The sequence below is a fragment of the Trichocoleus sp. FACHB-591 genome (assembly GCF_014695845.1).
In the GTDB taxonomy this organism is placed as follows: domain Bacteria; phylum Cyanobacteriota; class Cyanobacteriia; order FACHB-46; family FACHB-46; genus Trichocoleus.
Map to the genome: position 1 here is coordinate 1 of NZ_JACJPA010000029.1, position 57,671 is coordinate 57,671.

At 48.6% G+C, this 57,671-nt stretch carries 47 protein-coding genes (1 of these 47 running past the window's edge); 13 read left to right on the forward strand and 34 right to left on the reverse strand.

Features of this window, described 5'->3' with window-relative positions; translation table 11 throughout:
- Positions 1-190 precede the first annotated feature (190 nt).
- Complete coding sequence (locus H6F90_RS04030) at positions 191-790, reverse strand: VWA domain-containing protein (RefSeq protein WP_190550463.1); 600 nt, start codon at positions 788-790, stop codon at positions 191-193.
- 118 nt (positions 791-908) lie between these two features.
- Here H6F90_RS04030 and H6F90_RS04035 point away from each other — a divergent pair, with 118 nt between their 5' ends.
- Positions 909-2,255, forward strand: a complete 1,347-nt coding sequence (locus H6F90_RS04035; protein ID WP_190550464.1) for a serine/threonine-protein kinase — start codon at positions 909-911, stop codon at positions 2,253-2,255.
- On the opposite strand, the gene H6F90_RS04040 is transcribed toward H6F90_RS04035, so the two are convergent.
- A complete protein-coding gene (locus tag H6F90_RS04040) occupies positions 2,230-4,497 on the reverse strand; it encodes a recombinase family protein (protein ID WP_190550465.1) in 2,268 nt (755 codons plus the stop codon). The two genes, H6F90_RS04035 and H6F90_RS04040, sit on opposite strands and share 26 nt — an antisense overlap.
- Before the next feature lie 118 nt (positions 4,498-4,615).
- On the opposite strand from H6F90_RS04040, the gene H6F90_RS04045 reads away from it, so the two are divergent.
- Complete coding sequence (locus H6F90_RS04045; protein WP_370587942.1) at positions 4,616-5,638, forward strand: S1 RNA-binding domain-containing protein; 1,023 nt, start codon at positions 4,616-4,618, stop codon at positions 5,636-5,638.
- Positions 5,639-5,724: 86 nt separating this feature from the next.
- Here H6F90_RS04045 and H6F90_RS04050 read toward each other — a convergent pair whose 3' ends face one another.
- Positions 5,725-6,696: a hypothetical protein gene (locus H6F90_RS04050; protein WP_190550467.1), complete on the reverse strand. Its 972-nt coding sequence runs from the start codon at positions 6,694-6,696 to the stop codon at positions 5,725-5,727.
- A gap of 198 nt (positions 6,697-6,894) precedes the next feature.
- Between H6F90_RS04050 and H6F90_RS04055 the strand changes: the two genes are divergently transcribed.
- Positions 6,895-8,019, forward strand: a complete 1,125-nt coding sequence (locus tag H6F90_RS04055; protein ID WP_190550471.1) for an alpha/beta fold hydrolase — start codon at positions 6,895-6,897, stop codon at positions 8,017-8,019.
- A 251-nt stretch (positions 8,020-8,270) separates the two neighbouring features.
- Complete coding sequence (locus H6F90_RS04060; protein WP_190431786.1) at positions 8,271-8,891, forward strand: TMEM165/GDT1 family protein; 621 nt, start codon at positions 8,271-8,273, stop codon at positions 8,889-8,891.
- A 132-nt stretch (positions 8,892-9,023) separates the two neighbouring features.
- Here H6F90_RS04060 and H6F90_RS04065 read toward each other — a convergent pair whose 3' ends face one another.
- Complete coding sequence (locus H6F90_RS04065) at positions 9,024-9,920, reverse strand: tetratricopeptide repeat protein (protein WP_190550472.1); 897 nt, start codon at positions 9,918-9,920, stop codon at positions 9,024-9,026.
- 487 nt (positions 9,921-10,407) lie between these two features.
- On the opposite strand from H6F90_RS04065, the gene H6F90_RS04070 reads away from it, so the two are divergent.
- A complete protein-coding gene (locus tag H6F90_RS04070; protein WP_190550473.1) occupies positions 10,408-11,529 on the forward strand; it encodes a hypothetical protein in 1,122 nt (373 codons plus the stop codon).
- 73 nt (positions 11,530-11,602) lie between these two features.
- Here the strand turns inward: H6F90_RS04070 and H6F90_RS04075 are convergent, their stop codons facing one another.
- Together H6F90_RS04075 and H6F90_RS04080 are read right to left on the reverse strand one after the other, a co-directional pair.
- Positions 11,603-12,802, reverse strand: a complete 1,200-nt coding sequence (locus tag H6F90_RS04075) for a homocysteine biosynthesis protein (RefSeq protein WP_190550474.1) — start codon at positions 12,800-12,802, stop codon at positions 11,603-11,605.
- Between the two features lie 88 nt (positions 12,803-12,890).
- Positions 12,891-13,085 carry a hypothetical protein gene (locus tag H6F90_RS04080; protein WP_190550476.1) on the reverse strand — a complete coding sequence of 65 codons (195 nt, stop codon included), beginning with the start codon at positions 13,083-13,085 and terminating at the stop codon, positions 12,891-12,893.
- A 490-nt stretch (positions 13,086-13,575) separates the two neighbouring features.
- On the opposite strand from H6F90_RS04080, the gene H6F90_RS04085 reads away from it, so the two are divergent.
- Entirely contained in the window at positions 13,576-14,061 is a 486-nt protein-coding gene (locus H6F90_RS04085) for a Coq4 family protein (RefSeq protein WP_190550477.1), read from the forward strand.
- A 105-nt stretch (positions 14,062-14,166) separates the two neighbouring features.
- Here H6F90_RS04085 and H6F90_RS04090 read toward each other — a convergent pair whose 3' ends face one another.
- The 6 genes from H6F90_RS04090 to H6F90_RS04115 form a co-directional block, all read right to left on the reverse strand.
- Positions 14,167-14,418, reverse strand: coding sequence for a hypothetical protein (locus H6F90_RS04090; RefSeq protein ID WP_190431775.1), 252 nt, complete (start codon positions 14,416-14,418; stop codon positions 14,167-14,169).
- 406 nt (positions 14,419-14,824) lie between these two features.
- Positions 14,825-15,565 (reverse strand): peptidylprolyl isomerase, encoded by a 741-nt coding sequence (locus H6F90_RS04095; protein ID WP_190550479.1) that lies wholly within the window; start codon positions 15,563-15,565, stop codon positions 14,825-14,827.
- A 227-nt stretch (positions 15,566-15,792) separates the two neighbouring features.
- The gene (locus H6F90_RS04100) at positions 15,793-15,975 is read right to left on the reverse strand and encodes a hypothetical protein (RefSeq protein ID WP_190550480.1); all 183 of its coding nucleotides are present in this window, start codon (positions 15,973-15,975) and stop codon (positions 15,793-15,795) included.
- Between the two features lie 880 nt (positions 15,976-16,855).
- Complete coding sequence (locus H6F90_RS30520) at positions 16,856-17,305, reverse strand: HetP family heterocyst commitment protein (protein WP_190550481.1); 450 nt, start codon at positions 17,303-17,305, stop codon at positions 16,856-16,858.
- Between the two features lie 63 nt (positions 17,306-17,368).
- Complete coding sequence (locus tag H6F90_RS04110) at positions 17,369-18,823, reverse strand: HlyD family efflux transporter periplasmic adaptor subunit (protein WP_190550482.1); 1,455 nt, start codon at positions 18,821-18,823, stop codon at positions 17,369-17,371.
- A 372-nt stretch (positions 18,824-19,195) separates the two neighbouring features.
- Positions 19,196-22,369: an ABC transporter transmembrane domain-containing protein gene (locus H6F90_RS04115; RefSeq protein ID WP_190550492.1), complete on the reverse strand. Its 3,174-nt coding sequence runs from the start codon at positions 22,367-22,369 to the stop codon at positions 19,196-19,198.
- Positions 22,370-23,080: 711 nt separating this feature from the next.
- Between H6F90_RS04115 and glcD the strand changes: the two genes are divergently transcribed.
- Positions 23,081-24,550 (forward strand): glycolate oxidase subunit GlcD, encoded by a 1,470-nt coding sequence (gene glcD, locus H6F90_RS04120; RefSeq protein ID WP_190550494.1) that lies wholly within the window; start codon positions 23,081-23,083, stop codon positions 24,548-24,550.
- On the opposite strand, the gene H6F90_RS04125 is transcribed toward glcD, so the two are convergent.
- Genes H6F90_RS04125 through H6F90_RS04135 form a run of 3 tightly spaced genes read right to left on the reverse strand, consistent with a single transcriptional unit; the run spans position 24,530 to position 29,309 of the window.
- Positions 24,530-25,648, reverse strand: coding sequence for a response regulator (locus tag H6F90_RS04125; RefSeq protein WP_190550496.1), 1,119 nt, complete (start codon positions 25,646-25,648; stop codon positions 24,530-24,532). The genes glcD and H6F90_RS04125 overlap by 21 nt on opposite strands.
- Positions 25,641-26,786 (reverse strand): ATP-binding protein, encoded by a 1,146-nt coding sequence (locus H6F90_RS04130; protein WP_190550498.1) that lies wholly within the window; start codon positions 26,784-26,786, stop codon positions 25,641-25,643. Before H6F90_RS04130 ends, H6F90_RS04125 begins: the two co-directional genes overlap by 8 nt.
- A 15-nt stretch (positions 26,787-26,801) precedes the next feature.
- Positions 26,802-29,309, reverse strand: coding sequence for a PAS domain-containing protein (locus H6F90_RS04135; RefSeq protein WP_190550500.1), 2,508 nt, complete (start codon positions 29,307-29,309; stop codon positions 26,802-26,804).
- Between the two features lie 344 nt (positions 29,310-29,653).
- Between H6F90_RS04135 and H6F90_RS04140 the strand changes: the two genes are divergently transcribed.
- Both H6F90_RS04140 and H6F90_RS04145 read left to right on the forward strand, forming a co-directional pair.
- The gene (locus H6F90_RS04140) at positions 29,654-31,009 is read left to right on the forward strand and encodes an FAD-binding oxidoreductase (RefSeq protein WP_190550502.1); all 1,356 of its coding nucleotides are present in this window, start codon (positions 29,654-29,656) and stop codon (positions 31,007-31,009) included.
- Between the two features lie 5 nt (positions 31,010-31,014).
- Positions 31,015-32,400, forward strand: coding sequence for a (Fe-S)-binding protein (locus tag H6F90_RS04145; RefSeq protein ID WP_190550504.1), 1,386 nt, complete (start codon positions 31,015-31,017; stop codon positions 32,398-32,400).
- Here H6F90_RS04145 and proC read toward each other — a convergent pair.
- From proC to purC, 15 genes are all read right to left on the reverse strand, one after another.
- Positions 32,397-33,209, reverse strand: a complete 813-nt coding sequence (gene proC / locus H6F90_RS04150) for a pyrroline-5-carboxylate reductase (protein WP_190550506.1) — start codon at positions 33,207-33,209, stop codon at positions 32,397-32,399. The genes H6F90_RS04145 and proC overlap by 4 nt on opposite strands.
- A 150-nt stretch (positions 33,210-33,359) precedes the next feature.
- Positions 33,360-33,941 (reverse strand): cell division protein SepF, encoded by a 582-nt coding sequence (locus tag H6F90_RS04155; protein ID WP_190431762.1) that lies wholly within the window; start codon positions 33,939-33,941, stop codon positions 33,360-33,362.
- A gap of 410 nt (positions 33,942-34,351) precedes the next feature.
- Positions 34,352-35,035, reverse strand: a complete 684-nt coding sequence (locus H6F90_RS04160; protein WP_190550508.1) for a YggS family pyridoxal phosphate-dependent enzyme — start codon at positions 35,033-35,035, stop codon at positions 34,352-34,354.
- A 36-nt stretch (positions 35,036-35,071) separates the two neighbouring features.
- Positions 35,072-35,341 carry a transcriptional coactivator PipX gene (gene pipX / locus H6F90_RS04165; protein ID WP_190550509.1) on the reverse strand — a complete coding sequence of 90 codons (270 nt, stop codon included), beginning with the start codon at positions 35,339-35,341 and terminating at the stop codon, positions 35,072-35,074.
- 200 nt (positions 35,342-35,541) lie between these two features.
- Positions 35,542-35,964, reverse strand: a complete 423-nt coding sequence (gene acpS, locus H6F90_RS04170) for a holo-ACP synthase (RefSeq protein WP_190550511.1) — start codon at positions 35,962-35,964, stop codon at positions 35,542-35,544.
- A gap of 127 nt (positions 35,965-36,091) precedes the next feature.
- Entirely contained in the window at positions 36,092-37,597 is a 1,506-nt protein-coding gene (locus H6F90_RS04175; RefSeq protein ID WP_190550513.1) for an anthranilate synthase component I, read from the reverse strand.
- A gap of 15 nt (positions 37,598-37,612) precedes the next feature.
- Positions 37,613-38,638 (reverse strand): energy-coupling factor transporter transmembrane protein EcfT, encoded by a 1,026-nt coding sequence (locus H6F90_RS04180; RefSeq protein WP_190550515.1) that lies wholly within the window; start codon positions 38,636-38,638, stop codon positions 37,613-37,615.
- Between the two features lie 36 nt (positions 38,639-38,674).
- On the reverse strand, positions 38,675-40,036 hold the full coding sequence (gene der, locus H6F90_RS04185; protein ID WP_190431754.1) for a ribosome biogenesis GTPase Der: 1,362 nt from the start codon (positions 40,034-40,036) through the stop codon (positions 38,675-38,677).
- Between the two features lie 174 nt (positions 40,037-40,210).
- Positions 40,211-40,417, reverse strand: a complete 207-nt coding sequence (locus H6F90_RS04190) for a hypothetical protein (protein ID WP_190431753.1) — start codon at positions 40,415-40,417, stop codon at positions 40,211-40,213.
- 139 nt (positions 40,418-40,556) lie between these two features.
- A complete protein-coding gene (gene lpxB, locus H6F90_RS04195) occupies positions 40,557-41,822 on the reverse strand; it encodes a lipid-A-disaccharide synthase (protein ID WP_199295705.1) in 1,266 nt (421 codons plus the stop codon).
- Positions 41,823-41,825: 3 nt separating this feature from the next.
- The gene (lpxA, locus tag H6F90_RS04200; RefSeq protein WP_348228503.1) at positions 41,826-42,656 is read right to left on the reverse strand and encodes an acyl-ACP--UDP-N-acetylglucosamine O-acyltransferase; all 831 of its coding nucleotides are present in this window, start codon (positions 42,654-42,656) and stop codon (positions 41,826-41,828) included.
- Positions 42,657-42,702: 46 nt separating this feature from the next.
- On the reverse strand, positions 42,703-43,131 hold the full coding sequence (gene fabZ, locus H6F90_RS04205; protein WP_370527435.1) for a 3-hydroxyacyl-ACP dehydratase FabZ: 429 nt from the start codon (positions 43,129-43,131) through the stop codon (positions 42,703-42,705).
- Between the two features lie 189 nt (positions 43,132-43,320).
- The gene (lpxC, locus tag H6F90_RS04210; protein ID WP_190550519.1) at positions 43,321-44,232 is read right to left on the reverse strand and encodes a UDP-3-O-acyl-N-acetylglucosamine deacetylase; all 912 of its coding nucleotides are present in this window, start codon (positions 44,230-44,232) and stop codon (positions 43,321-43,323) included.
- 24 nt (positions 44,233-44,256) lie between these two features.
- Entirely contained in the window at positions 44,257-46,665 is a 2,409-nt protein-coding gene (locus H6F90_RS04215) for a BamA/TamA family outer membrane protein (RefSeq protein WP_242024326.1), read from the reverse strand.
- Between the two features lie 120 nt (positions 46,666-46,785).
- Positions 46,786-47,544: a phosphoribosylaminoimidazolesuccinocarboxamide synthase gene (gene purC, locus H6F90_RS04220; protein ID WP_190550521.1), complete on the reverse strand. Its 759-nt coding sequence runs from the start codon at positions 47,542-47,544 to the stop codon at positions 46,786-46,788.
- Between the two features lie 990 nt (positions 47,545-48,534).
- On the opposite strand from purC, the gene H6F90_RS04225 reads away from it, so the two are divergent.
- A complete protein-coding gene (locus tag H6F90_RS04225; protein WP_190431747.1) occupies positions 48,535-49,218 on the forward strand; it encodes a response regulator transcription factor in 684 nt (227 codons plus the stop codon).
- Between the two features lie 20 nt (positions 49,219-49,238).
- Here the strand turns inward: H6F90_RS04225 and H6F90_RS04230 are convergent, their stop codons facing one another.
- Positions 49,239-49,745: a low molecular weight protein-tyrosine-phosphatase gene (locus H6F90_RS04230; RefSeq protein ID WP_190550523.1), complete on the reverse strand. Its 507-nt coding sequence runs from the start codon at positions 49,743-49,745 to the stop codon at positions 49,239-49,241.
- A 383-nt stretch (positions 49,746-50,128) separates the two neighbouring features.
- Here H6F90_RS04230 and H6F90_RS04235 point away from each other — a divergent pair, with 383 nt between their 5' ends.
- A complete protein-coding gene (locus H6F90_RS04235) occupies positions 50,129-51,499 on the forward strand; it encodes an SGNH/GDSL hydrolase family protein (RefSeq protein WP_190550525.1) in 1,371 nt (456 codons plus the stop codon).
- A 167-nt stretch (positions 51,500-51,666) separates the two neighbouring features.
- On the opposite strand, the gene H6F90_RS04240 is transcribed toward H6F90_RS04235, so the two are convergent.
- The 3 genes from H6F90_RS04240 to murC all read right to left on the reverse strand — a co-directional run bounded on the left by H6F90_RS04240 (position 51,667) and on the right by murC (position 55,118).
- Positions 51,667-52,011, reverse strand: coding sequence for a YbaB/EbfC family nucleoid-associated protein (locus H6F90_RS04240; protein WP_190431744.1), 345 nt, complete (start codon positions 52,009-52,011; stop codon positions 51,667-51,669).
- A 380-nt stretch (positions 52,012-52,391) separates the two neighbouring features.
- Complete coding sequence (murB, locus tag H6F90_RS04245; RefSeq protein WP_190431743.1) at positions 52,392-53,411, reverse strand: UDP-N-acetylmuramate dehydrogenase; 1,020 nt, start codon at positions 53,409-53,411, stop codon at positions 52,392-52,394.
- A gap of 135 nt (positions 53,412-53,546) precedes the next feature.
- Positions 53,547-55,118: a UDP-N-acetylmuramate--L-alanine ligase gene (murC, locus tag H6F90_RS04250; RefSeq protein WP_190550527.1), complete on the reverse strand. Its 1,572-nt coding sequence runs from the start codon at positions 55,116-55,118 to the stop codon at positions 53,547-53,549.
- 508 nt (positions 55,119-55,626) lie between these two features.
- On the opposite strand from murC, the gene nadD reads away from it, so the two are divergent.
- Together nadD and H6F90_RS04260 are read left to right on the forward strand one after the other, a co-directional pair.
- Entirely contained in the window at positions 55,627-56,322 is a 696-nt protein-coding gene (nadD, locus tag H6F90_RS04255) for a nicotinate (nicotinamide) nucleotide adenylyltransferase (RefSeq protein ID WP_190550529.1), read from the forward strand.
- A 399-nt stretch (positions 56,323-56,721) separates the two neighbouring features.
- Positions 56,722-57,671, forward strand: the 5' portion of a protein-coding gene (locus tag H6F90_RS04260; protein WP_190431740.1) for a type I glyceraldehyde-3-phosphate dehydrogenase. 64 nt of this gene lie beyond the right edge of the window; only the first 950 of its 1,014 coding nucleotides appear in the window; its start codon is at positions 56,722-56,724; its stop codon lies beyond the right edge, outside the window.

Here is a 57,671-nt window from a genome sequence, read left to right on the forward strand (position 1 = left end):
TTGCCTACGAAAGTGGTAGAACTATCTATCAAATCAAGCACGGGATGCTCTCTGAGTATCTCAAGGAGCAACTCAAGCATCCGTCCGTTCAAATGACTTTTGCGTAAGTTCTGGAGCTGGTTGGCCTTGGAGCGTCAGTGAGCTGCATTTCGCTAAAGTTGAAGCTTCCGGTGCAGCTCACCTAGGTTGCTTAATCGTGGATGGCGTTCGTCAGCACTTCGGCAAGGCTCATATCTGCCATGTCATCAAATGTAATCGTGTCGCAGATGTCAAATTTTGCCCCAATATCTTGCATTTGATCGTCTAAGGATTTGAGAAATTTACTAGCTTGGGAGTCATTGCCCACCTGGATGAAGGAAATCGCTAATTCTTCGTCTCGGTCAAGCTGACGTGAGGCGTTCACAATCACTTCTATCACCGCTCGGCGATCGTCTGGTTCACCGTCGGTAATCACCAAAATCGTCTCTCCCTGCTTTGTCTGTTTGGCCTGCTTGCGTTGGAGATAGCTGTTGGTGGCATCGTGCAACACAGAAGCCAGATTGGTTGTACCAGACGGATCGTTCTCTAGAAACAACTGATCAACCTTTGCCGAGGTGACGTTGTCGTAACGCTTGAAACGGCTAGAGAACAGATAAACGGTGATGCCATCTGGATCAAATTGCTCACACTTTCTCGCTAGTGCCAGGGTAGATTCTTGGACTTCTGCCCACCGGGTTCGCCCGCCCCGCTGGTCTGGAGTAGACATGCTACCGCTCTTATCGATGATGAGTGTGTAGTCGCGGTCTTTCATAGATCTGTAGAGGATTTTTGTTCATCCTAGTAAGGCTAGCTAGAGAAATACATCAGAATTTGCAATTCCTTAAGAACAGGTGGCACATTGGAGGAAAACCAACAGGTACTCGAAGAGGATGCTTGAGCCAGGACAGGTGATTTGCGATCGCTATCAACTCCAAGCCCAATTCAACGATCATCCTGTACGGCAGACTTGGTTAGCAGGTGACTTGGCGGAGCCAGAAGATGAAAACAACTTAGTAGTTATTAAGCTACTGGCAGTTGAAGGGAGCGCTCGATGGGAGCATGTGAAACTGTTTGAGCGGGAAGCCCAAGTCCTCGAACAGTTAGATCATTCCCGCATTCCTCAGTACTACGATTACTTTTGTCTAGAAGAGAAGCCCCTGTGGTTTGCTCTGGTAGAGGAGTATATCCCTGGTGCATCTCTCAAAGAGTTGTTGGTGCAAGGTGAGAAGTTTACTGAGTTAGAAATTCGGGATATTGCCACAGCAATTCTAGAAACGTTGATTTACTTGCACGAACTTAGCCCTCCAGTGCTGCACCGAGACATCAAGCCCAGCAATATTATTTGGGGCGATGATGGTAAGATTTATCTAGTGGATTTTGGGGCAGTGCAAGACCGAGCGGCGACGGAAGGCGCTACGTTTACCGTGGTGGGAACTTACGGTTATACGCCTCTAGAGCAATTTGGGGGTCGTGCAGTCCCCGCTTCCGATCTGTATGCCTTGGGAGCCACTTTGATTCACTTAGTCACAGGCGTTGCTCCCGCCGATTTACCTCAGAAAGATTTGCGGTTGGAATGGCGCGATCGCGTCAGTCTCAATCCTCATCTGCTCGACTGGATTGACCGCTTAACGGAGCCTGCTTCCGACAACCGTTTCAGTACCGCTCGTGAAGCTTTGGCTGCGCTGGAATCTGGGTTGCAAGGAGCGAAGGAGCGATCGCGCCAGCATCCGACTGCTCCTCTAGCAAAAGCGCCAGAGGGAACTCAGGTCAAGCTAAGGCAAGCCGAAACTGAGATGCAAATCGAAATTCCTGCGAGAGGGACAGGGCTTACATTGCCCTTCTTGTCATTAGCTTTGTTCTTTTTTGTCTGTTCATTTCTAATTGCGCTAAGCCGAGGCTATTGGGACTGGGCGTTTGGCTACCTAATTCTGTCGCTCACAGTCTCGTTTTTGACTTATACGTCTGCTTGCCCAACCCGCGTTTACTTCGACAAACACTGCTTCGTCATCTACAGAAAAATCCTGGGCTATATCCCGGAAAAACCGGATGGTGGTATCGGCGAAATCGAAGATGTGTTTGAAGATAGCACCGAATCTAAAATCTCCTCTGGCGCAGAAGTTCGCCGCAGAATCACGATTCAGGCAGGGATGCGTGAATATTCTTTTGGTGAAGGTTTGAGCCGAGCTGAGTGTTTGTGGTTAGTGCAGGAAATCAAGGGCTGGTTGAACTTGCCATAAGGGCATCCTCTGTCGCCATCGGTTCTGTCACCATCGGCACCGAAGCATTCACCAACGAAAGCAGTGTGCCGATTTGCTCCTGACCGTTGGTTGCCAAGTCGCTATGGCAGAGAAACACGCGATCGCCCGCTCGACCCAACAAGTCCAGCAAAATCCGTTGCAACCGTCGCTCTAAAGCGGCCATCGAATCGGCTTCTGTCCAAGGTGTGCCCGACCAGCTTCGCAAAAATAGAGGTGCGCCAAACAAAGTTTCAGAACCTGTGAGCCAGCGCGGGGAGCCTGCATCTAGCCAGAATTGCCAACGATGAAACAAACGGTTGGAGCAGTACTGAAAAATCGTCGCCAAAGTCACTGCTTGATTGGCAGTCCTCGCCGTCCGCACCGGATAAGGATCGGCTGTGATCGTGCCACCGCGCAACAGTTGAATAAAGTTGCTCACTGTCACTGAAGCTGGCGTATCTGTATTCTCACTTTGTCGCAATCGCGCGTCCACTTCCCAATAATGCTGCGCTGTCTCCATCAGTTCTCGCAGGGTCGCGAGTTGGTCGAAGGGGAGGTGACTGCCGTTCCACAAAAACTTTTGCATGGCGCGATCCAGAATAGCGATCGCCCCTGGAACTAAGTGTTGTTCTTGCTGTAACTTCTGAGTTTCGATCCACTGCACAATCTCGTCATAAGCTTTAGTTGCTTCATAACCCAAGCGATCCCAACGAGGAAATTCGGTAGTAGGAAGTAATCGGGGGGAATCCGGGTGTGGTTCAAAACAGTGATCGGCTAGGAGGCCAGCACGGACGGGGTCGATGGATGGATGAAGGATGTTCGCCTTTGGCGTTCCCGTAGGGTGGGATGACGTTTTGGAGTTGGTAGATGCTGAATCTTGCCCTTCAGGGTGGGGAGTTTGGCTGAGGACGACTAGCATTTCCGCAACAGCGTCTCGGTTGATCAGGCGGCCTAAATTCGGGTAGACCAGCGTGAGCAGCGTCAGTAAAGCTCGCACCATTGCGGAACTGGCTAGGGGCCGCTGGTCATTAATCGACTCAACAGCGATGCCATGTTTGCCCAAAATTTCTCGCAGGGTATAACGAGCGATCGCGTCTACACCAGGGCCAATCACGGCAATTTCGTGCGGTTGTGCTTGCCCTGATTCCACCGCCTCCACGATCGCTTGAGCGGTCTGCCGCAACAACTGAGCGCGAGAAGTCGTTTGTAGCGATTGCACTGCATCTGGTAGCTGGGTGAGAAATAAAGGATCGGTGACAACTTCCACGACAGACAACCCCACCTGATTTGCCAAGCCAGGATTGACGTTTGCAGACAACTCCACAACTCGACACCGCGTTGCTAAATCACCTAAATGCTGTGGATCAGCACCCAAACCCAGACGGATGCCACCATTAGGGTTGTAGGTAAACGCGCCTACAGCTCCGTGATCTAGCAAGCATTCAAACAACTGCCGCGCGATCGCAGGGTAGTTATCCACATCATCGGCTAGAACTGCTTGATACCGCTGACTCAAATGTTGTTGATAGGTGGGGTTAGGCAGAAGATAGCGCCAGTAAAGTTCGCAGAGTAAACCGTAGGTGAGCAAACCACGCTCCAGACACCAGCTGCGCCACTCACACAACAACTCTCCAAACAAAGCCGAATCTTGCCCGGATAAACCCACTTCTACAATGCCAGGAATATCCTCGGTGGCAGTACCCGCCAGAGCTGCCAGTTGCAACCAGTCCAGCAGCCGCCGCACTAGCCGATACTCACCCACACCAGAGCGTTGCAACACTTCAGGAGTGAGTTGCGATCGCCACAATCTCGTAGCCAATTCTTGCTCATTTTCGGGTCGCAGCCGCACCGGAAATTGCGCCTTCACTTGCAATTGCTCTACCAACAGCGGCCAAAACAGCAACACTTCATCTTGAAAGAAACCGATCGGCGTAGCAGACTGAATTGGGCACTCGCCTTGAGTTGCGGAGGTGAGGCGATCGACCAACTCTAAACGGTTATCCCCAGTGGCGGCAAAAACCAAGATGGCGGAAGCGGTTTGCTGCATCTGGGAGCGTTGCGATCGCTCTACCATCAATTGCTGAAGTCGCTCTGAAACGGGTCGCCCTTCTTTCATGGGGACGGGTGGGCGATCGCGGTTTGCCCCTAGCCCCGCTTGCACCCAAGCCTTGAACTGATTCACCAAGTAAGTCGTTTTACCGCTACGGGTTGGCCCCACGATCCAAACTGAGTCAGCAGCCACCGGAAATGCCTCAAACGCCTATCACCCCTAGGATAGACTTTTTCTCAACCGTCCTGAACTGCATAGGAATTGACTATAGTGAGGAAACCCACTCTGCCTCTGCCGTTGACGTTGCTTCATGAAGAGTCCTGACGGAAAGCCTTCAGTTGCATCTGAGCACGATACCTTAGAGCAAGTGGTACTGAGAATTATCGCCTCAGTTCATCTCATTATTTTCACTGTTCAATCTCATATGACTTCAAAATCGCCCCGTTCTCAAGCTACTCCGTCCTTCTCGATGGATGATTTTGCGAGAGCCTTAGAACAACACGACTATGGGTTTCAATCCGGTCAAGTTGTGCGAGGAAAAGTGTTCAACTATGAAGCGAATGGCGCTTATGTGGACATTGGTGGTAAATCTCTCGCCTTTGTGCCGACTGAAGAAGCTGCCTTGAGACGGGTTACAGATTTATCCGCAGTTTTGCCGCTCAACGAAGAGCAAGAATTTGTCATTATTCGCGACCAAGATGCCGACGGCCAAGTTACGTTGTCTCGTCGCCGCTTGGAGATGAATCGAATTTGGGAAGAAGTCGCTGATCTGCAAAATAGCAGCCAATCGGTGCAGGTGCGGGTCACAGGCACCAATAAGGGTGGCGTCACTGTGGATGTGCGCGGGTTGCGTGGCTTTATTCCGCGATCGCATTTAGTAGAGCGCAACGACCTAGAAGCCCTCAAAGGCCAAACTCTCACGGCCAGCTTCCTAGAGGTTGACCCCAACCGTAACAAACTCATCCTCTCTAACCGGATGGCGACTCGTGCAGCTAGCATGAGCAACCTGGAAGTAGGTCAACTGATTGAAGGCAAAGTTACCAGCATCAAGCCGTTTGGTGTGTTTGTGGATTTCAGCGGCACCACGGGTCTACTCCACATCAACCAAGTCAGCAATCGCTTTATCGAATCCCTGCCCTCTCTATTCGAGGTAGGACAACCCATCCAAGCCATGATCGTAGACCTGGATGCGACTCAAGGCCGTGTGTCTCTCTCCACCAAAGTTCTAGAAAACCACCCTGGAGAAATGGTGGAACAAATGGCAACCGTCATGGCCGAAGCCGAAGCCCGTGCTGAAAAAGCGAATAAGAAGCGCGATCGCGACAACGCTTAATTAATTCGCAGTTTGTAATTTGAAATTTTAAGGTGGGCAATGCTCACCTTATTTTTTATTGATGCTGTCGGCCAAGCTATACAACCCTAAGGTGTTGATGGAATCGAGTATCTCCCTGTTGCTAAGCTCCAATCTACGTTGCCTCGCATCCAGTACTTCATCCCTTCAATGTATTGAATGACTTGACTTTGCAATTGTTCGTTTCCAAATTCAGGTACAACTTTTTCTAACTTCAAAAACTCAGCTATATCTGCATTAATCAAAGTGACAGCAGCATCTACACCTTCACCTAATGAAAGTGATCGCTCTTGCATTAGTACGTGTACTAGATTGCTAGAGTCATTATTTCTTTTGACTTCTTTTTCATACGAAAAAATATCGTTAACACAGCCCGAGATCCTAGCGCATAACTTACGCATTTCTTGAATAGTTGGATGGCTCACGACTGTGTCTGGAAGAAATATTCCGTTCGCAATCTCAACGAAGTCCAAACAGGGATACATACCAGAGTCATATTCTCTAAGTTTTAGATATGTTTCTAGATCAGGGGTAATATTATTGACCCAATTTTGAGTCGCCTTTAAGGAGCCTTGGAATAAGTAATCATAGATTGATTTACTGAGGCGATCGAGCCACACTTCTCCACCTTTGGCAGCCTCAAGTAGATCATTCTTCAGGAGAATGGCAAAGCGAGACAAAGCATCTGTAGCCTCAATCTCAACGTCTGTGTCTGGAAGAAATAATCTCCACTGACTCAACATGAAATTTACAAGGCGTTCTTCATCTCTAGCAAACGCTTGGTCTTCATCGTAAGTGTCGTCTATAAACCACAGCAAAGATGTAAAGCGAGCACACAAAGCTAAATTCTTTAGTTCTGCTTGGGGATAAGCATAAGCAGGACACTCAATGATTCCCTTGAAACGCTTAAGTTCGATCGGATCATCGCCTTTGAACACCCCAGTTTTAATAGCAATTTCTCTAGTAATTTGCTCTACTTCATCTGCCCACTGGTTTTTCCAAGTTACAAAAGGAAGATTGAGTTTATCTACGAATGTCATCTTTACGGTTCAAGTTGCATAGTTTTTCTTTTGCCAATTACTTACTTCATTCGTATAAAGGCTGATTTCGGTCAGTGATATTTAATCTTTTTAGTAAGGGTTATGACCTTTGGTCGTTGCTTGAGTTTGGCGTTGCTTCTAACGTACTTTTTAGTGTCGCAAGACATTGGTTTAGGAGTTGGAGCGAAGAGGTTAACCATGATATTTACGCCCCTAGAGTTTTTGTTGCGGTGGCTGGCAGGGCTTTTCTCGATCGCGCTATTAGGGGGCGGAATCTACATTCTGCACGAATGGTATGAAGGAGATTTAATCTCGGACAAGTGGTTGATCGCAGGTTCACTGATGACCCTTTGGGCATTTGTGGGTTTCCTGCCGCTCCTACTGTTCCGGCGACCTGGCAAAGACGAACCCAAAGCTATTCGTAGTCAAGAGGTTCGTAAGATTCCCCGACCGGATGGCAGCGAAATTCATGTCGAGTTTTACGGCCCCGTCGATGCTCAGCCGATCATCTTCACTCACGGTTGGGGGCCAAATAGCACCGTTTGGTACTACGCCAAAAAACAATTGGGCGATCGCTTCCGCTTAATCCTTTGGGACTTACCTGGTTTAGGTAAATCTAAAAAGCCGCAAAACGAAGATTACTCCATCGAAAAATATGCCAGTGATTTAGAGGCAGTGTTGGCAATGGTAGGAGACAAGCCAGCCATTCTCCTGGGACACAGCATGGGTGGCATGATTATCCTCACCTTTTGCCGCTTATTTTCTGAGCGGTTGCGCGATCGCGTTGCTGGCCTTGTCCTAGTAGATACGACCTATACAAACCCTCTCAAGACCGCAATCCTGAGTCGCCTGTTACAAGCACTCCAGAAACCTTTAATAGAGCCACTGTTGCACCTGACCATTTGGTTATCGCCACTGTTTTGGTTAATCAGTGGCTTGAGCTACCTCAACGGTTCCATGCACCTTACTACTGAAATTTCTGGCTTTACCGGACGAGAAACACGCGGTCAACTCAATTTCTCTACTATTCTGGGACTGATTGCTCAACCAGGTATTTTGGCCAGAGGGGTGCTAGCAATGTTGCGCTACGACGAGAGAGCCACGCTACCCACCGTTGCTGTGCCGACGCTAGTGATTGCGGGTCATGCAGACATCGCCACCGTTCCCGCCGCTCATGAATATATGAGCAGCCACCTTCCCAACGCCGAATTAAAGTTCCTCCGTCCCGCTGGGCATATGGGGTTGATGGAACGTAACGAACAGTTTTCCGCAGCGGTCAGCTCGTTTACAACTGCTTGTTCCTGCTTCAAGGGCTTGGCATAGTTTGAGAGGGCGATCGCAAAACTCGTAAATCCATGTATAATTACTCATAGTTTGAAGGGGAGTAGCTGCTAGCGCAGAACAGCTAGCCCATCTGAATCAACATACTGGCGATGAGCCTGGTTCAGGTGACAAGTTTTTAGATTACTTGGAAGCGAGACCTTCACTAAGTTCACATCTGAGGTGAGCTTAGTGGGGTCTTTTGCTCTACTTAAGCCACCTCAAGGCTAGAGACGTTTGAGGAGCTTGAGTCAGTGCTGACAGCCTTTACTGCTGGGTTATCGCTAATTACGGTTTCCGAATTAGGAGACAAAACTTTCTTCATCGCGGCAATTTTGGCGATGCGTCACCCCCGTCGGTGGGTCTTTACGGGTGCAGTTTTAGCGCTCGCCCTCATGACTGTTTTATCTGTGCTGTTGGGGCAAACGGTTTCCCTGTTTCCTAAGGCGCTGATGCACTACTTGGAAGTCGTTTTACTCGCTGCCTTTGGGCTGAAGCTGCTGTATGACGCGCAGCAAATGCCTGCCGAGAACACCGGAGATGAAGCGAAAGAAGCCATGAATGTGGTTGAAGAAGCGGAAGCAAAGTCGCCTCAACACCAAACTTGGTTAGCGATTTGCATTGAAGCATTCACACTGACTTTCGTCGCAGAGTGGGGCGATCGCACGCAATTTGCCACTATTTTTCTGTCTGCCGCCAACAACCCCATTGGGATCACTTTAGGCGCAATTCTGGGTCACGCCATTTGCGCGGCGATCGCTGTATTTAGTGGCCGCCTGGTCTGTCAGCGGATCTCCGAGCGAGTCATGACCGCAATAGGTGGTTTGCTATTCCTGATTTTCGCAGGAGTGGCTTGGTTAGAAGGTAGCCATTAGGAATGAGAAGTTAGATGTGAGGAGTCAGAAGCCAGAGAGTCCGACGTAAGGCATTTACGAGAGGCTCACTTTCTTGACTGCTAATTTCTGGCTCCTCATTCCTGATACCCTTCATCCCTCATCCTTAGCGGCCTAAGGTGTCGCTGGCGAAGGTTGGTCTGCTGGTGGGCTAGCAGGTACTTGACTTGGAGCAGTGGTCGGGGCGGTTGTGGGTGGCGTTGGTGGTTTACCGCTTGCCAATTGGTTAATTTGGTCTTTGTACTCAGCGGGAGCTAAGCTGATCGCGGAGTTAAACAGGGGTTTAGCGGCCTCATCCTTACCTTGCTGCTTGAAAACAAGGGCTTTAGCTAAAACTGGACGAAAATCCTTGCCGCTGTTCTTAATCGCTTCGTCATAGATTGTGATCGCCTCGTCGTATCGCTTCTGCTCCGCGTATACCTGGCCTAGTAATAACTGGACAGAGGGCACATCCACGCTGCCTGGCTTCACTTGGTTGGTTTCATTCGCTGTTTTGAGAGTGTCTTGCAGTAAGCCTACGGCAGCTTCGGGCCGTTTTTGCTCAATTAGCAAACCCACCAAGCCTTGCAGCGCTATCATATCTCCCGGTTTCGCGGTCAAAATAGTGCGATAGGATTCTGCCGCACCTTCGCGATCGCCCGCGTACTGCTTCGCTTGAGCCAGCAACACCCCATAGCGGGTTTGGTCAGGATTCAGCTTGGCCAGCTTTTCTAAAGGCTCAACCACGCCTTTAATATCTTGCAGTTGTAGTCGTGCCTCCACTAAACCCCGGAGAGCGGTTTGGTTGTCTGGCTCTCGCTGCAAAACGAGTTCATACCCTTTCGCCTGAGCTTTCAATTCCTCTTGCTTGGCGGTAGGCGTGGCTTGAGCCGAGGAGGGAGTTGGCTCACCACCAGATTGCTCAGCCTTAAAAGCATCCCCTAGGAGCGGGAACAGAGAAAAGCCGACAAAGGCAACGACTGCCAGAATTAGCACAACATTAACGATCCAGCGACGCCGCTTCTCAGTCACACAACTGCCTTGAACTCTACGAACATTTTAACGGTCTCCGGGTCAGACCTCTGCTTTCAGCCAGCGTAGCCTGCCCCCTCAGCTATTTACTTTAGTTCAGAGCGGTTCTCAATAGCTGGGGTTCCCACCCTGATCGCCCTCCCTAGTGAGCTTATTGCAGTTCAGAAATAATCTTGCTTAATCTCCACTCGCTAACTCGGTAGATAAAGCGATCGCATCAAGTATTAAGTTTTAAGATTTTCTTTTATCCTAGGAAAACACGTTGACAGAATCGAACTCATCCTCTAAAAATCTCCCCGATCGACTTTTGGAGCAAAAGTTGTGTGCAATACGTTTCTACAGACTGCGAGAATTTACGCACGGGTGGCTTAAATCACTAATTACAATTAAAGATTGCAGAAACTTTGCGGATCGGTCCGTAGAGTGATTGCATTCAGTAAAATAAGCAGACTGATGCAATCATGCCTCCTGTCTGCAAACAACATCTATGAGTTCCTCTCCCAAGCGGCCCCATAAGCCCCCTGAGTCTGTATCATCTCATCAGGCTTCGCCTGCTTCTGACCCAACCTCCAACTTGGGTTCAGACTTTGCCCATGAGCAGACTTCAAGTTCATCTCCTGCTCCCACCCCTTTACAGACTCCAGCAGATCAACTATCTGAAATGACGTCAGAATTAGCTTCAACTGTGAATGCAGCAGAACTGACTCCACCGACTACTCCTGTAGCCCTTGGGATCAAAAGTTCTGAAGACCCAGTCTCCCGTAGCGAGGGTGACGAACTATCCGAGCAGGCATCAGTTATGCGGCAACAACCCATCCCTCCCCCAAGCGAACCCAAGCAGTACCGGGCCATTGGCTTAATTCGAGGACGATACGTTGCATCGCCAGACCACTTTACTCGCGGCAATTTAGTCACCTCTGATGGCACCGCTATTGATGCTGTGTTGTTAGGTCGGGTGATGAGCTTGGTGAGAAAGCATTTAGATCTAGAGCAAGAGCACCTCTGGGTTGTGTATCCACGTACAAGGGAAAAAGAGGCAAACTTACACGCCCAAATTGTGGGAGTTTGGGAGCCAGAAAAACTAAATCAGGCTGATGAAGGCATCCCTCAACCTACTACCGAGGAACCAACCGAGGCAGGCATCCCCGAAGTCGCGGCTTCTTCTGATCACGAAGATGGCTATTTTTCCATTCGGGGTGAGGTAATTTATCAAGCTCTCGATGAGGAGCGAATTATTGTCAAAATTAGACAGTCTCCCCGCAAAGATGCAGATGAGGAGAAAACTTTTAAGCTATTACTTCAGGGTAATTTAACGGGTAAGGCAGTTGGCCACTTCTGGGATCTAAATGCCTATCGTCAAGGCGATGTTTTAGTGATCCGTGATGGCACCTCTATTGGTCTGTTGCCTCCGCGCAAACGCCAAGCGCACGAACGGCCCAGAGCAGGCGGTGTGGGTGGCAGAAGACCCAGAGATGGGCAGCGTCCGAGCCGTCCGAGCACTCGTCCTGTCGCTAATGCTGGAGGTAGCGCCGGAGCAGCCCCCGTCAGAAAGGCACCCTTGCCTAAGCCGGTAAAGCGGAAGGACAGTTCAGACGCACAACCTGAATAAAGTTAGTTTTTTGCAACAGTGGGTTGAAAGGGGGGACAATGTCTCCCCTTGTTTATTTGTAAGCTGATCCCAGTTAATCTAGGCTCACCTGAGAACCCCACAAATTTTGGGGCATAAAAGCACGGTCTTGCGGAATAGGAGCTACTGACTCACTGAGCAAGAATTTGCCCGCCTCAATCCATTGCTTCAGCTCGACAGCAACCTGACGCGACAAAAAGATGCTAGCCAAGGAAGCCACTCGGACAGGCTTGCCATCAATCGTAATCCGCCCCGATTTGAGTTGGGCGTAGCTAATCAACCCAAAGGTAGGACGAACTCGGCGAGGAATTGAGAAATCGACGATGGGTGCAACTAAATCTTTATCCTGGACAGCACAGCGAGCAATGACTTCTTCATGCAGGACAGGCAAAGGCACGCCAACTCCTATCATGAGCGAGGGGCCGTAGTTTTTAAAGTAGCAACCTCGGACCCAACGCGAATCCATTTGTTTGGCATCGCCAATTAAAGCTAATGTGGCCGCAGGACCGATGGGAGCCCGGTTAGGTAAGCGCTTTTGCAAAGGAAAATGTTGCGTACCTTCCCAAGCAATATAGCCAGTGCCACCCCCTAGAAAAATCCGAGAGCCAATGCCAATCAGTTGTAAATCTGGGTCATTCAGGAGCGGTGAAATGGCTCCGGGATTGGAATAAACTGCATTTCCTAGTCGAGGCTGCAAAGGGCCTAGATACGTAAAGAGCGGGCGATCGCCCCCATTCACTCCCACAATAAAATTTTGGTACAGGTTACGGGGATTGAATAAGTAAAACTGGTTGATGGTGTCGCGGGTAATCGTTGTCTCAAAAGCAGCCCGTGGATAACAATCTGTGACTTGTCCTAAGGCTCTCAGTTGCACAGGTTTACCCGCAATCAAATCTTCAATGACGTGTCCCCCGCCTCTTTCACGGTTTTCTTCCCCGTCGGCGGCTTCTGACATGCCAGGGTAATCGACCACTTGCGTTGCGCCTAAGTACAGATCAACTGCGCCAAAACCCGAATAAGCCAAGACTCCATCTAGCCAGCATTGCCGAATTTTGATCGGGGGATCGGTATGCCCCAGGTTCAGGATGGCTCCCGACGACTCCATTGGCTCAAACGTACCTGTTGTGACGACATCCACGGTTTTCGCCGTTTGTGCCACCCCAACTTCTGCGACTCTGGCTTTGACTTCTTCCGCTGTGCAAACCACAGCAGCTTGTCGGCTAATTTTGTCGTTAATTTCAGCAATCGTTCGCATAAAAGGGTTGTCGAGCCAGAATTTACCAAAACCAGGATCTACAGAGCACAACTGCCGTTTAAGTTTGGCAATCAGATAAGTTTGAATTTCAGGACAGCGATCGCTGCTGCCACGCTCGCCAACCTAAAGCCATTGCCAAAGCAAAGCTGGGAAACAATACGACGAATAGTACAGTTTCAGGAGTGGCTTGTACGACTAACGTGCGTCCTACAACTTGGATGGCGATCGCGACCAATGCAGAAATCACCATTACTTTCACGACAAAGCCAAGATTAGTGCCCATACAGTTGGCTCGCTCAACAAAACATAATTGCCAAATCTGTACTGATGCCAGATCCGCGCTTGGATTTAGTTAAACACTTTTGAGCCAATGTTGATTGGTCTTGAGAAAACTCAGCAAGGTCAAAAACAGCTTCTGTCTTGCTCCAAAGCGAGTTTATCGGGACGGATATAGGAGTCATAGACCGTAATCTCTGGCTTTAGTTTTGTAGCTTTAGCCGCTACTTCTCCTTGAGCCTAAGAAACTCGCCTCAGTAATCCCTTAGATTCATGTTAGAGACACCTAGTATTAATACGTAGGGTCAAGCACCTATCTTTTTTATTGGCCTAGAACTACGTAACTCCTAAAAGGCTTATCTGCAGGACATTCCAAGGAACAAATTCCTTTTTCGTAGAACCTCTTTTTTAAAAAATTTAATCTTCATCCGTAACTTCTCAATCAAAGCCTGTAGAAATACGCAGAGAGCCTGATAGACAGTTACGGAATCGTCACTATGCAAGATTTACGCACAGAAGTGGTCTTAAAATTGGCCCAAATTATCAACCCCCAAATCCGTGCCAACGAAAAATTTTCGCTAGACATAGAGTTCTTACGTCAATTACCTGATGGCACCTTAGGCCGAGAAGTTGCTCAGTTTCTTGATCAAAATGGGTTTGATCCCCTCAATTCAGGAGATTGGATTCAACGCACCCACGATATTTGGCATGTACTCACAGGGTTATCTGCTTCAGAACATGATGAGTTCGTGCTGCAAGCGTTTGTTCGCAGTCAAGTGTTTCGGCCTTCTAGCGCGATCTTGGTCATTGCTGGTTTACTGACCCGTAAATGCAACTTGAAAGAGGTGGCCCATAGCATCAAAACAGGTCGGTTAGCTAAACATATTGTTGAGTGGGATATGGAGTCTGACTGGGAAACCCCTCTAGAGTTGGTGCGGCAGAAGCTCGGCATTGTGCCCTTAACGGCTTACTCACTGAAGTAAGCCCACAGTTGTCATAGACATAAAAACAGACGAAAAAAGCGATCGCTCTTCTGGAATTACTTTTCCAAGTGAGAGCGATCGCTTTTCTAAGTCAAGTGAAGCTAATTAGGCACTGGGCTTCGGCAACTTGGCACAATATTTGTCATCCACCACAATAGAGTTCATGTTAGAACCTGCCTTTTTACTGGCATAAATGACAATATCTATTTTCTTACAAACGAAATTAGTTTTTTCACCGTCTACCCCTTGGACGCTCCAAGCGTAAGTTTCTGATTGACTGATTGGCTTGGAGGCTCCATTGCAACTCGCTAAAAAGAGTGAAACGGCCAAGGAAATCAAAGCTGATTTTCTTAACATACCTTCTTGCTTCTCCCTTTTAGTCAAGACCTCAGGCTTGATAGTTTAACCGAACTTAGCCTGCTTGATCAAATGTAGAGCTTGAGCTTGCCTATCCTTAGATCTACGGAAGGAAGCCTCAGTGCTTACATTTTGATACCTTAGTAGTGGTACGCAGGCAAGTCGTCGGCGTCCCTAAAGCACAATAGGTCTAAAAAGAGCAAGAGCTATCAGTATCATCTGAATGAGTCCTGCTATCTGAAGTAGTTTTTACAGTAACAGTTTGGCGTACATTATTATTGCCACTGGAAACTACTGTGACGCTTTGCGCTGTTATGACAATGCTGCCATCATCATTGGTAATCTTTTGTTTCCAAACTCTGGAATAATTCATAAGCCAGTCCCAAAAAAGAGTTTATATTTTTGACTAGTTAATTTTGTGATACAAGATATAGTCTAATTCATTCGCCAACCATTCTTCAAATAAACTGTTTAGAATTTCTTGATAAACCTCTGGAGTAAGTTCGGGACTCATGAACTCTTCCACCATCAAAAGGCTATAGCCTTCATCAGTAGGCAGAGGCCCAATCACTTCCCCGGGCTGTGAACCAAATATAGCAATTGAAATGTCTGGTTCGATCTTCCAACGATAGAGATGGCCTTCGTATCCACACTGATATCTACGTTTTGAATTCAAATCGTAGAGGTGAGCAGCTTCATAAAATGTAATTTCCTGTTCCTGAATTTGATAAGAAATTTCTTGAGCTAGCTTTTGATCCGCCACTGTTAGTTGGTATACAGCAATCTGTTCAAAGTTCAAGCGATTTTCAGCGAAAAACTTTTTTGCTTGTTCAGCAAACAGTGATTCACTCAGCTTTTGACGCAATAGGCGATCGCGAATCCCAACTTCCCAATCTTCTGAAGTTACAAGCTCATCGGCTAACCAGACTAAGGTATCTGCCGCTTTTTCTAAACCCTTCTCTCGACGCTGCTTTTCTGCCTCAGCTTGAATTTCTGTATCAGTAATAACCAAACCCCGTGCTGCGGCAGCTTCCGTAATCAACTGCTGATATAGAAGATTTTGGCAGACCTCTTTGAGTTTGAAACCCTTTTTTAGATAGTGCGTAATAGCATCTAATTCAATAGATATCCCTGAGAATTGAATCATTTTGCCTTATAAACAGCTAAAAACTAAACGATTTTAGTTAAGTTATCTAGTTAATTCGTAAGCTTACGAGGTCATCTTAGCAAACCACCCAGAAAGTAGACAAAAACGTTTCTAAACAATGGTTTTCGTAATTTACGATTAAATCTTTAATAGATTATAGGATCACTAAAAACCAGTTCTAGTGATCCTATATTTTCCGATAGTACTAGAATCAAACAGGAGTCATTCTAGCCTTGGTAAATAACATTCGTTTGGTAAACAGCGTCCTTATTGAAGAGAGCGACGTTAATTTGAATAGCCTGAATGTACTTGAAATCGCCATAGCCTTTTCCTTTTTTATGTTTGCGGCTACCACCTACAATACTATCTGTCTCAACGGATTCGAGATATTGAAGATCAGAGATAACCATGACTTTCTCCTATTGAATAAAGAGGGTTTAAGATTGGTTTTGTGTTTCTTCCAACCTTTTCGGTTGTTGCTAACAATATATTGGAGTTTCTAAAGTATGTATTGCCATTTTGGCAGTTTTTATTTAGTCAAGAAATTCATTTTTACTCCGCTTTGACGCTCAAAAAATACTTGTTTTTGTCATATGGTCTATAAACATGGTGCAAAACGCTTTTTAGATAAAACAACTATCTAAAATACCTAAACCAGCAGTAGTGATCAGGGCTTATTAATCACGAAAAATAGGATTAGAGAAGGAGCTTCTTTCAAGCAACTTCACTCCAATCCTATAGCTATTGACGTTAAAGGCTAATGAAAAACTTGAAGCGATCGCATCTAATATCTGATGACTGGTTAGCACCCTAGTTCTAGTTTAAGGAGTAGAGTTTGAAGAATAATTCCATCCTTTTTCAGGAGTATAAGTCCAGGTTTGAGTGATGGATCTACCATTAATCGAACTTGAGGAGACTATCTGGGCATATTGAGAATCCCAAGTAGCATCTACAGGAAATAGAGTTTCAAGTTCTTGTAGCCAGGAGCTTAGGCAACTGTTACCTCCCTTTAGGCGCGTCCCCGAAGCAACTTGCATGTATCTTAGGTCAGTAATGATCATTGTTTCCTCCTAATAAAGAACATGGGCTCCAGAGCTTATAGTTACTCTTCCTATAAATATAGGTGTCACCTTTCGGTAGGGGTTGCCATTTTGGCATCTGAAGAAATTAAAAATAATGGCTGTGAAGTCACATAAAAACAAAAAATCTCGTTCTTCACTGAAGAACGAGATACATAAAACCTAAACTTTAAACTGTGTCTTCAGGAGGCTATAGAGACGCTTTTTGCAATTACAGAATTTTATTTTTGCGAACAGAGGTAAAAACCTCCAGCTCTAACAAGCTGCCCCGTTTTGGCTTAGATCGGTACGACCAGGGGCTTAAATATTGAGGCCAAAAACCACCTCGAGTTTGACTACGGCGATCGCCCATCACTTCGATATAAGTCAAATCATTAATCTTTTCAGTAGGTTGTTCGATTGGGGAGATATCAGCAACAAGCTTGGAGCATTTCGAACGAGATTCAAGCCTTTTCTGTTGCTTATTTTTTGTAAAAGTGTAGTTTTCCTTCTGGAGCCGATTGTAAGTTCGGTAGGGGATGTAATGCAGAGGATTGTAACCAGCTAGTCTTAGTAGTAAAACGCAAGCCCAAGAGTATTTTCCTTCAATGATGGCTTCAATGATTGGAGCAAGTTGTTCTTGATCATACTCAATGGTGGAATGTAGATTTTGGCGATTCACAGTGTCGGCTCCTTGACTCTACCGTATGGGATTGATCAAAGTTCTCGAGGCTTGGTTACAGACTTACAAATCAACAGCGCCATGTTGCAGCTTCTTCAGTGGGTCTAAGAGGATATCCATAATGCGACGGCGACGAATAATTACATCAGCAGTTGCAGTTTGACCCGCTTTAAATTTGACAGTTTGATGTTTAGTCGTGACTGAGTGACGATTTAAGGCGATTTCCAATCGATAAACAGGTCCTAAGCGCTCATCGGGTTTAGTTGCAGGTGAAATGGTGAGAACTTTACCGGGAATGATGCCGTACTCCTGAAATGGATAAGCATCTAGCTTGACTTGGACTTGCATACCAGGCTTGACAAAACCAGCCTCTTGATTGGGCAAAGCAGCAGATAGCACCAAAGGGGCGTTAGAGGGAGAAATTTCAGCGATCGTTTGGCCTGGTTGCACCACTTCACCAGTATTAGGAACATCGAGAGAGAGAACCACTCCGCTGACTGGAGCATACAAAAATCGTTGCTGTAGCTTTGCCTGTGCGGTCATCAGCAAGTTTTGGGTTTCAGCAATTTTGGCTTCTAGCTCAGTTGCCTGAACCTCTAGTTGCTGAATGCGTTGCTGCGCTTCTAGCTGAGCCTTGCGGCCTTCGGCTTGCTTTTGAGCTAACCCTGCTTGTAAGCGCTTAGCTTCCGAAAGCGCCTGTTGCAGTTCACCTTGTTGTTGAGTGATGGCCCGCTGACGATCGCGTAGGGCCTGTTCTACTTCAAAGGTCTGCTCTTTAGCGATCGCACCCTCCGCGACGAGTGGTTGCAGCCGCTCAAGGCGGGTAGCCTGTGCTGTAGCATCCCCTTGCCCCTGAGCTAATAGTTTTTGGGCGGTTGCTGCTTGAGACTGAGCTTGAGCAATCGTCACCGTTTGGGCTTGGGCATCTGCTTGGGCGATCGCAGTTTGGGTTTTCGCCTCTAAGGCAGTTCGCTCAATTAGAGTTTGCGTCTGGCTAAGTTGGACTTGATCCAACATCAACATTTTTTGCAGCCGCTCCACTTCGCCTGCGGCAATTTGATTATCTAGTTCCGCGACAAGTTGACCCGCCTTCACATCCTGGCCTTCTTGAACAGCAAGACGAGTTACTTTACCCAGTTCTATCGGATGGATTTTGTAAACCTGGCCTTTGGGAACTAGCTGCCCCCTTGCATGCCCCACTTCATTGATCTGGCCAAACCAAGCCCAAGCCACGAATATGGCACCAAACACTAACCCACCGAGGAGGAATTTGTAAGGAATCGTGGAGGGGGGCTGATCTAGGACTGTTTGCAGAGAGGTGGACCAGTGAGCATCCGGAGGTGCTAACACAGCAGCAGGCATGACGCGCGTGGAAGTTTCTGAGTGAGTGGCTTCTGGCCTTGTAGCGGCACTCACTGCGCTACTACCCCGGATTAGAAGAAGGTCTTTGATGGATTGAGGAAAGGAAAGCTGTGGCCGTCTAGAACCAGTAGAACCTTCGTGAAAACTAAAGTTCATGCCCTTGCATCCAGTGGTTATGAAGGTTGATTTAAATGCTGCTTAAGCAGTCTATGAGCCTTCGCAGCGATCGCTAATCTTGGCAGCTCAACTAGGCTTCTCTTTAGGGTCGGATTGAATCAGTCTTCACAGTTCATGACTCTCAAAAAGTCGTGTTGTTTTATACAGAATCAAACTTTGACTCGATGTATTTTCAGAAATAGCTTAGTGGTCATATTCATGCTAATCCTCACCTTTTTTCATAACTGCCAATTTGGCAGTTTTCTGACTAGCAATGTTGAGGATAAAGACTGAAATGCAGGCAACAAAATTGATAAGTGCATATTCTACAATGTTCCAGATTTAAAGATTGTATAAAGTGGACTTAAAAGATTAAAGGTCAAGTTGTTGTTGTGCTAAGTGATAGTACAATCCATGCAAAGCAATCAGTTCTTCATGTGTCCCTTGCTCTAATAAAACGCCGCGATCAATGACTAGAATACAATCGGCATGTCGAACCGTGGACAAACGATGAGCAATGATAAAAGTAGTGCGATCGCGACTAATGCGAGCCAAGTTTTGTTGAAAGCGTCGCTCTGACTCAGTATCTAGAGAACTGGTCGCTTCATCTAAAATGAGAATTCGTGGATTGCCCAAAAGAGAACGGGCGATCGCAATGCGTTGACGCTGCCCGCCAGAGAGCATGGCTCCTCGCTCACCCACTTTAGTGTTGTACCCCAATGGCATGGCCTGAATGAAGGTATGGGCCTCTGCTAGCTTGGCGACTTCCACAACTTCCTCAAGCGCAAAATTTGGGCGAGACAGCGTGATGTTTTCCAGAATGGTGCCCGAAAAAAGAAAGCATTCTTGCGGCACCACCCCAAGTTGCGATCGCAAGGACTGGGGAGAAACGTGGCGAATATCATGTCCATCCATCCAAATGCGGCCATTGGTTGGGTGATACAGACCTTGCAACAGATTCATCAAACTTGTTTTGCCAGAACCACTGCGGCCAACAATGGCGATCGTTTGCCCCGCCTGCACTTGAAAAGAAATATTCTGCAACGTGTTATGTTCTTCATCTTCTTGATAGCGAAAAGTCACATTGTCAAATTGCACATCTCCCCGCAAGCGTGGTAGAGCCAGAAGCGGTTTTCGCACAGACTCCTCTGGCTCGGTTGAGAAAACATCATCTAGCCGCTCTACGGAGACGATTACTTCTTGGAACTCATCCCACAGTCCCACTAATCGTAAGACGGGATTAATCACATTACCAATGAGCATGTTGAAGGCCACAAACTGACCAATCGTTAACTGATCGCGAATCACCAATGAAGCGCCGTACCAAAGTAGAGCAGTGCTGCCTATCGTATTGATTAACCCGCTGACCGCTTGCAAAGTGTTACTCAGCTTTTGACCCTGAAATCGAGCATTGAGCATGCTGGTGAGGCGTTCTTCCCAGCCCCATCTCAAATCCCGCTCTGCTGCCGCTGCCTTCACGGTGGCAATTCCCGTCAAAATCTCTACCAGCGTCGAGTTTTCAGCCGCTTCTCGGTTAAAGATTTCGCGTGAGATTTGCCGTAGCAAAGGAGTGGCTACGAGCACCAAAATTACAATCGGCGGAATAATAGCGACTACAAGTAATGTCAGTTGCCAGTTGTAATAAAACATCAGCCCTAGATAGACAAATATCATCAGGGCATCTAGCCAAGCAGTCACAGCTTGACGGGTCAGAAACATCTGAATTTTTTGGTTTTCTTGAACTCGCGTTAGTACATCACCCACATGGCGCGATTCAAAAAACTTCAGGGGTAATAGTAGGGCATGACTGACAAAACTACTAATTAAAGTCAGATCTAAGCGATTAGAAAAATAATCTAAAAGATACTGACGAATTGTGGTGAGCGTGATGCTCCAAATTCCAAAAATGAGGATGCCGATCGCGAAAACATTTAAGGTCAGAAGGCTTTTTTGCGTTACCACCTGGTCCAGAATAATCTGAGTAAATAGAGGGGTAATCAGCCCAAAAATCTGAATCAGGAGTGAGGCTAGAATAATTTGTAGTAGAACCCCACGGTAAGGCCAAAGTAACCGTAAAAAACGGTCGAGTGAGGGTTTTTTAGTTTCAATCTCATTCAGCTTTTCAGTGGGGTCTAGAAGCAGGGCATAGCCTGTCCAATATTGCTGAAATTCTTGGTGAGAAAGCGATCGCTTCCCAGCCGCTGGATCGGCAATCAGAATCTTCCTGCCTTGAGTGCGATAGACCACTACATAATGGTCTCCTTGCCAGTGAGCAATCCAAGGCTGCGTCTGATCCACCAAGGCACTTAAACTGGCCCGCACGGGTCGAGCATGGAACCCCAAGCGTTCGGCACTAACCGCTAAGGTTTTTAGTGAAACGCCACTCCGATCAACCCCCGCCAAGTTTCTGAGAAAGTTCAAGCTAAGGTCCTGTCCCCAATATCGCCCCACCATTGCCAGGCACGCCGCCCCACAGTCAGAACTGCTCTGTTGCTGAATAAAGGGATAACCCGCCCACAAACGTCGTCTGGAGTAACGCCGAGAGGGAGCCGGAAAATTAATGGGTTCAGAGGCAGCGCTAGCTTGAGTAGTTTCTACATCAGCGGTAGGGCGAGTCAGATGTGCTTGGGGTTTCCACGATCGCGATCGTCGAATGACAGTTGCAGGGGCAGGTGGCTGAGCTGGTGCAGCTTGCAAATGGCCATTATTGGCAACAACCTCTGATTCAGCCAGGTGCTTGATTAAATCCTCGATTTCTGGAACAAGCACTTGCAAGTTGAGAGAGTGCTCCAAAGACAGCCGATAAATTATCAGATTTGTCTGAGCCATCCAATCGGTCAGGGGTGCTTTTGAGCAATGCCAACTTGCCCCCACCATCAACGGCTGAGACTGAGCTTCTTGGCTCTGAATTTCACCGTTCCGCAACCAGCAGTAGTCTGTTTCAGCCAGAATAGGCGGAGACAAAGCATTGCCAGCAGCCACCTGGGTTTCTACGAGATAGTCGCTCACTTGCCGTAGCTTCTGGCTGGGTAGCGATCGCAGGTTGGTTAATGTTTTCAAAAAGATCAGGCGATCGCGCTGTTGAGCTTGACGGAGCAAATAGTCGCGTAGACGAGGCAGTTGATCGAACCACTCAGTCAAGGCCGCACCATCCAGGATCGCCGCCTCCACGGTACTAGCCGCGATCGCTCGGTAAGGAAGCGGAGTCTGAGCGCAAAGTGAGTCTGCCCCCCAAGTTTCGCCTGCCTCTAGAACCATGACAGGGGCTTCTCGCTGCTGAGTTGGATCAAAACTGAGTAAGCGCACCCGCCCCGCACAAACCAAATACAACTGCTCATGGCAAGCAGAATTCTGAGCTGAATTAACTAACTCAGAACTGACACAATCTTCACCCAAGTGAAACTGCTTGATTTGAAAAGCTTGGCTCAAGTCAGCAGACAGAGAAAGGTCTGCCTGAATCAAGGACAACAATTGAGAAGCCGCCAGCGCTTTAGAGCTTTCTGGAGAATGTTGAGATTGAGCTTGAATTTTTAGGCTCTGGTTCATGACTTTAGCCTTATCAAAGTCTCTTGGCTGGATTCAGTATGATCAACTCTAGCCAGTTCCTCAGGGAAATTACTGAGAAGATCCTTTGGTTAGCCCAAAAAAAGCAGGATGCACGAGTTCTAGTTAGATTTTTTTACGTGAAATCACTAAGGCTAGACTTGCTGAATTAAGAGTAACAGCAAATTTTGGGTTAATAAACCGCCCTGACTTAGCAAAAAGGGTGGTTTTCTATAGAGGAGCAGGATTAGAGCAAATATTAATTTTTTATAAACCAAAAATTACAAGTTGAAAAACTGACCAATTTAAGGCCATCAAGCAGACTTCACTGTAGGCTCAAATCCAAAACAGTTCTGCTTTTGAGCGGCAATATCCAGAAATTTACGAGTCGGATGGTCTGTTCAAAAAAACGATCATATAAATTAGCTCGGCTGAAATAATAACAAAAGGTCCTTTCTGATCAGGGTACGAAACTCTCTGTCCTTCCAGCTCCTCAGTAGTATCACGCAAGTAAGAGGTTCAAAACCAAAAACATCGGAAGATTCAGAGGAACGATTTTCTGCCATCCTATGGGGCTGAGTAGAGCGCGATCGCCTTTAGCGGCACCCCTGCTTTCACTGCCTTGGGCTTGCTGTCACAATAGTCTTGAGGACAACTTCAATTTGCCTAGTCGCTTCTTACTCGCGAGACACTATATCTTCAAGGAGAAATTTGATGATCACCCAAAACAAACAACGTGATTGGACAGCGGTGGTCAAACAATTTGAAGCCGTGGTTGGTAAAAATGGCGTTGTTCGCAGACCTGAAGAACTGCTGGTCTATGAATGCGATGGCCTGACCAGCTATCGCCAGCGGCCAGCGGTGGTGGTTTTGCCGCGTACCACCGAAGAAGTCGCAGCCGTGGTGAAGATTTGCGATCGCCAGCGCTTGCCTTTTGTTACTAGAGGCGCAGGTACAGGGTTATCGGGTGGCGCTTTACCCACCGAGAATTGTGTCCTCATCGTCACGGCGCTGATGCGAAAAATTTTGCGAGTTGATTTAGCCAATCAGCGGATTGTGGTTCAGCCCGGAGTCATCAATAGCTGGGTGACGCAAGCCGTCAGCGGTGCAGGATTTTATTATGCCCCTGATCCCTCCAGCCAAATCGTCTGCTCCGTAGGCGGCAACGTAGCTGAGAACTCTGGAGGAGTTCATTGTCTCAAATATGGTGTGACAACCAACCACGTCCTCGGTCTCAAGTTGGTCTTGCCCGATGGCTCGATTGTTGAAGTAGGTGGAGAGGTGGCCGAGACTCCCGGTTACGACTTGACAGGGCTGTTTGTAGGCTCTGAAGGTACCCTAGGCATTGCCACAGAGATTACGCTAAGAATTTTGAAACAACCAGAAGCTGTCCGGGTTTTGCTGGCAGACTTTACCAATGTCGAGGCGGCGGGTGCAGCCGTTTCTGACATTATTAGTGCTGGCATTATTCCAGGTGGCATGGAGATCATGGATAACCTCAGCATCAATGCGGTGGAGGATGTGGTGGCGACAGGTTGCTACCCTCGTGATGCAGTGGCTATTCTTTTAGTCGAAGTGGATGGTTTAGAAGTGGAAGCGGCGGCGAGTAGCCAACGAGTGGAAGCGATTTGTCGCCACAATGGAGCACGCAGCGTCACGATCGCTACTGACCCAGAACAACGCCTGAAATTGTGGAAAGGGCGTAAAGCGGCATTTGCAGCGGCGGGTAAGCTCAGCCCAGACTACTACGTTCAAGATGGCGTCATTCCCCGCACCAAGCTTCCTTTCGTCTTGCAAGAAATTGAAGCGCTCAGTCAGAAACATGGCTACAAAGTCGCCAATGTATTCCATGCTGGAGACGGAAATTTACATCCTTTAATTCTCTACGACAACTCCATCCCTGGCGAGCTGGAGCGGGTTGAAGAATTAGGTGGCGATATTCTCAAGCTCTGCGTGGAAGTAGGTGGCAGCATTTCCGGAGAGCACGGCATTGGGGCCGATAAACGCTGCTACATGCCTAATATGTTTACCCCTACCGATTTAGAAACGATGATGTGGGTGCGTGAAGTGTTTGATCCGCAACGCATCGCCAACCCGGACAAAATTTTTCCGACCCCTCGCACCTGTGGAGAGGCAGCGCGAGTAGACACGAGCAAACAATTCTCAGGGATGGAGCTTTTCTAGCGGTAAAACAACTCGAACTGTTGTTTGTTCGCCCAGAATACTCTCGATCGCCAGTTCGCCTTGGTGTAACTCAACCAAGCGTTTAGCGATCGCTAAACCCAACCCTGCTCCCTGCTGTTCGTAAATTTTACGCTCAAACTGCATATATCCACCTAAGTTGGCGATCTCCTCAGGCGGTATTCCACGGCCTTGATCGCTGACGCTCAATACAAAGGCTTGCTGGTTCTGCGCTGTCATTCCATGAGTTGTACTTAGGCGTATCGGAGTTCCGGCAAGGGAAAATTTGCAAGCGTTGTCTACCAACTCTTCGACAACTTTTTTCAGTCTGACCTCTGCCATCCACACTGACAGCTCTTCTAGGTCTAACTGAAGATCCGTTTGCCGACCTGCTGGCTCTACCACCTGCATTGCAGCGCTGGCGATCGCCACTTTAGAGCAAGGCGTTACATCCTTTTGCAACTCTTGCAAGCGGGCTGGATTGGTAGCAATTAGTTCTAGTTCGGCATACAGTAAGAACTTTTGAGTGAGTTGATATAGACGCTCCGCAGAGAGGTAAATATCCTTGGCAATTTCTAAAATCTCCCCACGTTCGATTCCCTGATACTCATCGATCAGCACTTGTGAGAGGCCCAAAATTCCATTTAAGGGAGTGTGCAGTTCATGGGGCAGGGCTACGGTGATGTTATTTCGGAGATCGTCTAATTGAGTTTGGGCTTGTTGCTTCAGAGCCTCTTGTTTGTTCAACCGCGTCGCGATCGCATTGAGCAACTGCGCTGAGGTACAAGGTTTAATCAGATAGTCATCTGCGCCCAAGTTCATACCTTGACGCAGTTCGTCTCTGCCTCCCCTAGCTGTGAGAAAAATGAAAGGGAGAGTTGCCGTGAGGCTATTTTGGCGAAGTTCTCTTAAGACACTGTATCCATCGATATCAGGCATTTGGATATCGCAAAGCACCAAATCAGGTAAATTTTCTTGGGCCAACCGCACGCCAATTTGACCATTTTCTGCTCCAATGGCTTGGAAACCTTCCACCTCCAAAAGCTCTAAAACCGCTTCACGAAACGGTTGCTCATCTTCAATCACTAAAATCTTACGCATAGGGAGCTGATGAATGAGCGAGGGAGTAACTCAACGGAAGCGTGACTGTGAATAGGGTCCCCATCCCGACCTCGCTGACAACTTGGACCGTACCACCATGAGACTCAGCGCACTGTTTAACAATAGATAACCCAAGTCCAGTCCCTGCAATGTTACTTACATTAGTACCACGGTGAAAGGGGCTGAAAAGCTGCGCTTGATCTGCAACTGGAATACCCATGCCATGATCTTGAATCCGCAAGATAGCCGCTTCTGGTTGATAGTATAAGTCGAAGTTTATTTTGCTTCCTGCAGGAGAATACTTGATCGCGTTTGACAGCAAGTTAATTAAAATATGCTGGAGTAACTTCGTGTCTAAGCAAGGCAAATGCGTACTAGCGGTGAATGGTTCTGGAAAATCGTGATTGTTAAAGCTAATCACACAATTAGTATTAGTACTAAATTGCAGTTCTTCAATTAGATCAAGACAAAATTGATTGAGATCTGAGGGAGTAGGGTTACAGATAAGTTTTCCGGCATCTGTTGCGCCAATCGCTAAAACATTATCTAATAACTGACTCATGCGCTTTACCGCCGCTTGAATTCGCTGTAAATAAGTTAATCTTTTCGCTTCGCTAAGCCTACTTTGATATTTTTCCAATAGCTCTGTGGAAAACAAAATTGTGCTGAGTGGATTGCGAAACTCGTGAGAAACCACAGAAACAAATCGCGATCTGAGTTCGCTAAGTTCTTTTTCTTGTTGTAAAGCCTTACGAGTTGCTGACTCTGCGCGATGCCGAGACAAGGCAATTTCAATCGTAGTAACCAGTTCTCGATCTTCAAAAGGTTTCAAAATGTAGCCAAAGGGATCTGATATTTTTGCTCTTTTAAGGGTAGTTTCGTCAGCATGAGCGGTTAAGTAAACTACGGGTATATCAAAGCGATCGCGAACAATTTCTGCGGTTTTAACTCCATCAAGATCACCTTTGAGAATAATATCCATCAAAACCAGATCCGGTTCAACCTCAGGAATTTTCTCAATCACCTGCTCCCCAGAACTAACGATCGCAGGAACACTATATCCTGAGCTTTCTAAACTTTTCTGAATATCAAAAGCAATTATTTTTTCGTCTTCAACTACTAGAATTTTGGTAGACATTTGATTTTAGTATTTTTATTTTATTGGCTTTAAGCTAATCCTAAAAACTGCCCCAGAGCTGCGATCGAGCTCAATTCTGCCTTCTAGTTGCTCAGTGAGCATGCAGACTAGTTGCAAGCCTAAAGACTCCGTATGATAAAAGTCTAGCTCTTTTGGTAAACCCACTCCATTATCACTCACGACTATTTGGCATTCTCCAGCCTCAGTCGACACCAACTCAACACTGACCTCACCCTTTTGGCTTTCGGGAAAAGCATATTTCAAGGAGTTGGAAATCAACTCATTAATAATAAGACCACAAGGAATTACGGCATCAATATCGAACAAAACATCTTGAACATTAATTTTCGCCGTAATGGTTTGCGATTTAACGCCATAAGACCGAAATAAGTTAGCGACTAAACTATGCACGTATTCAGCAAAGTTAACCTTAGCCAAATCTTCAGATTGGTAAAGTTTTTCATGCAGCAAAGCCATTGCTCTGACACGGTTTTGGCTTTCCTTGAGAATTTCTAGAACATGATACTCTTTAATAGAGCCAGCCTGTAGCTTAAGCAAGCTAGAAATTACTTGTAGGTTATTTTTGACCCGATGGTGAATCTCTTTGAGTAGAACTTCTTTTTCTCGCAAAGATAGTTTGATTTGCTCTTCTGCTCGCTGACGCTCAGTGATTTCCGTTAACAGTTGCTCATTAACTGCTTGCAAAGCATTAGTCCGCTTCTGAACTTTTAGCTCCAAAGCTTCATTTAATAACTGTAGATCTACTTCTGCTTGTTTGTGAGCTGTAATATCTGTGGCTACTCCTAGCACTTGGTAAGCTTTGCCATCCGGTGACAACAATGGCTTCTTAATAGTTTGGAACCAAAAAGTTCGCCCGTTGGCATCAGTTACTGTTTCTTCTGGGATAACTTTATCCTGCATGCGAAGAATCACTTCTCGATCAGCTTGCAGAAATTGCGCTACCTCTGTTGAGTTCGGGTTAAAGTCAGCGTCGGTTTTGCCCAGCAAATCTTCTACGCTAGTACCGTACATATTGGCTAATGTTTGGTTGACCAGCGTAAATCGTCCTTGCCAGTCCTTGACGAAAATCAAGTTAGGTACCGTATCAATCACATGGCAAAGAAATTCTTTTTGCGCTTTTAAGGCGGCTTCTGCCTGCTTGCGATCGGTAATGTCTCGCACAATAACTAGAACCTCATCCTCCCCGCTCACGGCAATCCGAGCTTCTTCTGTAAAAGTTTCTCCTTCTAGGCACAACTCAAATTCATAAACTTGAGTCATCCCTGTTTGCAAAGCTCGCTCAACATGAAACATCCGCTCTTGGGCGATCGCGGGTGGCATGACTTCATAAACATTTTTCTTCTGCCAACCTGTACTCGATACAACGGTTTTGAAATTTTTAGCAGGCAGAAAGTCGAGGTAATCTCCAGCACTATTCATGCGAATCATCAAGTCTGGAATCGCTGCTAGCAAAGCTCGCGTTGTAGCCTCACTTTTACGTAATGCGGCTTCTGCTCGAATGCGATCGCTGATGTCACGGACAATCACCAGCATTTTTTGATCCAGAAAAGGCAGAATTCTTGCCTCAAAATGTCTATGGGTATCTTGCCAGGGCAGAGAATATTCGACTGCAACTAAAGTGCGAGTAACTACTACCCGATTAATCGCAGCTTGTATTTCCTTGGCGACCGAAGCGGGCAAAACATCTCGCATTCTTTTGCCAAGAAATTTTTCTGGCGGCACATACAAGTCATCATGATCGTTCGCGTGGTAATCCAGAATGGTGCCATCGACATCAACTTGAAAATAGAGGTCGGGAAAGGCTTGAAAAATTGTTTTTAGCTCAAAAGTTCTACGAGACAACTGAACTTCTGTGCGACGATGATGGACAATTTCAGCAATCAGTTCATCACTGGCTTGTCTTAGCGCTGCGGTTCGCTCCTCAAATTGATTTTCTAGTTCTGCCCTAGCAATCTGTAACGCGGTTTCTAGAGGTTGAGGCGCTTCTTGAGTAGGCCGCGGTTGTCCATCTCGTACCTGGGCCATGACGGTTGCCCATTTCTGCTCCAGACATTGGTTTTCTTGCGGGTAGGACAGCAAAGCCAAGCAGAGACGCTCCAGGGTAGCCACTCCTATAATCTGCTCTCGCTCATCCGCGATCACCAAATATTGAGTCTGCGGTTGTGGCAATAAAGCCCCTACAGTGGTCCACGCGGTGGCTTCTGCTTCCTGCAGTACCAGCGGTGGCTCACCCATAACTTCAGCGACACAAAGTCCTGGCAGACTCATATCACTCACCATCAAACACATGATCTGCTGAGCAGTCACAAGCCCAACCAGTCGGCCTGCCTCCATAACTAGAGCGCAAGGCTCAGGTAAGACAGGGCTAGCCAGCAAGCGATCGCTCACACTCATCAACCTTGCCACCTCCAACACCGGAGTTTGAGGCGTCACCCTCAGAGGACAGCGATCGATTACAAGCTCTAGAGGATTGACGGGGAGGGCTAGGGGGTTGAGCGGCATAATCAATCCGTCACTGGGTAACTGTTGCGGCAGTAAAAATTTACAGTCTCTTCAGCATGCGCTTCTTAGTGCTGAGACTCGGCATAAGTCTTCAAGGATGCTGCTTCTCTTTATTGTGGCCCGTGACAACTCTGCGGTTCATGGGATTTTATACGGAGGTTTCTCAGGGGAAGATCCAAAACTTAAGTAACTCACCCTAGGATGCCAATCTCTCTAAGCTGCACACAAGCGAGCAAAACTCTTGGTAAATTAAGCCAATAGGTCTCTGAATCCAGAACAGCACGTCTCCTAGGAGCAGCGCTGTCACCTTAAGTTGCAGCATTTAAGAAGTAGTAGAAAAGTGGATGGCAGCAATTCCTGCGGAAGATTATGCAAATGCACCTCGTCTCGATGCTCCGATCGAGGAACTCACTTCTATTGTGGGAGCAGAAAACATCCGCTCTTATGGAGAGCTGTCTGAACCATGGCAGCAAGCGATCGCCCAAGCCGTCGCGCCCGGAACGCAGATTAGCGGTGTGGTTTATCCCGGCACTTCAGCAGAACTAGCCGAAGTTGTGCGTCAAGCTGCTGAACATCAATGGGGCATTTTACCCTGCGGGAACGGCAGTAAGCTCGGCTGGGGAGGACTGGGGTCAGACATTAACTTGGTAGTCAGCACTCAACGGCTCAACAGAGTCGTCGAGCATGCAGTGGGGGATTTAACCGTTACCGCTGAAGCGGGCACGAAGTTTGCTGACCTGCAAGCCCTCCTAGCCAAGGCAGGCCAGTTCCTAGCCCTTGATCCGGCTTATCCGGAAACGGCTACTCTTGGTGGCATCGTCGCCACTAGTGATGCTGGTTCATTACGGCAACGCTACGGTGGTGTGCGAGATATGCTGCTGGGTCTTTCCTTGGTGCGGGCTGATGGAGCGATCGCCAAAGCTGGTGGGCGCGTGGTGAAGAATGTGGCAGGATATGACCTGATGAAGCTGATCAGCGGCTCCTATGGTACTTTGGGCATCCTCACCCAAGTCACGTTCCGCCTGTATCCCTTGCAGACAGATTCGGGAACGGTGATTTTGACCGGAGAGGCAGAGGCGATCGCTCAAGCTACCCAAACCCTCCTGCATTCCGCCTTAACTCCCACTGCCCTGGATGTTCTCTCCACTGCTACGGTCACTAATCTGCAAATTGGCAAAGGCATGGGCTTGGTGGCGCGTTTCCAGAGCATGGCCAGCAGTGTCAAAGCTCAAACAGATCGGGTACTAGAACTGGGGCAAACGTTGAGTTTATCCAGTCACTTATATGCCGATACTGATGAACAACAGCTTTGGCAGCGCTTGGCAGCATCCATGTCCACAGATTCCTCAGAACCCATTGTTTGCAAAATTGGGGTCAGACCTGCCGAGGCGATCGCGGTCTTAGCACAAACCGAGGCCATCACCTCTCAGACAGCCGCAGGGCTAATTCATGCCAGCAGCGGGCTAGGAAAGTTGTACCTAGACAGCCAAGCCACCTCTCCCGCTACCTTGCTAGAACTGCGGACCTTGTGCCAGGCCCATGGGGGTTTCCTTTCAGTGCTGCAAGCGCCGATCGCCGTCAAGCAGGAGTTCGAGGTTTGGGGCTACGCTGGTAATGGGCTCGATCTCATGCGACGGCTGAAACATCAGTTTGACCCCAAAAATCTTTTAAGCCCCCATCGTTTTGTCGGCGGTATTTAGTGAGCATGCAAACTTCAGATCCTGCTTCCCAGCCCAACCCTCCCTCTAGCCACCCAGCTACTCAGTCAAGACCCGCAACTCTAGCCGACTTTCAGGGCTTTGATGATCATCACCCGCCTGACCCCAAACTGATTGATGCTTGCGTGCATTGTGGCTTTTGCTTGACGACCTGCCCTAGTTATCGAGTCCTAGGTACAGAGATGGACTCACCCAGAGGCCGTATCTATCTAATGGACGCGATCGAGGAGGGCAAAGCACCTTTATCTGAAGCTTCGGTACAGCACTTTGATACTTGCTTGGGTTGCCTTGCTTGCACCACAGCCTGTCCCTCGGGCGTGCAGTACGACAAACTGATCGCGGCGATGCGGCCCCAGATTGAGCGTAACTACTCGCGATCGCTACCTGACCGCTTACTGCGACGCTTGATTTTCTCGCTATTCCCTTACCCAGAACGCCTGCGGTTACTGCTAGGCCCCTTGGGAATCTACCAAAAATCTGGGCTACAAAAACTCGTGCGCTCCTTAGGCTGGCTGAAACAGATCTCGCCTCAACTGGCAGCAATGGAGTCGTTGCTGCCCCAAGTTTCCCTCAAGTCATTTCAGAACTCGATCCCGACTTTAATTCCCGCTCAAGGAAAACAGCGCTACCGAGTCGGCATGATTCTCGGCTGTGTCCAGCGTTTGTTCTTCCCCGACGTCAACGAAGCCACGGTCCGAGTGCTCACAGCCAATGGGTGCGAAGTTGTCGTGCCCCCCACGCAAGGTTGTTGCTCCGCGCTTCCTGCTCACCAAGGTCAAGAACAGCAAGCTCAGGCGATCGCTCGGCAAATGATCGATAGCTTCGAGGGCACGAATGTTGATTTCATCATTATTAATGCAGCAGGCTGCGGCCACACCTTGAAGGAATACGGTCACATTTTGCAAGATGACCCGCTTTATCGTGAGAAAGCCAAAGCTTTTGCTAGCAAAGTTAGAGATGTACAGGAGTTTCTCGTTACCGTTGGCTTAACTGCTCCACTCTCTCCGTTGCAGGAGCAACCTCTGACCTTGGTGTACCACGATGCTTGCCATCTCTTGCATGGGCAAAAAATCAGTGTGCCACCGCGCCAACTTTTACAACAAATTCCTGGAGTGCAGTTGCGCGAACCTATTGATGGAGCCTTATGTTGCGGCAGCGCAGGAGTCTATAATATGCTGCAACCTGAAGTGGCTGCCGAACTCGGCCAGCAGAAAGCTCAAAACTTACTCAATACAGGTGCACAAATGATCGCCTCACCCAATCCTGGCTGTAGCCTACAAATCAAGAAGCATATGCCAGATGCGGGTAAGAACTTAGCCATCATGCACCCGATTGAACTACTCGATTACTCAATTCGAGGTGTACAGCTTTAGCTGCCTAGCTCCTTGGCGCGATCGCAGGCTTTGGTCACAGCTTGAATTAAAGCCGAGCGAAATCCTGCTTGCTCCAGTTGAGCAATCCCAGCGATCGTTGTGCCCCCTGGACTAGTGACACGATCCTTCAGTTCCGCTGGATGCATTCCCGACTCATGCAGAAGCTGCGCTGTACCCAAGACCGTTTGCAAAGCTAACTTCGCTGCGATCGCCCGTGGTAATCCCGCCGCTACCCCACCGTCAGTCAGGGCTTCTATCGCGATCGCCACGTAACCGGGTCCAGAACCAGAAAGCCCCGTTACCGCATCGAGCAAATTTTCTGGCACCTCTACCACTTCGCCCACAGCTTCAAAAATGGTTCGGGCTTGTTCTAAGTGAACGGGCTGAGTTAATTTCCCAGGGGCGATCGCTGTCATCCCCGCTCCCACGGTGGCAGGCGTGTTGGGCATAGCTCGTACCACGGGGCATTCAGGGAAAGCAGCTTCTAACTTGTGCAGCGGCACCCCCGCCAAAATGGAAAGCACAATCGGAAGGCGATCGCGTCCTGTTAGTTTGGGAGCTAGCTTAACCGCAACAGCGTCAAACACCTGCGGTTTAACCGCCAGCAACACAATTTCAGTTGCCTCGAAAGCGACTTCGTTCTCTGAAGTCACAGCAACACCATATTGCTGCCCCAAAAAGTCACGTCGCAGTGGATGTGGCTCACTGACAATGACTTCTGAAGGCTGATAAATTTTCTGAGCGACAAGGCGGGATAACAGAGCTTCCCCCATTACCCCGCCGCCAATTAAACCAAATTTTGCAGACAACCTGTTTGCTGTCTCCTATATAAATTAGTGCGATTTAACAGGAGTCTCTGCGCCAAATCTTTTATGAGTGATATCGAAACTTCGATCCACTCACAGACTTGGCTTAATTGATAGACAACAAAGCGAACATAAGCTGTAGCTAGTGAGCTACTAAGCCATGCGAGCTTGCTCAGCAGTCCAAGCGGGCGTAGGAGCAGCAGGACGACTGGGGCGCGCTTGAGGCTGAGGCGCTTCTTGAACCACACCTGCTTGAGTCGTAACTTGCACGCAGTTGGGGGTGAAGAGGAAAATGCTTTCGCCAATCCGCTCTTGATGACCATCGATCGCGTAGGTACCACCTGCCACAAAATCAACGGCTCGTTGAGCTTGGTCGGGATCCATGATCGTCAAGTTCAAAACCACTGACTTCCGTTCGCGCAGGGCTTGGATGGCTTGAGGCATTTCCTCAAAAGAGCGAGGCTCCATTACCACCACTTCAGAGAGACCATTGATGGCTCCCGGCATGCCAATTACGTTATTCATGGTTGAACCAATTCCTGTTTCAGTGGACATTGATACGCGCTCACGAATGCGACGGCGATTCCGGGCATCTTCCTCTGGCGCGGGTTGGGGGTTCTCTTCTCGATAGAGATTTTGATATTCTTCCCCATCCGTCTCGTCATACTCATACTCATAATCGACGGGATCGTTAAAACCAACAAAATCCCGTAACTTCGTGAAAATATTGTTCACGGTTCACGCTCCATCACAACAATAGTTACCTTCAGTAAACAACTTCATTATTAGGAGGAAAAAACGCTAGTAGGCCTAAATTGACTTAAGCCCCTTAAAAAGCGTGCCTCCTAGTTGAAGCTTACGGTCGGACTTTAATAAAAAATTAAGAGCCCAAATCCATAATGAAGCTTGCGAACACCCTGGCTGACTTTCCTGAATTGACTCCACAGTATACATCGATTTCTTACTTGTAATCTCAGAAAAAGCCAGAAGTGCAGTGTTGATTTACAGGCGCAAGAGCGTGGTGGCAATTAACACAACACAACAGAAGCCAGACTTCATGGAGGGATTGCAAGCTCTTGTTACTAATACTGCCTAATAAATAAAGCATGCACATACTACCTGGGTCTAGGAATTTAGGCAAGAGGTTAGATACCCCGTTCTCCAAATAAAGTTGTGCCCAAGCGGATCATTGTCGCCCCCGCTTGCACAGCCAGCCGATAATCATTGGACATTCCCATTGAGAGCTGAGCCATCTGGATATTAGTCCAACTCTGCTGCCGAAGTTTCTCTGCTAATTCTTGCGCCTGCTGAAACACAGTTAAGGTGTCCGATTCGCTCAGCCCTAGCGGTGGAATTGTCATCAATCCTTGAATTTTCAGGTTGTGGCAGTGATCGAGTTGTGGCAAGTCGGACCACAGCTCATCCGCCGTCCAACCCGTTTTGTTGGGATCAGGCAAAAGTTTAACTTGCAAACAAACTTGCGGCTTCACTAGCAACGGCTCGGCCAAGCGATCGAGCCGTTGGGCTAATTTCAAGCAATCCACTGAATGAATCCATTGAAATAGCTCCAAAGCTTTTTGGGCTTTGTTACTTTGCAAGCGTCCAATTAAGTGCCAAGTGATATCCGGCAAATCTTGTAGTTCAGCTTGCTTAGCTTCGGTTTCTTGAATTCGACTCTCGCCAAAATCTCGCACACCTGCCGCGTAAGCAACTCGCATTGCTGCCACTGGCACCTGCTTAGTCACAGCAATCAACTTTACCGTAGGAGGTAAGCTTTGCTGAATGCTAGCAATGCGATCGCGATAGGTGCTTGGCTGGGAGAAGGTCATTGCGTCGAATATAAAGGCGACAGCACGATGGGAGCCTTATTGGAAAGTTTGTTTGTAGATGGCCTGTAGCTGCTCTTGCTCTTTAGCCTGCCCTGCCCGCCGTAGCAGCCGCAGCCGATTCTCGACTAAGATTCGGGCATCTGTCCGACCAATAGGTTCAAACTTTAAGCCATTGGGTCCGCTATGCACCATAAAAAAGAGCCGTTGGGCATACAAAGTCGCAAACAGTTCTTGGCTTTCCTCAACAAGACAAATCCTGAAGAGTAAACCAAAGGTGGGATGATTCAGATAAGTTTCAGTACTCATTCAGCTTCAAGCTGGCAGCAATAGCTAGGTCAAAATTAAGGTTTAGATTACAAGCCAAATTTGGTAGTTGCGATCGCCAACAATATTATTAAATCGTGGAGTCTGTTTCAGTATCGCTCTAAGCGTGACTAATTAGTTCAAATTAGCCTAATAGAATTCCATGCAAGATTTAAGGCAATTCACTATCTAGTCGCGGCAAACTAGTCGCGGCAAAAAGCAATTGCCGTCGCGATCGCATAATCACCATCATGACTCAGGCTCACTTGCCAATGATAATCTCCCCACGTAGACACCGCGATCGCCGCCGCTCCATAGAGACAAACTTTTGGCTGTCCACTGGGCTGACGTTGAACTTCAATATCGGTGTAGCGTAGACCTCGCCAGCCAGTACCTAAGGCTTTCGCAACAGCCTCCTTGGCAGCCCAGCGTCCTGCTAAACGACTTGCTGAAACATCAGTTCGCTTTTCGCGAAGACCAACCGGAACAGGGACTTGAATCAAAGCCCCAGCGTCCTGCTGCTCGGCGGGGGTGTAAACTCGTTTCAGAAACCGCTCCCCAAAACGGTCCAGTGCCGCTTGAATGCGAGGAATGTAGACAATATCTGTCCCAAGGCGAATATTCAAGCAAACCTATCTTTAACGACCAGATTTCATCACTTTAGGAGAAACTGTGCCCTTTTGCTACCAAAACTGGGCCTGCTATCGGTTAGCACAGTTTTGGTTAGCAGAGTTTTTGCCACAGACTTCTGATTTAGGAGCTGGTTTCAGCCTGTAATTCTACAAGTCGTAATGCTGCTAACTGGGCTTGCGCTTTGTGCAGCGACTCATACCACTCTCGTTCCGGATTGCTATCGGCTACAATCCCCGCTCCCACTTGGCCCCAGACCTTGAAACTTTGAGCTGGGTTACTTTGTGGAAGGCGATCGCTTTTGGTGACTAATAAGGTCCGAATCAAGATATTCAGGTCGAGGTGACCACGCCAATCTAAGTAGCCGCAGGAACCATAGAACAAGCTGCGCCGCACAGGTTCCAACTCTTCAATGATTTCCATACAGCGAACTTTAGGACAGCCCGTAATTGTGCCGCCAGGAAACACTCCCCGAATCAAATCGATGCTGTTGTATCCAGGCTGGAGAGTACCAATCACGTTACTCACCAAATGCATGACGTGGCTGTAGTACTCAATCGTGAGCAGTTCATTCACCGCCACCGAACCCCATTCGCAAACTCGGCCTAAATCATTGCGCTCCAAATCAACCAGCATGATGTGTTCCGCTTGTTCCTTGACGCTGGCTAGTAGTTCTTGCTGCTGCGCTTGGTCTTGTTCGGGCGTTGTGCCCCGCGATCGCGTCCCGGCGATCGGTCGCGTTTGAGCTTGTCGCCCCTGCAATTGCACGAGTCGCTCCGGAGAACAACTGACAACATCTCCCCAGGGAGTCTGCCAATAGCTGGCAAAAGGAGAAGGATTTACTTGCTGTAAGGCGCGGTAAAGCGACCAACTATCGCCCGTCAAGGCTGCTTCAAAGCGTACCGAAAGATTAGTCTGAAAGATGTCTCCAGCCGTAATGTAGCTCTTGGCTTTGAGAACTGCGGCTTCGTAATCAGCTTGAGCCGTATGAAATTTAGGCAGGAGGGAGGGAGCTGTTAGCGGTGCATTTTGACTCAGGCTTAGCGATTTGTAGTTCCCAGCCTCGTGCTTGAGGGCCAATTGCTCCTCCAATTGATCCAGCTGCGGCTCCTGAGTTGCAGCTAACCAGAGAGTTTGCTCCCAATGGTCTAAAACTGCAAAGCAGTCTGGCTCGTACCAATAAGCCACGGGAAACGGCAGCGCATCTGATTTGAGCTGGGGTAAATGCTCAATTTCCCAAGCTAAGTCGTAACCCAACCAACCCAACCAACCTCCCGTAAATGGCAAAGCATCTGGGCGCGATCGCTCATCCGCTAAACCAAAGTTCTGGCGTTGTAGCAGTTGCTCCAGAAATGGCAAAATATTGCCCACCTCAGGCGTCCAAAGCTGCAATTGGCCATCCACCACACGGGGAGCACCAGCACAAATTGAGTAACGGGCTTGAGCTTGCTGCAAAGCACTAGGAGCACCTAGATTACTCAATGGGTAAGGGCTTTCTAAGAGGGTGGCGATCGCAGATTCAGAAGTGGCTTGAGTGGTGGGCTGATGGAATAAGGCAGCGAAGATTTGCGAACCAGTGCGGTCTGCTAAGGGGAGCGATCGCCAATACCAAGGTTGAATTGGATGCATAGTGAGGTACGACGACTATGAAACTTCCGATCCCCAAATCAAACGGGCTCCCCACAAGCCTAACAGCGCTAACAAGGCCAACCAATCACCACGGCCCAGTCGTAGTTGATGCCACTGCACCCGATGCTGGTTAGGGCTAGTAAAGCCGCGCACTTTCATCGCACTAGCAATCTGCTCTGCTCGTAGCAACAAATTTTCTAATAGCCGCTCCGCGATTAACATCCAAACTTGAATCGCCCCACGAAACCCTAACTTTTTCCAGTTAATCGCCCGAGTCCGCACAGAGCGAATCAAATTTTGCACCTCTTCCAGCACCAACGGAATAAACCGGAGTGACAAAGTTAGGGTTAACACAATCTCGGTGACAGGCCAGTTCAAGCGGCGCAGCGGTCGCATCAAAGTTTCTAAACCAGCGGTAATTTCCTCAGGCGCGGTAGTGAGCAGAAATAGATTCGTGCTGTAAATCAAGGTAAACAGCAAAGTGCTGACCCGAACTCCTAAGTCCAGCGATCGCCGCGTCACCAAAAATGGTTTTTGCTTAAACAGCACATAGTTATAAGCCGTAGGCTGCGGTAAAGACTCAGTCAGAGCCTGCTGACCGGACTGTTGCGCAGATTGGCGTTCACCGTTGGCATCAGCCGAGTCTCTGGTCAGCCAGCGGCGAGGATCGAGCCATACAGGGCGTTGTGCTGTTGCTGGAGTCGCAGGTTGCTGGGCAAAGGCTAGCTCATTGGCGGGTAGGCGAGGTTGCTGCTCCGCACTCAACCCATCTGGGGCGATCGCAGTCAGCAAAAAGACAAAGAAGCCCAGCATCAATAACCAAGCCATTTGCTGCCGCCAAACCCGAAACGGAATCATCGCTATCAAGGTGAGTAGGACTAATACCACCACCAAGAACAAGCGCCAGAGGGGATTTGCTAGGAGAGGGGCCAGCAAAAAACTCATTAACCAAGCTAGCTTGACGCGGGGATCAAGCTTATGGAGCCAAGTTTGCGGTTGTTCCAGGTACAGTCCTAATGGCAGCGATCGCAGCAGATCCATTCGATTTGGGGGATGAAACTCTCAATCACTTCATTGTTAAACACGAGTGGCCCGGTTAGCGCTACCCCGCTCCATTTCTCGCACCTTCTTGCTCCGCCAAATCATGCGGATTGGCGTACCGGTAAATCCCAAACTCTCGCGAAATTGTCGCTCAATATAACGGCGATAGTTGTCATTGAACAACTTAGCTTCATTCACAAACAGCGCGATCGTAGGTGGCTGCGTACTAACTTGAGTGCCGTAATAAATTCTGCCCTGCCGACCTTGGCGCGTGGTTGGAGGCGAATGCCAATTCCCAGCCTCCTCCAAAACCTCATTAATCACTGAGGTCGTCACCCGCCGTTTATGCTGCTCAGCAGCTGTATTCACCAGTTCTAGAATCTTCTCAACTCGCTGCCCTGTCTCAGCACTGACAAAGATCAACGGTGCCCATTCGGTAAACTGCAAGCGGCTTTTAACTTGCTCCCCGTAGTCATAAATGGTGTAAGCGTCTTTTTCGACTGCATCCCATTTGTTAACCACAATAATGCAAGCTCGCCCTTCATCTGCAATTCGACCTGCGAGTTTCTGGTCTTGCTCAGTCACGCCATCTAGGGCATCAAGCACCATCAAGACGACATCAGCTCGACGAATGGCTTTGAAAGCGCGGTTGATGCTGAAAAATTCTGGACCGTACTCAATATGCTTTTTCTTGCGAATGCCAGCCGTATCAATTAAGCGATAAGTTTGGCCTTCTCGTTCCACGACTGTGTCAATGCTGTCGCGAGTCGTACCAGAAATGGGGCTAACAATGGCGCGATTTTCACCGACGAAGGCATTAAGTAAGCTTGACTTGCCGACATTAGGCCGCCCCACGATCGCCACTTTGATCTCTGAGGTTTCTGGCAATTCCTCCTGTGGTGGCAGATGCTTCAGCGCTTCATCTAAGAGATCGCCAGTACCGTTACCGTGAATGCCAGAAACAGGATAAGGCTCACCCAAACCTAAACTCCAAAACTGAGCGGCTTGAGCCATTCCTTGCTCTGGAGACTCACACTTATTGACAGTCAGCAACACAGGTACAGACTGTTGCCGCAACCAGGTAGCAATTTCCTCATCAGCTGTAGTAGGGCCTTCTTGACCATCTACTACGAAAATCGCCACACTGGCCTCGGCTAAAGCCGCCATCGCTTGTTGCCGAATTAGCGGCAAAAATTCAGTGTCGTCATCAAAGATTAAGCCGCCTGTATCGACCACCAAAAATTCGCGATCGCGCCAGTAAGCGGGTTGGTAGGTGCGATCGCGTGTGACACCGGGCTCGTCAAAAACAATCGCGCCCTTCGTTTCGGCCAAACGGTTCACAATCGTTGACTTGCCCACGTTCGGACGACCAAGAATAGCAACAATAGGCAAGGACATAAGGCGATCGCACTCAAATAATTTGTGGAGTCTAAACTTCTATTCTAAGGGCTGCGACCCATTGTTGCTCTATCTGTGATATGTTGCCCTACGCGGTAACGGGCTCACTTAGCTGGAGCAGGTTGAATGTAGTAGCTGAACCCTCTGAAGCCAAGTTTTTAGAAAGTCAAAATTTTAAGCCACCTCTGCGATTTGCAAGAGGCCGTGGCGAATCCCATACAAGACGCGATCAATTAAGACTTTGTCCGATTCTTGAGCCGCTCTGGCCGTAGACAGAGTAATCAGCCATCGATACTCTGTTGCAGTCAAGCTACCACACAAGAAAATACTGCCAATCAATTCTTCTAAATCAGACGCTTGGGAAAGCACTAAAGACTGCATAGCGGCTAGGCAAACGTTGAATTGCCAACATTAAATGACGATTCCAGAGTGCCTCGTGGTGGTTACATTTGGCACCGAGCGATCACGGATATTTTCCTACTAGCAATTTAGTCCGCTCCATAGATTCCGCTGCTAGCAGTCAGGAGAGTAATGCATTGGTGGGCAAGAGTTGCAAAATCTCTTGGGCAGCGCGATCGCAGACTCCGACTTCCCCAACCGCTTGGCGCATGGCTTGGTAGTTATCCAAAGTCTGTTGCCGCCGTACCGGATTGAGTAATAACTCCAAACCCGCTTGGGCAATGTTGTCTGGGGTGGCCTGGTCTTGCAGAAACTCTGGGACTACAGACCGCATTTCTACCAAGTTAGGCGGCGACATGAACGGGATGGAAAATTTGAGAATATGGCGAGCAATCCAAGCGGTAACAGCACCAACTCGATAGAGGACAACCTGGGGGACATTCAGGAGGGCAATTTCCAGGTTAACCGTACCCGATTTTCCAATAGCCAGATCAGCTGCCGCGATCGCTCGCAATGTGATGGATTCCTCAAATTTAGAATTACTGGTTTGTCCTGCCAATACAGTAGCCCGCAGTCCATACTGTTGAATCGCCTGTTCGATGGGCGAACGGTAAGCTTCCAAAGAGACGGGAATCCAAAAATGAGCCTGAGGCAGTTGAGCTTGAATTTGTTGAGCTGCCTGGAAAATCACGGGCATCAAATACTTCAGTTCTTGACGACGGGAGGCAGGGAGCAGGGCGATCGCAATTTGATCATCTGGAATTCCTAGGGCTTGCCTAGCACTGGCGCGATCGGGAGCAGCTTGCATCCGATCCACCAAGGGATGTCCCACCCAGCTCACCTTGGCTCCATGCTCGGCAAAATAGCGGGCTTCTTCTGGAAAGATTGCTAAGAGGCGATCGGTGATATTCACAATTCGCGCCGTATTGCGCGGGCTGAGCGACCAAACCCACTCTTGAGGCGCAATGAAGTAAGCGATCGGCACTTGGGGCAAATGCTGCCGTACATAGCTGCCTATGGCCACGTTGGGGCCGAGGTAGTCAATCAAGACCACTAAATCAGGGGGATATTGGCGCAAGTACTGTTTAGCTCGTCGCTGAATTTGTAGCGTCGGCCAAATATAGGGCAATGATTCTAAGAGGCCCACAGACCCAATGGCTGTGGTGTTGCCTAAAAGCGTCGCCCCCGCTTGCGCCATGCGATCGCCGCCAAGGGCCAAAATTTCTAGCTCAATCCCCAGAGCTTGCGCTTGCCGCTTCAGGGCCGTGACCAGCAGCGCCCCCTGAAGATCACCAGAAACTTCACCTGTGCTAATAAACAGGCGAATATTCCGGGAAGCAGCAGGAGTCTCTGCGATCGCGCTCCCCTGATTGGTTGGTTCACCCATGGGTCAGTCTCCGCTCCTCGTACCTTTGAGCCGCCCCGGAGTGGGACCACGCCGCCCTTCTAACTGCGAGAGTTGCAGAAACCGACAGAGATGCTGTAGGTGTTCATTCTCAGGCAACAGCTCTAATTTTTCTAATGCCTGCTCTAGAGTTAAGCCAGAACGATAGAGTAAGCGAAACGCCTTTTTTAAAGACTGAAACACTTGCCCATCGGCTAAATCTACGATGCCAGCCCGTTTTAAGCCCACTTGGTTGAGGGTTCTGACGCGGATGGGGTTGCCCTCCACCAGCATATAGGGAGGGATATCTCTAGTGACTCGGCTCATGCCACCGACCATGGCTAGCCGCCCTACATGCACAAACTGGTGAATACCACCCACACCGCCAATTACTGCCCGTGACTCAATGTGGACATGTCCCCCCAGAGAGACAGCATTGGAAATAATCACGTTGTCTTCAACCACGCAGTTGTGCCCAACGTGAACATAGGCCATCAGCAGATTGCCACTTCCAATCACTGTGACTTCGTCGGCCCGTGTCGCTCGATTAATGGTGACGAACTCACGAATGCGGTTGTCATCACCAATTTGCACTAAGCTCACGGAGCCGTCATATTTCAGGTCTTGGGGCTCTAGACCGATCGCGGCTCCCGGAAAAATGTGATTGCGAGCCCCAATCTCCGTCCGACCATCTAGGACTACATGCGGACCAATGACGGTATCAGGGCCGACTTTGACTTGTGGCCCAATCACGGCATAAGGCCCTACTTGCACAGTCGAGTGCAATTGAGCATCTGGATGAATAACTGCTGTTGGATGAATCAGTGTTGTAGTCAAGGGCGCGCCTCCAGGCACCATCCCAAAAGTTTAAGAGTACAGAGCATTAGTCCACCAAGGAAAACATGAGTTCGCCTTCGGCTACTAGCTGACCATCTACTTCAGCTCGGCCCTGCATCTTACCAAAACGACGTCGCTTCACGCACAGCAGTTCCACTGTCAAGATCAACTGGTCTCCTGGAGTCACAGGACGACGGAAACGAACTTTATCGATGCCTGCAAACAGGAACAATCCGCCCTGCACGTCCGACATTTGAGTCAGGACCACGCCGCCTACTTGGGCCATTGCTTCTACGATCAAGACACCAGGCATGATCGGTCTTCCAGGAAAGTGCCCCTGAAAGTGGGGTTCGTTAAAGGTGACATTTTTGATCCCAACAGCTCGCTCCCCTGGTACATACTCGATAATGCGATCGACTAGGGAGAAGGGATAACGATGAGGCAGGAGCTTGTGAATGTCCTCAATTGCCAAAATGGGCTTGGTTGAGTCAGAGGATTTGGTGCTCCCATTGGCCTGTGCCTCCACATGGCTAGGGGCATCAGTGGTGTTGAGATCAGTCAAGGTGGACATGGGTAGTTTTGCCAGTAGTGAAGGATGTGATGCGCTTTCCAGTCAGGCAGCTATTTGGATCGAGATACAAGATTCCAGACAAAATCACCAGATTCATCCTTCATCTCTCATCCTTTGAGCTATCAACTGTGTCAGTTGGGTGTGTAAGTGATGGCTAGCTTTGTAAGCCAAAATGTGAGCCTGGGGAAATAAATTTAACAAACTTAAATCCCCTACTAAATCTAAAAGTTTATGACGCGCTGGCTCATTTGAAAATCTTAAGGGAGGGTTAAGCCATCCTTCAGTTCCACAAACTAAGGCATTTTCTAGGCTGCCACCTTTAATTAAACCATTGGCTTGTAAGTGTTCAATTTGGTGCGCCAAGCCAAAGGTACGAGCCGCTGCGATCGCCTCAGCAAAATTTTCTTGGTTCGGAGACCAACTGTGCCACTGATTGCCGATGGCAGGTAAATCAAAGTCAATGCCATAAGTAAATCGCAACGCTGGGGCTGGCAATGCTGCCACAAACGCATCGCCCTGGTAAACCCAAATGGGTTCGCTCAAGGTGTAGGTTTGCCTAGCTGCTGTTTGAGCAACAATGCCTGCTTGGGCGATCGCTTCTACCCAGCTCTGAGCGGAGCCATCGAGTAGGGGAACTTCAGGACCATCAATTTCAATCCGGACATTATCAACTCCCAGACCCGCCAAAGCTGCTAGCAGATGCTCTACCGTTCTGACTTTAGCTTCTCCCTGGGCCAGTTCTGTAGACAGCGTTGTTTCATGCACCGATGTCACAGATGCAGCAACCTCAGGGGCGTTTGCTAAATCGACCCGGACAAAGACGCGACCTTGATTTTCAGCAGCAGGCAACACTCGCACCTGAGTTTTTAGCCCCAGGTGCAAACCTACTCCAGAACAAACAAACTCATTTTTCAAGGTCTGCTGTTGTCCAGAAGTTAGCGCTACAGGGGCCGATAGCGGACTCGGTGATGCTGATAGCGGGACGTTTTTAGGCTCTGAAAGCATCGTGACCTTGAATGGATGGTAACTTTAGAACCGTTCTCCAATACCGAAGTGCAGACGACTGTTGCCGTCATCATTAAAGCCGTAATCAATTCGGATTGGGCCTAAAGGTGATTGAATTCTGACGCCTACACCATATCCTAAACCACTACCAGGTTTACCCCGAACGCCCGCCGGATCTCCAGGAACGCTGGAGCCAGAACCTAGATCAGTAGCGTAGTCTAGAAATAGTGCCCCACCTAGAATGGAGAAAAGCGGGAAGCGATACTCAGCGGTGGCTTGAATAAAGCTACGACCACTCCCGACATCGCCTTCATCAAAGCCTCGCACCGAGTTACTACCGCCTAAAGCGAACGCCTCATAAGGAGGTAAATCGCCAATGACTGTACCTGCTTGGACGTTAAAAGCCAGCGCTTCTGGACCTGCCGCAAACTTGGTGTAATCGACTGGAATGTAGTAGCTGTAGCTACCCCGGAGGCGATTGAAGAAAATGCCACCAATCGGGATCGATTGCTCAGTGCCAAACCGTAAAAGAGAACCGCTGGTAGGCCGCAGTCGATTGTTCCGGCGATCGCGGACTAAGCCCAGTTGAGCCGTGAGCAAATTATCTGATCCGTCATCACTAAAGCTGAGTTGATTCCCTAGTTCATCGAATGGGGTGATCTCTCGATCCGAGTCACGAACTGAGACGCGCTGGTATTGCAAACCAGCTGAAGCGGTCCATTCAGAATCGGCAAAAACATCACGGCTGAGTGGACGGGTAAAGGTAATACCACCGCCCAAACGGTCAATCCGGGGGCGATCGCCGTTAGGCAATTCCACTTCCGGTTCGCCCCCGTCAAAGATTAAAGAGAGCGATCGGCGGTTGAAAACATTGAGCGTGTAGGAAGTTCGGTAAGGATCACCCGCAATCCAAGGGTCCGTAAAGCTGACATCAAACAGCAACTCCCGCTGGCCTACCTGCACTTCAGCATTGAATTTTTGGTTATTGCCACCCAAGTTTTGCTGTTGGTAGCTCACACTACCAAATAAGCCACTGGCAGAACTAATACCTAGGGCCGCTCCAGCAGAGCCCGTGCTGCGCTCAGTGACATTGGCAACCACGACTACTTTGCGGGGGTCTTGCCCCGGATTGAGAGACAGCCGCACATCTTCAAAAATCCCTAGGCCATAGACGCGCTGTAAGTCCTTCTCAGCCTGAGTCCGGTTAAACACATCTCCTGGCTTGAGGGCAAACTCACGGGTGATGATAAAGTCGCGAGTACGGCCTCGAACGGGCTCACCCTCATCGTTGGTTTCCTCACCGTCTTTGTTCAGGAACTTAACCTGAACATCTTCAACCACGCCTTCAGCCACGGCTAGAGTCACCGTGCCGTTTTCCGCCACCTGGGGCGTATCAATCACTTGGGCCAGGACATAACCTTTGTCTTGGTACCACTTATTGACTTCTTTGACGCCTTCTTGGAAGCGACGCAAGTTGAGAATACTACCGTACTGCTCCTTAAAAATGTCATCGACGACGCTTTGGGGCAGAACTTGATTGCCCTCTACCCGTACAGAATTCAGAACTGGATTCGCTTGGACATCAAAGGTGACACGAACCCCTAGCGGTGTATCTGAGGGATTGGCTCGCACGCTAGAGAAGAATCCGGTAGCGAACACAGCATTAATGTCTTCTTGCAATTGCGATCGCGTGGTTGTCCGTCCCGGGCGAGTCCGAATCGCGTTGTAAACTTCGTCCTCTAGTTCTCCGGTGACACCTTGAACCACCACTTCGGCGACTAAAACGCGGGGTTCTGCTTGCTCAGGGGCAGCTTGAGTTTCTCCGTTGGTGCCATCCTCAGCTCCATTGGCTGGGGTGGTCGGAGTTGTCGGAGTTTGGGGAGGAAGGTTGAAATCAATACTTGGACCAGGCGCTGGTGTTCCATCCAGTTGAATTTCGTTGGGCGTTTCTTGCTCTGGAGTCGCCGTTCCTGGGGGTGGCCCACCTGGTGCAGGGGGCGTTTCTTGAGTGGAGTCCAACTCTATGTTAGTTGGCGTAATTTCGGTGGGCGCAATCTCAGTTGGTGTGGTCTCGGTAGGCGTTTCAGTAGGTGAAGTCGGCGACGAGGTAGGAGCTTGAGCCCGAAACTCGGCTGGAAAAACTTCCGGTTCACTAACGGTTGGCACTACAACGCTATTACTAGCCAATACAGCCCCTGGCTTTGCCGTCTCCAAACTAATCGCGATCGCGGGTAATGAAGCTGGCTTCAAGACTTCTGCTGCCGCAGTTGGGCTGGTAGCAACAACCTTGACATCCTTAGAGGACTCGACCCCTGCTTTCGTAGGTGCAGAGGTTTGCCCTCTGGCAGGAGTAGACAGGTTCAAGGTTGCTGAAGCGGCAATAATTGCTACTAAGACCGGAGATAAGCGCATTGTGTTCACGTGATTTGGCATTTCCACACACCAGGCTCTAACTTAGGCTGGCCTAAGTTGTTAAAGACATCAGGGAATTGGGTTGAGAAGGGAATCCCGCTAAACCAAGCAAATGGGGAAATTCTACCCCATTCGTGACTCTCACTCTTGCACTGGTTCTTGAACTAGTGGCTGAACTGGCTGGTTAAGCACCCGTTCTAGCACCCTTTGGTAAGCACCTTCCACATCGCCTAAGTCACGCCGGAAGCGGTCTTTATCCATCACCCGACGGTCTGGATCAGTTTCCCCTTGGTCCCAAAGCCGACAAGTATCTGGGCTAATTTCGTCAGCCAAGAGAATTTGCTGATTGCGGTCTAAGCCAAACTCCAACTTGAAGTCCACCAGAGTAATGCCACACTGCTGAAAAAAAGCTGATAGTAGCTCGTTAATCCGCAGCGCCATTTGTTGGAGCTGGTCTAGCTGTTCCGGCGTAGCCAGTTCTAGCAACAAAAGGCGATCGCGAGTCAGCAGTGGGTCCCCTAGAGCATCGTTCTTGTAGTAGAACTCCACGAGGGGCTGCTTCAAAACCGCACCCAATTCCAACCCAGTTTGTTGACAGAGGCTCCCGGCTGCAATGTTCCTGACTACCACTTCTAGAGGAATAATTTTTACCGCCTTGACTCGCATATCTTCAGCGGTGGGGCGATCGATAAAGTGGGTAGGGATACTGTTGGCTTCTAGCAGCTGAAACAGATGACTAGAGATAGCAGCGTTGATTTCACCTTTACCAGCAATTTGTCCCCGCTTTTGGGCATTAAATGCCGTCGCGTCGTTCTTAAAGTGGGTGAGAAAAACATCGGGATCATCGGTGGCGTAGACAATTTTAGCTTTGCCTTCGTAGAGCTTTTGGCGCGCAAACATGAGCAGAATCAGGTTGAAAATCAATACTTGCTAGAAGCAAGCTTCACCATTCTATCTTTGAGTGGTTATTTTCCACGCTGATAGTTCAAAATCCATTTTATATCTATCTAAACTGCAAAAGTGCATCTCTTTTCCTGGAGTAATCAATACTCCAGTTTGTTAGTATTTTTTGGTATTTATTGAATCGATTAAACTTTTAACGTAGTGCAACATAGTTTAACTAGTCTGGGTTTCAGCCAGCGCCCACCTCTACTTAATTTAGGACCAAAGACCATTCTCTGACCCATCACAAAACTGCTCTATATCCCACGGCACTAAGTTTTATTCAGTGCTGAGCAAGGATACATCCTAGGAATTTTTGACTAAAATCTCTTTTGTACAAGATTGGCCCAGAACAGCAGCGAAAAGTGTTGGAGTTGCAGGTAGTCACCCTTAAAGATGAAGCAAGAATGTGGCGTTTGCGTCAAAATTTACTTTGACCTGTGCTCACTGGACAGCCAGAGCCAAACCCGATGCAAAGGCTAAAGCTCAGCTAAGATTTCTGGGATCAAAGGCTAAGATAAAGTAACGAATCGCCTTGAGTCTCACGTTGTTCCGTTGCTCTTGACTGATCCCAACGGCTTTCCACAGGCAAATAGAACTCGGAATGCCTAAGGCTGAAAGCAATAAAGGGCAAGCTTGATACAATCTCTGCAAAGACGACCCAAATCATTCAAGACAAAGAGATACAATTCAGGTAGTTGTGGTTTGTAATTTGAGATACGGATTGGTTAAGTGCTCTCTGGGAGAGCGATCGCTGGAGTTCAGGAAACTGCATCTGAGGGCTCAGTCTCATTTCGGCATAATCAGCTTCCACTCAGTATCCTTAATAGTAGGAAAACCACTTTGATTGCTTTAAACTCACTCTCTGTGATTATTTTTTAGTATCGTAGGCCCATCTTTAAAGAGCTGTATTTGTCCTAACCCTAAGCGTTCATGTGCTAGCTACCCATGCCTTTGATGATTCTTGTTGCTGATGATGATATCGGTACTCGCCTGTCCATCAGCGATTATCTCGAACTCTCTGGTTATTCAGTCGTTGCGGCTGAGAATGGTCAGGAGGCGCTAGCGCTGGTTGATGAGTACCAGCCTCATCTGATTGTGACCGATATTACCATGCCTCGGATGGATGGCTACGAGCTAGTCAGACGAGTTCGACAAAAGGTAGAGTTTCGACTGTTGCCTGTTATTTTTCTCACGGCTCGCACTGATATTCAAGAACGCATTCGGGGCTATCAGCTAGGGTGCGATCTGTACTTACCCAAACCCTTCGACTTGGATGAATTGGGAGCCGTCGTTCGCAACTTGCTAGAGCGATCGCAGATGATTCAAGCGGAAATGATTCATGCTGAGTGGCGATCGCGACATCAAGAGGCAGAGCTTTCAGCCGAAAAGACCAATGCAACTGCTAAGTTTACCCCCACGCCAGCGCTCTCAACGGTGAGCTTGACGGAGCGAGAGCAAGAAGTGCTGCAACTCTTGGCGGATGGTCTGTCAAATATTCAAATTGGTCATCGCCTCCACCTCAGCCCTCGTACGGTGGAAAAACATGTCAGCAGCTTATTACGCAAAACTGAAACTAATAACCGGGCGGAGTTAGTTCGGTTTGTGATGGAACACGGGTTGATGCACTGAAACTCTCTAAACTTTTTCTCCTAGGGTTGGAGTTTAGAGGTGGGAGCAGCCAATTTTTGGGTTGTCACCAGATGCTGCACCAAGCCGCCACAAGCATCCAATAGCAGATCGATCACGTGATTAAAACCTTCCGTGCCCCCGTAGTAGGGATCGGGAACTTCCCGCTCTGGATACTGCGTGCAAAAATCACACATCAAGCGCACGCGATCGCGATACACTCCAGTTGAATCAAGCGCCAGAATATCGTGATAGTTTTCTTGATCCATCGCCAAGATCAAGTCAAACGCTTCAAAATCTGATTTTTGAAATTGTCGAGCTTGACCTTTAAGGGCAATCCCTCGCTGCTTTGCGGCTGCGGTCATGCGGCGATCGGGCACACTGCCAATGTGATAACTCGAAGTTCCAGCAGAATCACAAACAATTTCATGTCCCAACCCTGCTTGCTCAATTAGGTGGTTCATGATGTTTTCTGCCGAGGGCGAGCGGCAGATGTTACCCAGACAAACGAAGAGCAGTTTGTAAGACATGTCTGTAGTCGAGGTTGGTTGGGCGATCGCTGTCAGCGTAATCGATAACCGCCATCAGCCTCAATAGCTTATCAGAACCGTAGCGCCTGTTCGAAAAAGTTGATTCGGGGTGCTACTATCGGTCGTTTCCCATTGCCTTGGCGCTCAAGACTCCAATTCATGCTTGCGTCTGTGATTCCTACTGGGTCTTTCCGGTTTCAGAGCAGCAACCCTTGCAGAGGTATGGATAACTGCCGGGAACTTAGATCAAACCTTGACCTTCTGGCCCTAGGGGTGTAACTCTTCTTGAATGTGCAATTTCGGACTACAGTGTTTGCTGACAGCAATTCGCTCCACCAGGCAAGCACGGGTCACTACTATTGGTATTACGAGGAAAGTACTTGATGTTTAGGCCTAGCCGTAGATCTGCTTACCGGAAACAACGTCGGCTCTCTTGGCCCCTGATCACCTTACTCACACTGCCTCTTGTGCTCATTGTCCTAGAGTTTTTAGTCCGCACCTTTGTCGGTGTGACAGGGCAAAGTAATGAATTGGCAGCTTATCAGGGTAAACCAACCAAAGCCACAGCCTACGGCCTTAGGTTTCTGGATGCGAGTCAGCAGCCTTATGATGGTTTGCCAATCGCAGGACAGCTAGCAGCAAAGCCTAGTTTAGCGACGGGCTATAAACTCGTCGGTAAACAGCAAAGTCAGTTTTGGCGGATTAACGAGCAAGGGTTTCGCAGCGATCGCCCTGTACCCATTGCTAAACCCAAAGGTGAAACACGAATTTTTCTGTTAGGTGGCTCTACTGCCTTTGGGCAAATGAGTTCGACTAACCAAACTACATTTGCCCATAAGTTGGAAGCCAGCCTCAATCAGCAAGTAGCGCAGCAAAAACGCAACCCAGAAAAATTCCGCCCTGACGTTTTACCGTACTACAAAGAAGAAGTTGACAAAGCTCTAACGTTGCCGCCCCGGATTCGCGACGGGCAATATCGCGTGATTAATGCCGCTGTCCCTGGTTATGCTTCTGGTAACGAGGTAGCTCAGCTAGCAATGCAAGTGCTGACGTATCAACCCGACATCATTGTGGTTGTGGACGGATACCGAGACTTGCTGCTACCCAGCACTGAAGAAGGAGTGACCATCCCTGGAGCCGAAGCACTACTAGAAGATGCGCCACGTCACTTTTATACGCACCTCACCCAGCAGTTGAGTAATTTATTTACTCAGTCTTATTTAGTTAAAGGAATTCAATACTGGTTGATTAAGCCTCAGCCTTCAGTAGATGAACTCAGCTTGGTAGCTGCTAACAATAATGCTCCCTTAGTTGAACAACTCTCCAGTGAGCCAACCGAGGTGGAGCGGCGAGCTGAGCGTTACCGCAGCCATCTCCAGCAAATGGCCCGACTCGCAACCGCTGCCAAAATCCCTTTAATTGTGGCAGTTCAACCAGAAGTTACCAGTCGAACTGGCAAAAACCGCTCTTCAGAAGAAGCCAAAATTCAGCAGACTCTAGGAGCTACCTACAGCCAACGGGTCAAAGCAGGTTATACCGAAATCGAGCAAGCAGCACTACAAGTTCAGAAAGAATTTCCCAAAACCGTCACCACGCTGAACCTCTACAATCTTTATAACAACTTCCCCAGCCAAGCTTTTGTAGATACAGTCCATCTCACTGATGAAGCCAACACTGTTCTCGCCAAACGGCTCTATGGCACGATCGCTAAGTTACTTAACGTCCCCGTTCAACCCAACCCTTCTCCTTACTAAATTTGAAGGCCCGCCATTCAAGAGAGACTGAGCAGTCACAGACTTAGCATTGGCAAGAGCATCGATAAGGGCGATCGCAACTTTTCAAGGTCAAAACAACAAAACCGGGCAAAGAGCAGACATAAACTGCTTGCCCGGATTGAATTGGACTCTTAAATGCTGTTGATTTAGAGGCCAGGTAGGTTCAGACCACCTGTCAACTCTTCCATTTTCTCGCGCATGGTGGCTGTGGACTTGTTGTAAGCATCCTTCATGGCAGCAGTCACCAAGTCAGAAACCACCTCAGCGCCTTCCCCTAGCACATCGGCTGAAATTTCTACTCGCCGGGGCTCTTGGTTGCCACTGAGGACCACCTTCACCATGCCCCCACCCGCTTGTCCTTCAATTTCCATTTTCTCCAAATCTTCTTGGAGTTGTTTGGCACCCTCTTGTACTTGTTGTGCCTTCTTGAATGCTTCGGTCAGCTCTTTCATTTTGCCCAGACCGAAGCCAAATCCCTGTCCTTTGCTCATAACGTTTAGATTGGGTACGAGTTGTTTGTCTAATTAGGTTGTTCCTAGTCTCTGCTATTCTGCCACTCTCACTGTCTCTTTGGCAGACTTTTGCCTAACCCAGCCTGAAGCTTGATTCTTTCCAGAAAACTTTCAAGCCACAGAAGCCAACCTAGGGTAAGGCTGTGAATCAGCTTAGCCACCTCAGGATTGCATGGCGAGTGCTGGTGACTGTACCTCTTAAAGCCTTCACCTAAGTTAACATTACAGCCGCTGGATTTTCATGACTCCTTAGAAGCAATTTTGTTAGAGCTACAATTTTCTGAAGTCTTCAGCAGACAACTAAGCAGAAGCATCAAGCTAAACAGTAGCCTTGCAGCCATGTCTAGCCATCAGCCAGTTTAGGCGAGTTGAAACTCTCCTAGCATTTTCACTTCTGGCTCTAAGCGCAATGACCAATGTTGTTCTACTTGTTGCTGCACATAGCGAATCAGCTGAAAAATGTCGTAGGCAGTCGCACCACCACAGTTAAGAATGAAGTTGGCATGGCGCTGAGCAACTTGCGCTCCCCCAATCCGATGTCCTTTCAATCCTGCTTGTTCAATTAGCCAACCAGCGGTTTGGGGTCCAGGATTGCGGAATACACTTCCACAACTAGGGAGGTGATAAGGCTGACTAGTCTGGCGCTGCTTTAAGTGAGTGGTTGTAGCTGCCATTACCTGAGCGGGATCAGCTCCTGGTTTTAATTGCAGCGTTGCTTGGGTGACTAAGCGGCGATCGCCTTGCAGCGCTGAGGTGCGGTAGTTGAAACCCAAATCGCCAGGTAAAAGGATTTCTGTCGTGCCATTGGGTAAAAGCACATGAGCATTGACTAAAACATCAGCAGTGCAATCTCCGTGTGCTCCTGCGTTCATCACCACTGCACCGCCTAGAGTGCCTGGAATTCCCACCGCCCATTCCAGACCTTCCCAACCCCGCTCTGCAGCTTGCCAAGCTAGACGGACTAGTGGTTCTCCGGCCCCAGCCGTGATTTGACCTGTTTCGGCATCAAAGTGAGCGTGGCGAAAATGCCTGGTGCAAATGACCAAACCGGGTAAACCGCGATCGCTGACCAACAAGTTGGACCCTGCTCCCAGCAAGGTAACAGGCAACCCCTCTTGGTTAGCCCAATCGATGCTGGCTTGCATTTCCTCTGCTCGTCTCGGAGAAACAAACCATTCTGCGGGTCCTCCCACTCGAAAAGAGGTGAAGGGTGCTAAGGAGACTTGAGGTTTAATCAGACACTCGGTAGCGGGCAAGCGAATCGGTGAGTATTTCAAGGGATCAGGCTTGGGGGGAGCAGCCTCAGTTTTGGGTGGGATGTTTGGTGTGATAAAGGTGGAAGGCTTCAGAATGCTAGGCGGATCTTGGGAAAGAGTCATGATGGTCCAACTGCTCCATGCCTACGGGCCTAAGATGAAAGACTGGTTTCCGCTTCTCCAGGTTGTGGCCAACCCTGGTACAGCAATCTTTCATTCATCGTGAAACTGCTATGCGGTGATGGTTCATAGTGAACATCAGAAAGAGGTTTGGTCGCACCTTTCTTGAGATATGCTTTTTGCGGCACGCTCCTGAAAGGCCATTAGTTCCGGGATAATTTGGTTTAAGTTACCAGCCCCCAGAAATAAAGCCAAGTCTCTTGGTTGCAGCGTTTGTTCCAAAAAGCTTTGGACTGCTGCCAACGAAGGTTGAAAAACCACGTGAGCATGGTGGGCCGCGATCGCATCTACGACCTGTTGACCCGTCAGATTATCTGGTTGGGCTTCTCCGGCAGCGTAGATGTCTGTCACTACAACTACATCCGCATCCTGAAAAGATTCAGCAAACTCTGCCAGAAAAGTTTGAGTGCGGCTGTAGCGGTGGGGTTGAAATACAGCAACGACTCGCCTCTGGTGCGCCGTGGGCAGCTCGGTCGCCTGTAGATGAGCGGCTGCTAGAGTGGCTCGAATTTCGCTCGGATGATGAGCGTAGTCATCGACAAATAAAACTTCGTTGTATTCACCGCGATATTCAAAGCGACGGCGAGCGCCTTCAAAAGTCGCGATCGCTGGAGCTATCTGGGCAAAGTCTAGGTTTAGAAGTCGGCCCACAGCAACTGCTGCCAACGCATTACTCAGGTTGTGCTGGCCCAACAGTTTGAGGCTGAGTTCTCCCAGTAATTCACCCCGTTCCCAGACTTGAGCCTTGGTCCCATTTGCCTGATAGGTGACGCAGTCTACCGTGTAGTCAGCACCCGATTCTCGATGCAAGCTATAGGTAATGGCTGGTTGGAGCGCATCTCGAACCGTGGCACAATCGATGCAACCGATTAAGGTCTTGCAGTGGCTAGCAAAGGTTTTGAATGTTGAAATCACCTCGTCTAACGTGCTGTAGTGATCCGGGTGATCCAATTCAATATTAGTGATAATGCCAATCTGAGACGAGAATTTCACGAGAGAGCCATCCGACTCATCCGCCTCAGCCACTAAGTAGGGTCCTTCTCCTAAGCGGGCGTTGCCTTCCCAAGCTTTCACCTCTCCCCCCACTACAATCGTGGGGTCCAAGCCTGTTTCCAGCAACAAATGGCCAATCATACTGCTGGTCGTGGTTTTACCATGAGTTCCAGCAACGGAAATACTTTGGTAATCCTGGATTAAGGCCGCTAGGAGATCAGAGCGATGAAAAATCGGACAACCTAACTCTAGAGCGGCGCGGTACTCTGCATTCGCTGGGTTAATTGCTGTGGAACAAATTACCTGAGGCAACAGGGCAGTATCGGCATTACTAGATACTTTGCTAGTGGTGGACAGGGTTTCTTTCGCTCCCCCCCCATTTTTCCCATTCGCCGCGATCGCCACAACTGCTGCTGGCAATGCGTCGCTTTTAGATGATTCAGCTTGTCGAAAAAACTCTAAATTCGTGGCATCTTGGCTCCAGAAAATGTGCGCTCCTAAATCCTGTAAGCGCTGAGTAATGTGATTTAACCGAATATCTGAGCCAGAAACAGGTAGCCTACGCTTTGCCAGAACGTAAGCGAGGGCCGACATTCCAATTCCACCGATTCCAATGAAATGAAATGGCCTCCCGCTGAAATCAACAGAATTCAGCATTTTAGCTCCTTACACACCACACCACACCAATAACACGCGATATCATATCAAGAATTGCTTTTTAGCGATACAGTCCGCCAAGCATTTACTTCTTTAGAGAAAGAACGTCTTTTCGAAACTTTATCACTCTAAATTAGTTGTTCCGACTGCTCCCATTTAAGGGATTTTTTTGTCCTGGGACTGTTTTTATCTTTACTCGCCTAGGGCGTTATAGATCCGGAAATCTCCTGAAAAAACATCGTGAGAATCAACTTTCCAGGTTGATAGCGAGTTGATCTCGATCAAGATGATTCGCTATAAGAATTCTTCAGTAATTTCTAGGAATTCCGCGATTTTTCATCAAATCTTCTGCATCCTACATCTAGCCTTTATAGTTGCAACTAGGGTTTGTACGGAGATCAGTCACTGCATTGAGCTGGCATCACGATTGCAGCAACGTAGTGTTACAGAACGGTGACTGAGTTTGAGATCCAAGCGAATTGACGCTGAGAAAAGCAGCCAGTTTAGCATGCAAAAAGTGGCAATTTTGGGTGGAACGTTTGACCCAATTCATTGGGGGCATTTGGTCATGGCTGAGGCAGCATTGCAGCAAGCCGCTCTTGACCAAGTGATTTGGGTGCCAACCCGCGTAGCACCGCACAAAGCTCAGCAACTCGGATTGAGTTTTGAGCATCGACTGCAAATGGTGCAACAAGCGATCGCCGATCATCCCGCTTTTACTGTCACCCAGGTTGAGGCTAATCGGGTGGGGCCTTCTTTTGCCATCACAACTCTGCAAGCTTTACAAGAACTTCATCTACAAGTTCAGTGGTACTGGATTATTGGTTTAGATGCCTTCCGAACTTTGCCACGCTGGTATGACCACGCCGAATTAGCTGCGACTTGTGAGTGGTTAGTTGCGCCTCGCTCTCAACCTTCTAATTCCTGTAGTTCAGATTCCTGTGGTTCAGGCAATGATTTAACGACTCCAACGACTGAACTGGGTTGGACTGCAGAAATGATCGCTAGCTGTGAGCAAGTTATTGCGGTCATGGCTCAGCAATCTATTGCCATCCGCTGGCAGCGTCTCCCTATGCCTGTTGTGGGTGTCTCTTCGAGCTTGATTCGCCAATATTGCCGAGAGCAACGCTCTATTCGCTATCTAGTTCCAGAGGCAGTTAGAACTTACATCACTGGCTATCAGCTTTATCAGAACCATGACTAAGCGCGATCGCCGAATCAAAATTCAAAGCTTATTGCTTGGTCGGGTTTTGTTGTGCAAGACAACGGTTTTTTAGGTCATAGCTTCGCCACTTGTTTCTAGCAGTCTCAGTAATCAAGCCAATTTTGCCGCTTTTGTCCCTGAGATCTCTACAAGCACAAAATAGGTTGAGATCCTGAATCAACGTTGTCTGAAATTCAAGAAAGCTTGGCAAAGAAACGACTGGGAATGGAAATTGGTAAATTCTCAGTTAAATCCGGAAAATTTCTTGAATTCACTCATTTATTAAAATTTTTAGCGGGTGCTGGGGAACGGATTGGGAGTTCGAAATAGGCATCCTTTGCGATATGATCTGGGTCATTACTCGCTATCCGACTTTAGTAATACAGAGGGCAAGACGCAGTGATTAGAGTAGCGATCAACGGCTTTGGACGCATCGGACGTAACTTCATGCGATGCTGGATCGGCAGAGAAAATAGCCACATTGAAGTAGTCGCTATTAACGATACCTCTGACCCAAAAACCAATGCCCACCTGCTCAGATATGACACCATGTTGGGCAAATTCGACGCTGATATCAGCGCGGATGACAACTCCATCACTGTTAATGGCAAAATTGTCAAGTGTGTATCTGACCGTAACCCAGAAAACCTGCCTTGGGCAGCCTGGGATATTGATTTGGTTATTGAATCCACTGGCGTCTTTACTAGCCGTGACGGAGCTTCTAAGCACTTGAAAGCTGGTGCAAAGAAAGTATTGATTACAGCTCCTGGCAAAGGGGATGATGGCACCTTCGTCGTGGGTGTCAACGACAAAGACTACGACCCTGTCAAGCATGTCATTATCAGTAACGCGAGCTGCACCACTAACTGTTTAGCCCCTGTTGCCAAGGTTTTGCATGAAAACTTCGGCATCGTCAAAGGCACCATGACCACCACCCACAGCTACACTGGGGACCAGCGGTTGTTGGATGCTAGCCACCGGGATCTACGCCGCGCACGGGCTGCTGCAATGAACATTGTGCCAACCACCACTGGTGCGGCTAAAGCGGTAGCGCTGGTTCTACCCGAACTCAAAGGTAAACTCAACGGTATTGCTCTGCGCGTCCCTACCCCCAACGTTTCCATTGTGGACTTGGTCGTAGAAGTTGAGAAGAACACGATCGCTGAGCAAGTCAATGAAGTGATGAAGGCTGCCTCTGAGGGTGCGCTAAAAGGTATCTTGGCGTATAGCGATCTGCCTCTGGTTTCTACCGATTACCGGGGTACTGACGCTTCCTCCATCGTGGATGCTGAGCTGACTATGGTGATGGGCGGCAACATGGTAAAAGTTGTCGCTTGGTATGACAACGA

Excerpts from the sequence above, each read along its gene's own strand:
- lpxC (WP_190550519.1), bottom strand. The coding sequence starts at position 44,232 with ATGCTTTCAGAGCCTAAAAACGTCCCGCTATCAGCATCACCGAGTCCG.
- lpxB (WP_199295705.1), bottom strand. The coding sequence starts at position 41,822 with ATGGGTGAACCAACCAATCAGGGGAGCGCGATCGCAGAGACTCCTGCT.
- H6F90_RS04090 (WP_190431775.1), bottom strand. The coding sequence starts at position 14,418 with ATGTTAAGAAAATCAGCTTTGATTTCCTTGGCCGTTTCACTCTTTTTA.
- murB (WP_190431743.1), bottom strand. The coding sequence starts at position 53,411 with ATGACTCTTTCCCAAGATCCGCCTAGCATTCTGAAGCCTTCCACCTTT.
- H6F90_RS04225 (WP_190431747.1), top strand. The coding sequence starts at position 48,535 with ATGCCTTTGATGATTCTTGTTGCTGATGATGATATCGGTACTCGCCTG.
- H6F90_RS04110 (WP_190550482.1), bottom strand. The coding sequence starts at position 18,823 with ATGAACTTTAGTTTTCACGAAGGTTCTACTGGTTCTAGACGGCCACAG.
- H6F90_RS04135 (WP_190550500.1), bottom strand. The coding sequence starts at position 29,309 with ATGCCGCTCAACCCCCTAGCCCTCCCCGTCAATCCTCTAGAGCTTGTA.
- H6F90_RS04235 (WP_190550525.1), top strand. The coding sequence starts at position 50,129 with ATGTTTAGGCCTAGCCGTAGATCTGCTTACCGGAAACAACGTCGGCTC.
- H6F90_RS04100 (WP_190550480.1), bottom strand. The coding sequence starts at position 15,975 with ATGGTTATCTCTGATCTTCAATATCTCGAATCCGTTGAGACAGATAGT.
- H6F90_RS04080 (WP_190550476.1), bottom strand. The coding sequence starts at position 13,085 with ATGGGCACTAATCTTGGCTTTGTCGTGAAAGTAATGGTGATTTCTGCA.
- H6F90_RS04125 (WP_190550496.1), bottom strand. The coding sequence starts at position 25,648 with ATGCGTAAGATTTTAGTGATTGAAGATGAGCAACCGTTTCGTGAAGCG.
- H6F90_RS04030 (WP_190550463.1), bottom strand. The coding sequence starts at position 790 with ATGAAAGACCGCGACTACACACTCATCATCGATAAGAGCGGTAGCATG.
- purC (WP_190550521.1), bottom strand. The coding sequence starts at position 47,544 with ATGTTTGCGCGCCAAAAGCTCTACGAAGGCAAAGCTAAAATTGTCTAC.
- H6F90_RS04160 (WP_190550508.1), bottom strand. The coding sequence starts at position 35,035 with ATGACCTTCTCCCAGCCAAGCACCTATCGCGATCGCATTGCTAGCATT.
- pipX (WP_190550509.1), bottom strand. The coding sequence starts at position 35,341 with ATGAGTACTGAAACTTATCTGAATCATCCCACCTTTGGTTTACTCTTC.
- H6F90_RS04075 (WP_190550474.1), bottom strand. The coding sequence starts at position 12,802 with ATGCGAACGATTGCTGAAATTAACGACAAAATTAGCCGACAAGCTGCT.
- H6F90_RS04215 (WP_242024326.1), bottom strand. The coding sequence starts at position 46,665 with ATGCCAAATCACGTGAACACAATGCGCTTATCTCCGGTCTTAGTAGCA.
- H6F90_RS04175 (WP_190550513.1), bottom strand. The coding sequence starts at position 37,597 with ATGCATCCAATTCAACCTTGGTATTGGCGATCGCTCCCCTTAGCAGAC.
- der (WP_190431754.1), bottom strand. The coding sequence starts at position 40,036 with ATGTCCTTGCCTATTGTTGCTATTCTTGGTCGTCCGAACGTGGGCAAG.
- glcD (WP_190550494.1), top strand. The coding sequence starts at position 23,081 with ATGATCACCCAAAACAAACAACGTGATTGGACAGCGGTGGTCAAACAA.
- H6F90_RS04055 (WP_190550471.1), top strand. The coding sequence starts at position 6,895 with ATGATATTTACGCCCCTAGAGTTTTTGTTGCGGTGGCTGGCAGGGCTT.
- H6F90_RS04085 (WP_190550477.1), top strand. The coding sequence starts at position 13,576 with ATGCAAGATTTACGCACAGAAGTGGTCTTAAAATTGGCCCAAATTATC.
- H6F90_RS04035 (WP_190550464.1), top strand. The coding sequence starts at position 909 with ATGCTTGAGCCAGGACAGGTGATTTGCGATCGCTATCAACTCCAAGCC.
- H6F90_RS04240 (WP_190431744.1), bottom strand. The coding sequence starts at position 52,011 with ATGAGCAAAGGACAGGGATTTGGCTTCGGTCTGGGCAAAATGAAAGAG.
- H6F90_RS04045 (WP_370587942.1), top strand. The coding sequence starts at position 4,616 with ATGAAGAGTCCTGACGGAAAGCCTTCAGTTGCATCTGAGCACGATACC.
- H6F90_RS04140 (WP_190550502.1), top strand. The coding sequence starts at position 29,654 with ATGGCAGCAATTCCTGCGGAAGATTATGCAAATGCACCTCGTCTCGAT.
- H6F90_RS04230 (WP_190550523.1), bottom strand. The coding sequence starts at position 49,745 with ATGTCTTACAAACTGCTCTTCGTTTGTCTGGGTAACATCTGCCGCTCG.
- H6F90_RS04190 (WP_190431753.1), bottom strand. The coding sequence starts at position 40,417 with ATGCAGTCTTTAGTGCTTTCCCAAGCGTCTGATTTAGAAGAATTGATT.
- H6F90_RS04145 (WP_190550504.1), top strand. The coding sequence starts at position 31,015 with ATGCAAACTTCAGATCCTGCTTCCCAGCCCAACCCTCCCTCTAGCCAC.
- H6F90_RS04050 (WP_190550467.1), bottom strand. The coding sequence starts at position 6,696 with ATGACATTCGTAGATAAACTCAATCTTCCTTTTGTAACTTGGAAAAAC.
- H6F90_RS04115 (WP_190550492.1), bottom strand. The coding sequence starts at position 22,369 with ATGAACCAGAGCCTAAAAATTCAAGCTCAATCTCAACATTCTCCAGAA.
- H6F90_RS04095 (WP_190550479.1), bottom strand. The coding sequence starts at position 15,565 with ATGATTCAATTCTCAGGGATATCTATTGAATTAGATGCTATTACGCAC.
- H6F90_RS04180 (WP_190550515.1), bottom strand. The coding sequence starts at position 38,638 with ATGGATCTGCTGCGATCGCTGCCATTAGGACTGTACCTGGAACAACCG.
- nadD (WP_190550529.1), top strand. The coding sequence starts at position 55,627 with ATGCAAAAAGTGGCAATTTTGGGTGGAACGTTTGACCCAATTCATTGG.
- H6F90_RS04070 (WP_190550473.1), top strand. The coding sequence starts at position 10,408 with ATGAGTTCCTCTCCCAAGCGGCCCCATAAGCCCCCTGAGTCTGTATCA.
- murC (WP_190550527.1), bottom strand. The coding sequence starts at position 55,118 with ATGCTGAATTCTGTTGATTTCAGCGGGAGGCCATTTCATTTCATTGGA.
- H6F90_RS04130 (WP_190550498.1), bottom strand. The coding sequence starts at position 26,786 with ATGTCTACCAAAATTCTAGTAGTTGAAGACGAAAAAATAATTGCTTTT.